The following is a 56,173-nucleotide window of genomic DNA, read 5'->3' as shown; positions in this document are numbered from 1 at the left end:
ACCAGGCGGCCGCTCTGGCTCCGGGGATAGGCCGCTCCATAGGCCACAAAGGGGATTTTGCCGTGTTCACGACAAAAGCAGACTGCGTATTTATCCGCAGTCTGCCAGTTTTTTACTCGGAGGATCACTGCTTCGTCTTGAAACACTTCACTGCTCATGGACAGCCGCTTCCTTCTTGTCTTTTTTCAAAGGGATCACCCGGACCCGGAGCACCCGGAACCCAGTGGAATCTAGCACTTCGAACTTGTAGCCGTTTTCCTCCACACTGTCGCCCACCACCGGCTGCCGGCCGATGAGGCCGAACACATAACCTCCGATGGTGTCCTCTTCCGGATCATCGAACTGGATCCCCATGATTTCCGATACTTCATCCAGGAGCACCAGTCCGTCGAACACATAAGACCCGTCGGGCATCTTGTTGATTTCCGGCATATCCGTATCATGCTCGTCCTGGATATCCCCTACGATTTCTTCCAGCAGGTCTTCCATGGTCACCAGCCCTGCGGTGCCCCCATATTCATCGGCTACCGCCGCCATCTGCACATGCTTGTGCTGCATCAGCTGGAGGATCTTGGCAATGGACATGCTTTCCGGCACCACATCGATTTCCCGCATAATGGACCGGAGGTCGAAGCCCGGCTGCCGGTAGTCCGCATTCATGAATTCCCGGATGTGGACCATCCCCAGGATATGGTCCCGGTCCTCTTCACAGAGAGGGTACCGGGTGTGGCCGGATTCCCGGATCACCTTCATGTTTTCCTCGATGGGGTCGTCCACGAACAGGCACACCATGTCCTGCCGGGGCACCATCACTTCCCGGGCCACCCGGTCTGCAAAATCGAATACATTGTCAATGAGCCGGCTTTCCACCGGGTCGATGCTGCCGCCTTTTTCACTGGCACTGACCATTTTCCGGATGTCATCCTCCGAATGGCTGGCCCCTTTCTGGGCCGGTTCCACCCCCATGAAATGGTACAGGGCAGCGCCCACATGCCAGAACAGATAAGCAAATGGATATAAGATTGGTTTCAGTATGCGCCCAAGCGCAGGTCCCGCGTCTATAGGACATCTCTCCTTTGATCATTTTGCCGGTTTTTCCGGCGGGGTATATCGCTCAAATTATACACTTTTTCCCGGCGTCCGGTCAATATTGGGGACGGTCTCCGGCCAGCCCCAGCCGTTTCAGGTCCCCTTCCTTTTCCCGCCATTTGGGACGGACCTTCACCCACAGTTCCAGGTACACCCGGTTCCCCAGGAAAGCTTCCATATCCTCCCGGGACCGCTGGCTGATTTCCTTCAGCATCTTCCCCTTGGCCCCGATCAGGATGGCCTTTTGGGAATCCCGTTCCACATAAATGTCTCCCCGAACATACACCATGCCGTTGGGCCGGGTCTTCATTTCCTGTACCTGGACCGCCACCGCATGGGGCACTTCGTCCCGGGTCAGCTGGAGGATCTTCTCCCGGATGATTTCCGCCGCCATCACCCGTTCCGGCTGGTCCGTATACATGTCTTCCGGATAGAAATCAGGCCCCACTGGCAGGCAGCTCTGGATTTCCTGGAGCAGAGGCGAAAAGTCCTCATCTTCCAGAGCGGACAGGGTCAATACGCTGCGGAAGGGATATTCCTTCCGGAATTTGTCGATCATGGGCAGGAGCACCGCTTTGTCCGCAAGCCGGTCGATTTTGTTCAGCACCAGGATCACCGGCGCTTTGCAGTCTTCCCGCAGCCGTTCCAGGATCACCTGTTCTCCCTTCCCCCGTTTTTCCGAGGCATCCACCACAAAAAGCACCACATCCACTTCTTTGATGGCATTGAGGGCCGCCTGGACCATGTGTTCTCCCAGTTTGTCCTGGGGTTTGTGGAGGCCGGGGGTATCCAGGAACACCATCTGGGCTTCCGCCGTGCTCAGGATGCTCAGGATCCGGTTCCGGGTGGTCTGGGGCCGGTCGGAGATAATGGCCACCTTTTCCCCCACCAGATGGTTCACCAGGGTGGATTTTCCTGCATTGGGGCGTCCCACCACGGCTACAAAACCGGAGCGATGCTGTTGGGTATTCTGTTCTTCCATATAAGTCCTTTCTGTATTACAAACTGAAATCATAGGGCAGCAGGTCCGCCACCGTGGCGGTCTTTACCTGTCCCTTCACATTGGTCAGATAGATCCGGGGGATGCGGAATTCCGCCATCACCTGCCGGCAGGCCCCGCAGGGGGACACCGGTTCCGGAGTATCGGCAGTGACGCACAGGGCGGCAAACTCCCTGACCCCTTCCTTCACGGCGGCAAAGATGGCACACCGTTCCGCGCAGAGGCTCAGGCCATAGGAAGCGTTTTCCACATTGCAGCCGGTGAAGATCCGGCCGTCCGCTGCCCGGACCGCTGCTCCCACCGCAAAATGGGAATAGGGGCTGTAGGAATTTTTCCGCACGGCACAGGCCGCTTCAAACAGCTCCCGGTCCAGTTCAGCCTCCATAGTTTTCCTCCGCCAGGTCCAGTTCCCGGAGGATTTCCTCCTCCCGGGCCCTCATCACCCGTTTGTCCGCCTCTTCCATATGGTCATAGCCCAAAAGGTGGAGCATGCCATGGACCGCCAGGTAGGTCATTTCCCGGGTGAGCCCATGGCCAAATTCCTCTCCCTGCTCCACGGCCCGGGGAGCGGAGATGATTACGTCCCCCAGCAGGTGTTCCGCTTCCCCGTCGTCCACTTCCGGTTCCTCGTCCCCTTCGTCCAGGGCAAAGCTCAGCACGTCCGTAGGACGGTCGATGCCCCGGTACTCCCGGTTCAGGGTATGGATCTCTTCATTGTCCACAATGGTAATGTCCACTTCCGTATTGTCCGTCAGTTCCTCTTTCCGGGCCACAATGTCCATGGCCTTTTTCAGGGTCTCTTCCAGTTCTTCCGGAATGGCAATCTCCGTCTGGTTGTTTTCCAGGGTAACGATCATTTTCCTTCTCCTTTATTCCTGTCAGCACCGGGCTGCCGGTGTTCCTTCCGGGCCCGGTCGTATTTTTCATAAGCCCGGATGATGGCCCCCACGATTTCGTGCCGGACCACATCCTGTTCAGAAAAATGGATGATGCCGATCCCCGGCACGTCCTGGAGCACCTGGGCCGCATTCACCAGTCCGGAAGGCCGTCCTCCCGGCAGGTCCACCTGGGTGGCATCCCCGGTGACCACCAGCTTGGAGCCGAAGCCGAACCGGGTAAGGGCCATCCGCATCTGTTCCTGGGTGGTGTTCTGGGCCTCGTCCAGGATGATGAAAGCATCATTTAGGGTACGGCCCCGCATGTAGGCCAGAGGGGCCACTTCGATGATCCCCCGCTGGAGGTTCTTCTGGAAGGCCTCCATCCCCAGCATTTCGTACAGAGCATCATACAGAGGCCGCAGATAGGGATCCACCTTTTCCTGGAGATCCCCGGGCAAAAAGCCCAGCTTTTCCCCGGCTTCCACCGCGGGACGGGTGAGGATGATCCGTTCCACTTCCTTGTTTTTCAGGGCCTTCACCGCCATGGCCACCGCCAGGTAGGTCTTCCCGGTACCGGCGGGCCCGATGGCAATGGTAATGTCGTTCTGGGCAATGGTCTTCAAATACCGCATCTGGCCCAGGGTCTTGGCCTTTACCTGCCGTCCCCGGACAGTGGTGAGCACCGTATCGGTGAACAGCTTGTGGAGCTGTTCCTCCTGGCCTTCCCGGACCAGTTTCAGGCTGTATTTCACATCATGCTGGGTAATGGGCAGCCCCTGGCGGTACAGGTACAGCAACTCCCGGATCAGCCGGTCCGCCAGCTCCACATCCTGTTCCGCTCCCTGGGCGATCAGTTCGTTTCCCCGGGGGATCAGCCGGCAGCCCAGGCTCTCCTGCATCTGCTTCAGGTATTCATCTGTTTCTCCCAGTACCGCCACCATTTCCCGGGCGTCCTGGAATTCAAACCGTTTTTCCGTCACTTCCGACAAACTCCATTCCTCCTGCTTGTTACGAGTTGATTGACTGTTCCTTTCATTATATCGTTTCCGGAAGAAAAAAGAAACAGGAAACCCACTTGACAAAGAACCCCATTATCGTTTAGAATAAGTTTGTTGCTTATGGAACTATAGCTCAGATGGTTAGAGTATCACGTTGACATCGTGGGGGTCACTGGTTCGAGTCCAGTTAGTTCCACCAGATAAAAAGCAGAGGCTGCCGGAAGGCAGCCTTTTTTGTTGTATGGGTTCAGCGTTGGTTGTTTTGGAAGAAACCCGCAGCCGGCGGGTTTCTTTGAGGAAAGACGCAGCCGTTGGCTGCTAACCCACCACCAGCCTTACGGCTGGTCCCCCGCCCTTGAAAAGGGACGGATATATGCTCGGGCTGGAGCCCATTGCTTTTTAGGGGTACCAGGGCGCAAGCCCCCGTACCCATTATCCGCCCTTTGCAAGGGCGGGGGACCGTTGCGCTTGCGCAATGGTGGTGGGTTAGCCGCGTCAGCGGCGTCTCCATTCCCAGCCAAACGCCGCCGCGTTTGGCGTCCTTTGGCATGAGACTCCCGGCTTGAGACAGAAAAAGGGGCTGCTGCGCATGCAACAGCCCCTTTTCTTATTTATTTCACCCTATTCCGCAGGGTCCCGATTCCTTCGATGGAACATTCCACCACGTCCCCGCTTTTCAGGAACCGGGGCGGGTTCATGCCGATGCCGGTGCCGGCGGGAGTACCGGTGGCAATGATGGTCCCGGCCCGGAGGGTCATCCCTTTGCTCAGTTCGCTGATGATGTAAGGGATCCCGTGAACCAGCAGTTTCGTGTTGCTGTCCTGGCGCAGTTCCCCGTTCACCTTGCAGGTGAGATGGAGCGCCGGCGGAAAATCAAATTCATCCGCCGTAACGATGCAGGGCCCCATGGGGGCAAAGGTGTCCAGGCTCTTCCCGAAATACCACTGTTTATGGGCCACCTGCACGTCCCGGGCGGTTACATCGTTAATGATGGTATAGCCGAACACATAGTCCCCGGCATCTTTTTCCGCCACATCCCGGGCTTCCTTCCCGATGATCACCGCCAATTCGCATTCATAGTCCAGTTCCTTCACCACATTGAAATGGCCGTCGATGGTCCCGTCCGGATCCACCGCCCGGTCCACCCGTTTGGAGAAGTACACAGGTACCTGCCGCTGGACGATTTTTTCCGGTACATATTCATCAGGCAGTTCGTCGTCGTGGGATTTGTAGTTGATGCCCAGACAGATAATGTCATTCCGGGGATGGGTAATGGGAGCCAGGAGCTTGACCTGGTCAATGGGAACCGCACCCATGTCCACCCGGGCAATAGCCAGCAGTTCTTCAAAATCCGCCTGCTGGATCAGTTCATACATATTGTTGTACTTGTTGGCCGGGATCACAAATTTTCCATCCTCGGAAATGATCCCCACCTGTACATCGCTGTCGTATTCGAAGGTAACGATTTTCATGACTCTCCACTCCCCTAACCGATTCCACGGTACAGTGTTTTCATTTCTCTGTATTCATTGTACAATGTTTGTGCTAAAATTACCAGTATATGATACAAAACTTCCTAACTGTAAACCTTAATGTTATAGAAGGATCTGTTTTTCCCAAAGGAGGATGCCATGTTTGCCGGATATCAGCTGGATGACGGCCACGGAGACTACAACCGCAGCTACGAACAGAACTGGGATATCGATTACGCCGACTATTCCACCGACCACAGAGAGAACAACTACAGGAACTATGAATGGAAAGTTCCCAAAAGCAAAAAGGAACGGATCAAAAGTATATTGAATCATTACGAATGACAAAGGGGGCGCTGCACACAACGTGCAGCGCCCCCCTTTGTCTTCCTTCCGCGCACAAGAAATTGTTTCTAAATGGCGAAAATTCTTCTGCAGTGGACAAATTCTCTGTTAATTCCCATAGTTGTTTTTATCTCGATAACACTTTGAAAAAATATTGTATGAGGTATACAAAAAACTGTTGACATTTGTATCCGGTAGTGATAAATTACGTACCATAAACAAGCATCCGATTTGATCACGGCACTTGCATTCCCGAGTGTCGGATTTTTTTCGAAGGAGTGATGATGATGAACGGATTAACGCTTGTGTGTCTTGCTATCGTAATCTTTATCTGCGCGTACATGTTTTATGGCCGCTGGCTGGTAAAGACCTGGGGAATCGAACCGGATGCGAAAACTCCTGCCTACCGTTTCCGGGATGACAAGGACTTTGCCCCTGCTTCCCGCTTCACGGTATTTGCCCATCAGTTTTCTTCCATTACCGGTGCCGGCCCTGTAACCGGTCCGATTATCGCCGCCATGTTTGGTTGGGTTCCTGCTTTCTTATGGATTTTGGTAGGCGGCGTATTCTTCGGTGCTGTACAGGATTTCACCGCCCTCTATGCTTCCGTGAAGAACGACGGCAAAGGCATGGGTGCCCTGATTGAAAAATACGTGGGCCATACCGGCTGCAAAATGTTCCTGATGTTCGGCTGGCTGTTCTCCCTCTTGGTAATCGCCGCCTTCTCCGACATTATGGCCAGCACCTTCAACGGCTTCTCCAAAACCGGCGAAATGATGGGGCCCAACGCCTCCGCCGCTTCCATTTCCATGATCTACATCGTGGTTGCCATGATCTTCGGTGTGGTGACCCGCCGGTTCAACATCCACGGTTCCAAAGAACTGATCCTGGGAATCCTGTGCATGGTGGCCATGGTGAGCCTTGGCATTGCCCATCCCATCTACGCTTCCCGTACCACCTGGCTGTATGTGACCTATGCGTACTGCTTCGCCGCTTCCATTATGCCCATGTGGCTGCTGATCCAGCCTCGTGACTATCTGTCCGTATTCCTGCTGCTGGGGATGATCCTGGCCGGTGTCCTGGGCATCATCGTGGGGAATCCTTCTATTAATATGCCTGCCTTCACTTCCTTTGATGTAGCCGGCAAGCCTTTGTTCCCCATCCTGTTTGTAACCATCGCCTGCGGGGCTGTATCCGGGTTCCATTCCCTGGTTTCTTCTGGTACTTCCTCCAAAACCATTTCCAATGAAAAAGATATGCTGCCCGTTGGGTATGGTTCCATGCTGATTGAATCCACCCTGGGTGTGGTTTCCCTGGTTATCGCCTGCTCCGTGGCTGTAAACGGCCAGCTGCCCAAAGCCACTCCGTTTGCTATCTTCGGTGGTGCCATCGGCAACTACTTCACCATGTTCGGTATTCCCAAATATTACAGCACCTGCATCGTGACCATGTGCGTGTCCGCTCTGGCCATGACCACCATCGATGCGGTAACCCGTATCGGCCGGATGATGCTCCAGGAAATCCTGGCTCCGGAAGAAGGCAAGGAACAGGGTTCCGTGGCCAAATTCCTGAGCAATACGTATGTGGCCACCATCGTGACCCTGATTCCCAGCTACCTGCTGTGCCTGGGCGGTTACATGAATATCTGGCCGCTGTTCGGTGCTGCCAACCAGCTGCTCAGTGCCCTGTGCCTGGTTGCCCTGGCCGTATTCCTGAAAGTGACCGGCCGTAAGAGCTGGATGCTCTACATCCCCATGACCTTCATGTTCCTGGTGACCATGAGCGCCCTGTGCCTGTCCATCTATGGCATCTACAAGAAAGCCATGGCAGGTGTGTTCTTCCCCATGGTGGAAGGTCTCCAGCTGGTAGTAGCTCTGTGCCTGATGTTCCTGGCCATCAACGTGGTCCGGAGCTGCACCAAGGAACTGTTCGCCGGCAAAGTAGAAGTTGCCAACAAATAAAAAAGACTGCCTTCGGGCAGTCTTTTTTTCATCACTCCAGCAAGAAGGGGGCTGTTGCATGAGCAACAGCCCCCTTCTTGGGTCGCGGATCGCGAGTCGTGACCCGTGGCCCGCGACCGGGGGTATGAATTTCTTCACGCCCCCTTATCTTCCCAACAACCGCAAAAATTCTGCCTCGTCCAGGATGGTCACTCCCAGATTCTGGGCCTTGGTGTACTTGCTGCCCGGGTCGGCTCCGGCCACCACGTAATCGGTCTTTCTGCTGACACTGCTGGTGACCTTGGCCCCCACTTCCTGGGCCATGGTCTGGGCGGTGGCTCTGTCCAGGGTGGGCAGGGTACCGGTGAACACCATGGTCTTCCCATAGAAGGGATGGTTCTCATCCTGAGCCGGTCCGGAGGTCATTTCCATATTGAGCCCCAGTTCCTTCAGCCGTTCCACAAAGGCCTGGTTCATGGGATCAGCAAACCAGGTGACCACGCTTTCCGCAATCACCGGACCGATGTCCGGTGTCTGGGCCAGGTCTTCCTGGGTGGCTGCCATGAGCTTGTCCATGGTGCCGTATTTCTGGGCCAGGGTCCGGGCCACCTTGGCCCCTACGTGACGGATCCCCAGGGCAAAGAGCAGCTTGTCCAGGCTCTGGCTCTTGCTCCCTTCGATGGCGCTGATCAGGTTGTCCGCGCTTTTAGGGCCCATCCGGTCCAGCTGCTGGACCTGTTCCCGGGTCAGGAGATACAGATCTCCCGGATCCTTCACCAGCCCGGCTGCCGTCAGCTGGGCCAGCACACTGGGGCCGCAGCCGTCGATGTTCATGGCGTCCCGGCTGGTAAAATGGATCAGCCCTTCCCGTCCCAGGGCCGGACAGTGGGGATTGGTGCAGCGCCAGGCCGCTTCTCCCGCCTTCCGTTCCACCTTCCAGCCGCATTCCGGGCAGGTTTCCGGCATGTGGAACTCTTTTTCCTCCCCGGTCCGTTTTTCCGGCACCACCCGGAGCACTTCCGGAATGATTTCCGCGGCTTTGTTGATGATAACATGGTCCCCGATCCGGATATCCCGTTCTTTGATGAAATCTTCATTGTGGAGGGTGGCCCGGCTGATGGTGCTGCCGGACAGCCGCACCGGCTGAAGTACGGCAGTGGGGGTCAGCACCCCGGTGCGGCCCACCTGGATCACAATATCTTCCAGCACCGTTTCCGCCTGTTCCGGAGGGAACTTGTAGGCCATGGCCCAGCGGGGATCCTTGCCGGTGGCTCCCAACAGGTTCTGCTGCCATACGTCGTTTACCTTCACCACCACTCCGTCGGTGTCGTAGCCCAGGGAGGCCCGGCGTTCTCCGTGCTTTTTGATCAGTTCATTGGCTTCCTGGATGGTGTCCACCAGGGTCCGGCCTTCGGTGGTGGTGAACCCGTACTGCTGGAGCATGTCCATGGAGGCGTTGTGGGTGGGCAGGTTCCCGGCTCCCACTCCGATGCCATAGGCAAAAAAGGCCAGGGACCGTTTGGCGGTGACCCGGGGATCCAGCTGGCGCAGGGATCCGGCCGCCGCATTCCGGCAGTTGGCGAATTCCTGTTCCCCGGCTTCCTGCCGCTCCTCGTTCAGCTTCACAAAGGCCTGCCGGGGCATGTACACTTCTCCCCGCACATCCAAAAGCTCCGGGATCTCCATGCCGGGAATGGGCTTCAGCACTTTGGGAATGTTGGCAATGGTCCGGACGTTTTCCGTAACGTTTTCCCCCACCACTCCGTCACCCCGGGTGGCCGCCCGGACGAACCGGCCATTTTCATAAATGATGCTGCAGGCCAGGCCGTCGATCTTGGGTTCCACCACATACTGGACTTTGGCATCCTTCGGCAGCCCTTCATGGACCCGCCGGTCGAACTCTTCCATCTCTTCCGGGGAAAAGGCATTGGCCAGACTCAAAAGCGGGGTCATGTGCCGGACTTCCGTAAATCCTGGCTTGGCATAGCCTCCCACATGCTGGCTGGGAGAATCCGGGGTCACAAGCTCCGGATACTCTGCTTCCAGGGCTTTCAGTTCCCGCATCATGGCATCGTATTCCGCATCGGTGATCAGGGGATTGTCCTGGACATAATACAGATAGGAATTCTTTTTCATCACGGCCCGCAGCTCGTTGATCCGGGCTGCCGCCGCCTCTTTGGTCATTTCACTCATGGCACTCTGCTCCTCAGATTTTCTGCAGGATCTTGTATTTGGTGGCCAGCTGTTTGATGCCGCTGCCCGGGAAGGCCACAGTCACCAGCTGACCCTCGCTGCCGTCAGGACGGGCTTCGATGATGGTCCCCACCCCGAACTTCTTGTGCCGGCATTTGTCCCCGGCCCGGAATTCCGGCACCGGACCCCCTTCCGGCACGAAATGGCTCCGGGGAGATGGGGTATCCAGGATGCTGCCTCCCCGGTTCCGGGCAATGTTCCGGAGGCTGGCATGGGTGCCGGCGCTGCCCTGATGGCCCCGCTGACCCCCGTAGCTTCCGTAGGTGCTCCGGCGCACCGCCACGTTTTCGATCAGGTTCCGGGGAATCTCCTGGAGGAACCGGGAAGGGGGATACATGACCACATGGCCGTACACCATCCGGCTCCGGCAGCTGGTGAGATACAGCCGCTTCTTGGCCCGGGTGATTCCCACATAGCACAGCCGCCGTTCTTCTTCCAGTTTGTCCTCGTCTTCCAGACTCCGCTGGCTGGGGAACAGGCCGTCTTCCATGCCTCCGATGAATACCACCGGGAACTCCAGCCCCTTGGCGGAATGGAGGGTCATGAGGGTGACGGAATCCTGGGTCAGCTTGGCGTCGTCGATGTCCGCCACCAGGGCCACATGGTTCAGGAAGTCTTCCAGGGTCTTGTTGTTCTCTTCCCCGGGATCCTTGGCAAATTCGTCGGCGATCCGGAGGAATTCGTTCAGATTGTCCAGCCGGCTCTTGGACTGGTCGGACCCTTCCAGCCGAAGAGCTTCCAGATACCCGGATTTTTCCAGCACCTGGGTCATCAGGTCCTTCACCGGCAGGGTATCCTTCACCCGGGCCAGTTCCTGGATCATGTCACTGAAGGCCTGGATTTTCCCAAAGGCCCGGCCCAGCACCTCTTTGGCCTGGACGGTCTGGAGCACTTCCGGCAGGGTCATGCCGCTTTCTTCCAACAAGCTCCGGACCTTGGCCACGGTAGCCGCCCCGATGCCCCGCTTGGGTTCGTTGATGATCCGCTCCAGCCCCTGGATGTCCCGTTCGTTGGCCAGGAACCGGAGATAGCTCAGGGTATCCTTCACTTCTTTCCGGTCGTAGAACTTCAGGCTCCCTACCATTACATAGGGGATCCCGTTGTTGATCAGGTTTTCTTCAAACATCCGGCTCTGGGCGTTGGTCCGGTACAGGATGGCCATATCCCCCAGTTTGGTGCCGTCATTCTGGAGCTTCCGGATCTGGCCCACCACGAATTCCGCCTCTTCCCGGTCGTCCCGGGCCTGGTAGTAGGCAATGGGCTGGCCGTTGCCATTTTCCGTCCACAGGTTCTTGGGCCGGCGGGCGGCGTTGTGCTTGATCACTTCATTGGCCGCATCCAGGATCACCTGGGTGGACCGGTAATTCTGTTCCAGCTTGAAGATCCGGGCCTGGGGGTAGTCCTTCTCGAAATCCAGGATGTTGCTGATGTCCGCACCCCGCCAGCCGTAGATGCTCTGGTCAATATCCCCCACCGCGCACAGGTTGTTTTCCGGAGCGCTGAGCAGTTTGGCCAGCAGGTACTGGACATGGTTGGTGTCCTGGTACTCGTCGATGAGCACGTAATGGAACTTGTTCTGGTATTTTTCCCGGACTTCCGGCACGGTCTGGAGCAGCTTCACCGTCAACAGCAGCAGATCGTCGAAATCCACCGCATTGCTCTGGACCAGATGCTTCTGGTATTCAGCGTAGATCTCCGCCACCTTCTTGGCATGGTAGTCCTCCGCCTGCCGGGCAAAAGCCGCCGCATCCACCTGGGCATTCTTGGCATTGGAAATGGTGGCCAGGAGCCCCGGAAGGGGATAGAACTTCTCGTCCAGGTTCAGCTTTTTCAGAGCTTCCTTCAGCACGTTTTTGCAGTCGGAAGGATCATAGATGGAAAAAGACGTGGTGTACCCGGGAAGAGCATTGATGTCCCGCCGGAGCAGCTGGTTGCAGAACCCGTGAAAGGTGTACAGCCACACGTCCTTGGCGGAAGGGCCCACCAGGGCATCCACCCGCTGGCGCATTTCCTTGGCCGCCTTGTTGGTGAAGGTGATGGCCAGGATGTTCCAGGGCTTCACCCCTTTTTCCAGGAGGTAGGCAATTTTGGTGGTCAGGGCTTTGGTCTTGCCGCTGCCGGCCCCGGCCAAAATTAAAATAGGCCCGGCAATCTGACGGACTGCCTCAGCCTGCTGTTCGTTCAAAGAAGCTAAAAGGTCTCTCATTTTTTCCTCGATTCTATGTTTTGTTCCCTAATATTCTAACAGATTCGGTCTTTTTTTGCTATAATAGAAGAATCCTTCAAATGAACCTGTTTTAGAAAGGAAGTCTACTATGGAACAATTCTGCGAAAAGGTTTTCCACCTGAAGGAAAACCACACCACCATGCGGACGGAGATCATTGCCGGGATCACCACCTTCATGACCATGGCCTACATCCTGATCGTGAATCCCTCCATCCTGAGCGCCACCGGCATGGACAAAGGGGCCCTGCTGACGGTCACCGCCATTGCCTCCGCCCTGGGCACCTTCTTTATGGCGGCCTTCGCCAACTATCCCTTCGCCCTGGGACCCGGCATGGGACTTAACGCCTACTTTGCCTACACCGTTTGCCTCCAGATGGGGAACACCTGGGAAATGGCCCTGTCCGCCGTACTGGTGGAAGGGATCATCTTTGTGATCCTGTCCCTTACCTCCATCCGGGAAGCCATCTTCAATGCCATCCCCATGACCCTGAAGCAGGCCATTTCCGTGGGGATCGGCCTGTTCATCGCCTTCATCGGTCTGCTGAATTCCCGGATCATCGTAGCCAACCCGGCCACCAAGGTGTCCCTGTATTCCTTTACCAAGGCCATGGCCGACGGCACCTTCCACAGTGTGGGGATCACCGTGCTGATCGCCATGGTGGGGATCCTGCTCACTTCTTTCCTGATCATCAAGAACGTCCGGGGGAACATCCTGTTCGGCATCCTGGGCACCTGGATTTTGGGGATGATCTGCGAAGCCACCGGGCTCTACGTGCCCAATCCGGAACTGGGGACCTTCAGCGTATTCCCTGATCTGTCCCGGGGCCTGGCGTCCTTTGCCCCCATCAGCCCCACGCCCCTGTTCCTGCAGCTGGACTTCTCCCATGTGCTGAGCCTGAACTTCTTCGCCGTCATCTTCGCCTTCCTGTTCGTGGATACTTTTGACACCCTGGGGACCCTGATCGGGGTGGCTGCCAAAAGCGACATGCTGGACGAAAAGGGTCAGCTGCCCCACATCAAAGGAGCCCTTATGGCTGACGCCTGCGCCACCTGCACCGGGGCGCTCCTGGGCACCAGCACTGTAACCACCTTCGTGGAAAGTGCCGCCGGGGTTTCTGAAGGAGGCCGCACCGGACTCACGTCCATTACTGTAGCCATCCTGTTCCTGTTGTCCCTGTTCTTCAGCCCCTTCTTCATGGCCATCCCCTCCTTCGCCACCGCTCCGGCTCTGGTGATTGTGGGGTTCCTGATGTTCTCTTCCGTGACCAAGATCAACATGACCGATCTGACGGAAGCCATCCCCGCCTACATTGCCATCATCGCCATGCCCTTCGCCTACAGCATTTCCGAAGGGATCTCCTTCGGGGTCATCACCTACGTGATCCTGAACCTGTTCGCAGGACACAAGGACAAGATCAGCGGCTTGATGTACGTGCTGGCAGTGCTGTTTGTCTTGAAGTATGTGTTGTTGTAAGGATTAAAAAAAGACCGCTTCGGCGGTCTTTTTTTGTCAGCGGTCAACGGCCGAAGGATGCCAGATGCCCACGCATCTGCCTTTGAACGTGAAACCCGGCGGGTTCCCTCCTGCCGCTAGAGACTAGTGACCAGTGACTGTCAGCTCATGACCATCTGCCCCCGGCAGATGGTCTCCTTTTGCGTGAGACAGAAAAGCGGCCCTGCCCCTTTTCACCCCCGCCCCCTTACACCCTGTGATGCAACTTTTACTCTTTCTCCTCCGGCTGGGGAGCCAGCATGATCTTGATGATCTCCTTATCGGTTTCCCGCATGCCTTCCCGGCCCAGCTGGCTTACGTTGCGGATGGTGGCTTCCACGCCGTTGTTCACGATGCCGTCCCCGCTCTTGAACTCGTTGCCGCTCTTGTACATGGAATAGCCCAGGAGCCCGGCTTCCACGCTGGACGCGATCTTGGCGGCGCAGGAAGCCTTGGCCCCGTCGCAGATGATCCCGGACACGATGGCCAGGGAGTTCACCAGGGTATGGGAAATGGCTTCGTACCCTTCTCCGTGGAGATAGGCGATGCCGCAGCCGGCGGCGCACCCGGCGCTGACAGCCCCGCAGTAGGCGGACAGCCGGCCGATGCCGGTCTTTTCATGGATGGCGATCAGGTTGGACAGTACCAGGGCCCGGTACAGTTTTTCCTTGGAAACATTCAGTTCCTTGGCATATTCGATTACGGGCACGGATACGGTGATTCCCTGGTTGCCGCTGCCGGAATTGATCACAACCGGCAGTTCACAGCCGTTCATCCGTGCATCGGACCCGGCAGCCGCCTTGGCCACTGCCCGGTTCTTGATGTCGCTGCCATAGGTCTTCAGCAGCACGGAACCGATGTTGGCCCCGTAGTTCCCCAGCAGTCCTTCTTCAGAAATGGCGGTGTTGCACTGGATCTGGGGATCCAGCATGGGCTTCACGTCTTCGAGGTCACAGGTATTGGCGAAATCCATGATGTCTTTGATGTTCAGCAGGTTCTTGTCCGCCAGGCCCACTTCCCTGGTTTCGTCCTGGCAGCCGGCGCCTCCGTCCTTTTTGGCTTCGTACAGGGTCTTTTCATCCTTCTGGATCAGGACGATGTTGGTGTGGTACTGGGCGATCCGCACCAGGGAAGAATGGTCTCCCTTATGGAGTTTGACAATGATGTCGAAGATCAGGCCATTGTCCACCGCATCCACTTGGATGGCCACGTTCTTCAGGAAGTCCTTCATTTCTTTCTTCTGTTCCGGAGTCACTTCCGCAATGACTTCCAGCTGCTTTTCAGCTTTGCCGCCCACGATCCCGGCGGCGGCTGCTGCCTGGATGCCTTTCAGTCCGTCAGTGTTGGGCACCACCACGCTCTTTACGTTCTTGATGATGTTGCCGCTGACGCCGATTTCCACCTTGTCCGGCATTTCACCCAGGATTTCCCGGGCTTTGGCCGCCGCATAGGCGATGGCGATGGGTTCAGTACAGCCCATGGCCGGCACCAGTTCTTCCTTCAAAATCTGTACATAGGTCTGATATCTGTTATCCATCTTTTCCATGTTAGTCTCCCCTTATTTCTTCCGATTGAAAGTCAGCCGCATCTGGTGCCACACCACATCTCCGTGGGTGGAATCAGAAATTCCTTCATCCACAAAACCGAATTTGGCATAATAGTGGACCAACCGTTCCTTGCAGGTGAGTACCACTCCCTGCCGGCCCTCCGCCTGGGCCGCATCGATGAATTTTTCCAGCACCTTTCCGGCCAGGCCCTGTTTCCAGCGGTGGGGATCCGTGTCTACTCCGAAAATCATCTGCCAGGCCCCGTCTTCCTGGTGCATATCCGCTTTTTCATACATTTCGTCGGTGAGATCCGGGTGATCCGTCACCAGTCCATTCACAAAGGAAACCAGCTGATCCCCGTCCCACAGAAGGAAAAAGTGATTGGGATAGGCCTTCACCCGGTCCGCGATGGATTTCCGGGTAGCCGCTTCTGCCTGAGGGAAGCAGGCAGCTTCCAGGCTGGCGATGGCGTCCACATCCTGGGGTTTTGCACAGCGAATTTCCATATCAGTCTTCCTCCTTTTTCCCGCTTTTGTTTTTGTCCTGAAGAATGTCCACAATGGTCTTTTCCGTTCCCGTCATGCCGGGGGAAGCGATCCGTCCCATGTTCTTCATGGTTTCTTCGGGAGTGGCCCCGTTGATTCCGTGAGCATCGAAGATATAGGCATCATCCATGGCCAGAGTTGCCGAAGCGAAGGCCATTTCCACTGCCGTCATGCCTTTCATGACGCAGCCCTGGTTGCCTCCGTCGCAGATCATGCCGGTAATGGAACTGGCCATGTTATTGAGGGCTCTTGTCATGGCCTCTGTATCCCCGCCCTTCAGGAACACCAGGGCGCAGGCGGCACCGGACATGGTGGCCACAATAAGAGCAATGGGGAAATCCATCCCCAGCTTCCCGGATAAAGACAATCTCTTCCAGAGGCACGGTCCGGGCGTAGTCCGCCAGCTGGGCCAGGGTGTACCGGTGGATTACCGGCACCTGTTCTTCTCCTTCAGCTTCCGTGATTCCGGCGGTTTTGTCCAGCACCGTCCGGCCGTCTTCCGTTACCTTCACTATGTTGGTGTGGGCGTCCCGGATCAGGCAGGAGGCACTGTGGCTCCCGGCAGCCACCCGGGCTTCGATGGAGATCCGGCTGGTGATTTCGCTCATATGGATGGCGATCTTCCCTGCCTTTACCATGGCTTCCGCTGCCTTCACATCTTCATCCGTGATCCCGTCCAGGCACAAAAGCCCTTTGTCCGGGTCTGCCGCCAGGGCTCCCAGGGCCGCCGCATAGGTGTTCCCCACATGGCTGGTGCCGGGGATGCCGCAGGTAAAGGCGTTTTTATAGATGCCGCTGTTCAGGAACAGCTCCACCTTCTCCGGTTTTTCCGGCAGATGGCGGCAGGCGGTGGAAACCGCCAGGGCAATGGCTCCAGGTTACGTCACCCCCAGGGCCGGTTTCATATCCTCACGGATCAGTTGGGTCAAAGCATGCATGGTTGTGATCTCCTTCGTTTTATTGGTAAGGAACCGCCCAAAAGGCGGGTCCTCTCCTTAGGCCGCTGTCAGTTGGCAGCTGACCGTTGACAGTCTTTATTTCAGTACTTCCTTCAGATCCAGGGTCTTGCTGCCGTCTGCTTTTACGAAGCAGGGGATCCCCAAACGTTCGGTGCTCCGGATTTCAGCGTACAGCGGATCGCTGTCCCGGAGGGCCAGGTACTGTTTCAGGTCAGCATGGCTGGCCAGGATATCCACAAAGTCGATTTCCGCGCCGGCAGCGGCCAGCTGGTTCAGGGCATAGAGGGTGTCGGGGCAGCAGTGGCTGCCGATTACTTTGATCTGCATAAGTCATCTCTCCTTATGTTGTACACTGTTTCACAGGTATTATACCAGATTTTATTTGTTCCCGCAGTCGCATCCACCGATCTGGGCGGCAATAGCTGCTTTTTCCGGATCGGTCTTCCGGTCGGTTTTTTTGTCCATCCATCCCTTGCCTTCCACCATCCGGCTGATCATCATGGAAGCCACGGTATCCCCGGAAGAGTTCAGGCAGGTGGCCATGGGGTCAACCAGGTAACCGATGGTCACGATGATGGGGAATGCTTCCTGGGGAAGCCAATTTCGACATCCGGATGTACATGGACATCCTGGACGAGGAGAACATCCAGATCTGCCAGCACACCTACACTGGCCGGATCACCCATTACGGAGCCCTGACCAATATGGTGTTCCAGAACTACAATGTGCGGCTGGAGCAGTACATGATCTCCGTCCCCTCCCCCTACATCGACGGGGAACAGAAATGGGCCCTGGCCTTCGGCATTTCCTCCCATCCCCTGATGCCCACCTCCGCCAAGCTGCTCCTGAGCAAAAAAAGGCTGGAAAAAACGAAGGAGCTGGCCCAGAAACTGACCATCTCCAAAGAGGATATCCGATTGTTGAAGCTGTATAATTTGTTTGTGGTGCTGTAATGAAAAAGGCCGCCGGATTTTCCGGCGGCCCTTTTGTCAGCTGACCGTTGACAGGGCTGTTGCGCAGGCAACAGCCCCGTTTCATCTCCTCCCCCTCTCGCTCCCCCATTCCACCGCCAGCACCAGGACAGCCAGGCCCCATAAAAAGGCTCCGGCTTCCTGCCATTTGTACTGCTGGAGGGCCAGGATGAGAGGAGTGCCTATGCCTCCGGCGCCTACCAGGCCCAGGATGGAAGCTTCCCGGAGATTCACATCCAGCCGGTAGAGCAGAGCCGTGGCTGTACTTTTTTTCAGCTGGGGCAGGATGGTCCACCGAAAGGCGGCGGCCCACCCGGTACCCATGGCCCGGCAGGCGTCAAAGGGCTGTCTGTCCCCGCTGTCCAGCCCGATCTGGAACCGTTTGGCCAGGAGACCGATGCTGCACACCCACAGGGTCAGGGTACCGGCAAAGGGGCCGGGCCCGGTAACCCGGAGCCACATGAGCCCATAGACGAAAACCGGTACCGTCCGGATGCCCAGGAGCACCAATCGGGGCAACAGAGCCCCTTGCACCGGCAGGAACCGGAAACTGGAGAAAAAGGCCAGGAAACCGGCGGCCATGCCTCCCCCCAGGGTTCCCAGGAAGGCCATGGCAAACGTCTCGCCCAACAACCAGGGGACCCCATCTTTTTCCAGGGAAAACAGTAGGGACGGGTCCGGTGCCAAAAGTCCCCGGATCATGGCCCGGGCTGCTCCCAGGCCTCCCCTGCCTGCCGGTTCCAGAGTTCCCAGGGATCCCAGGAAAAGCACTATTCCCAGTACCACCATCCCCTTTTTCATCCAGGATTGGAGCCGCCACTGGCCGTTCAGCACCTTCCCCAGGGCTTCGCTGAGACTTTCTGAAGCCAGCACAGCGCCGTAAAGCAGTACCAGGATGGACCCTACCCGGCTGTAGGCCCGCCAGGCCAGCTGCTGGTTCATCAGCAGCCCGATGCCCCCGGCTCCCACATATCCCAGGATGGCCGCCTGGCGCACATTGGCTTCCCACAGATACAGGGCATTGTTCAGATACCCGGGGAGCAGCCGGGGCAGAATGGCCCGGCAGAAGGCCTTTCCCCGGCCGCAGCCGGATGCTTCCAGGGCCCGGGCGGTTTTCCAGTCCAGATTCTCCATATCTTCATACCCCAGCCGGGTCATTACCCCGAAGGTACTGAAGGTGAGAGCCAAGGTACCGGCCAGAGTCCCCAGCCCCACCAAGAAGGTGCACAGAAGAGCCAGGATCAAGGCCGGCACCGTCCGCAGCAGCTGGATAAAGCAAAGGAAGGACACCCGGATCCAGGGATGGGGATCGGTCCGCCGGCTGCCCAGGACGGCTCCCAGAAGGCCCAGCAGACTGCCCAGGAAGGAGCCCGCCAGAGACATGCGCACGGTGCCAAGAAGAGGGCCTGCCTCTTCCTGGAAAAATCCCTTATCCGGGGGCACCATGGCCCGGGCGATGTCAAAGAACCGGCTGCCCCGCTCTTCCAGCAGTTCCAGGTCGAAACCTGTCTCGGCCAGGGAGACGGCCGTCATCCCCAGCACCAGGATCCAGACCGTTCTTTTTTTCATGACTCCCTCCTGTACAGCTGCCTGAGTCTGTCTTCCGTCCAGGCCTCCGGCGGCCCCTGGAACAAGATCCGTCCCTGACGGAGCCCCATCACCTGTTGGGAGAAAGCCATGGCCTGTTCCACATTGTGGCTGTTCATGACCACCGTAAGCCCCCGGATCTCCTGGAGCTTCCGGAGAAGTTCCAGAATGGCCTGGCCCGTTCCCGGGTCCAGGGACGCCACCGGTTCATCCGCCAGGATCACCGAGGCTTCCTGGACCAGAGTCCGGGCAATGGCCACCCGCTGTTTCTGACCCCCGCTGAGACTTCCGGCCAGGGTATCCTCCCTGTCTCCCAGTCCCACCATTTCCAAGGCTTGCCGGGCTTTGGACACTTCCTCTTCCGGGAACTTCCCCCACAGGGCACGCCACAGGCTGATCCGTCCCAGAGCCCCGCAGAGCACATTTTCCAGACAGGTGCTTTCTTCCACCAGACAGAAATCCTGGAAGATCATCCCCACCTGCTGCTGGACCTGCCGGCGGTGCTTCCCTTTCAGCGTATCGAACCGTCTGCCTTCTACCCACACTTCTCCGGACAGGGGCCGGACCATGCCGTTGAACAGTCGGAGCAGGGTGGTCTTCCCGGCGCCACTGGGGCCGATCAGAGATACAAAAGAACCCCGGGGCACGGAAAGGGACACCCCCTGAAGAATGGGATGCCCCTTTTCATAGGCCTGGATAATATTTTTCAGTTCCAGTGCGGTCGGGTTCATTGGAGTTCCTTCCGGATTTTCCGTTCCCCGTCATAGTCGGAAGCCTGGGCCCAGTCATACCCTTTGTGGCCGATGGTCTTCAGCACCTTCAGTCCTTCTTCCGTTTTCCCGATTTCGATCAGGGCTTCTCCCAGAGCCTTCCGGAAAGCCGGGTCCTGCATTACCTTGCTGGTTTTGCTTACGCTCACCGTGTCGTTGAAAATCTTCCCGGTGACCCCGATGATCCCTGTCTGGTCCCAGATGGATCCGGTGCCCCCCAGTTTGGCCTGCCAGTCTTTTTCCATCTTGGCCCGGATATGGGAATAAGCCACCATTACATCCACCTGGCCGGAAGCCAGACGGGCTGTGGAAGTAGTGTAGGAATCGGACTGGACCACATGGGACAGGTCCTTCAGGGTCTTCCCGTAATTTTCCTTCAGCCACAGGGAAGGATACAGGTAGCCTGAAGCAGATGCCGGACTCATCACCGCCCAGTTCAGGCTGTCCAGTTCCTCCCAGGTGGGCTTTTCTCCCTGCTTCACCCTGGCCAGCAGGGCCTGTCCCTTGGGGCTGGGGCCCACCACCACAGCAGACCGGTAGTACTTCACCAGATTTTTGGTGAATTTGTCCGGCTGGCCGTTGTTCCATACGGACAGATCCGTGGTATCCTTGTCGATGCCTTCCCGGAGGGCTGTCAGCAGCACATCCACATCCTGGTCACAGAGTACGTAGGTGGCCCCGGAAATGAAGCCCACATCGGCGCTGCCGGCACTAAGGGCTTCTCCCACTGCATTGTAGGAGGTTCCCACGTTCAGGGTGATTTTTTTCACGTCATAGCCCTTTTCCTTCAGTTTGGCCTGGAGCATCTTCCCCAAAGGCTCGGTTTTGGTCCGCAGGGTATCCGCATCCTGATAAGGTGAAATGGCGATTTTCAGTTCCGGAATGGTCTTGCTGCCGGCCTCCTGTTTCTTTTCCGTGCTGCCGCAGCCGCCCAGGACCATGGCCCCGGCCAGCAGCACCCCCAGCATCTTCATCCAGTTCTTCACAGTACTTCCTCCTTTTCTACACAAAAAAACCGGCTGCCGCTTTCTTGGCGACAGCCGGTTTTTTGTACGGTTCCCAGGATGCGGCAGAGAGACTCCTCCCTCCGGCGGTCGGTACTTGGGTACCCTCTCAGCCCGGTCCACGGGCTCCCTCGCATCCCGGTCCCTGTTGCGTCCTTCCGCAAGGCAGGATCAGGGCGCTCCCCCTCATCCCACATGCAGACCGGATTTATTTCTTTTCTTCTTTTTCCTTCTTCACAACCGTGCTCCGGATATGGAGTTCCCGCAGCTGCTTTTCGTCCACCACGTTGGGTGCCTGACACATCAGGTCGATGGCACTCTGGGATTTGGGGAAAGCAATTACGTCACGGATGGAAGGCCGTTTGGCCATGAGCATCACCAGACGGTCCAGGCCGAAGGCCAGACCCCCATGGGGAGGTGCTCCAAATTCAAAGGCTTTCAGCAGGAAGCCAAATTTTTCCTGAGCCTGTTCGTCGGTCAGGCCGATGGCTTCGAAGACCTTCTTCTGGATGTCTTCCCGATGGATACGTTCGGAACCACCGCCGATTTCCACCCCGTTCAGCACCATGTCATAGGCCTTGGCATACACATGGCCGGGATCGGTGAGCAGCTTGTCCACATCTTCATCGCAGGGAGCGGTGAAGGGATGGTGCATGGCCACATACCGGTGTTCTTCTTCGCTGTATTCGAACATGGGGAACTTCACCACCCAGGTGAAGCACAGTTTGTCCTTGTCGATGAGACCCAGACGCTTGCCCATTTCCAGACGCAGGGCGCCCAGAGCGGCAGCCACCACCTGGGGTTTCCGGTCGGCCACGAACAGCAGCACGTCGCCTTTTTCCGCCTTGCCGGCTTCCAGGATCCGCTTCATTTCTTCTTCAGAGAAGAATTTGGCAATAGGAGATTTGATGGAACCGTCATCGTTGACGATGATCCAGGCCAGCCCTTTGGCCCCGTAAATCCCTACGAATTCCACCAGACCGTCCAGTTCTCTCCGGGGGATCTTGTTGTAGCCCTTTACGTTGATGGCTTTCACCAGGCCGCCCTTTTCGATGATGTCCTTGAACACCTTGAACTGGGTCCCCTGGAGGGCTTCATTCATGTTCACCAGCTCCATGCCGAACCGCAGGTCCGGTTTGTCGCTGCCGTATTTGTCCATGGCTTCGTCCCAGGTCATCCGGGCCATGGGCACGGGAACGTCCACGCCCAGGGTTTCCTTGAACACATAGGCGATGAGTTTTTCCGTGAGGGCCATGATGTCATCCTGGTCCACAAAGGACATTTCCATATCCAGCTGGGTGAATTCCGGCTGACGGTCGGCCCGCAGGTCTTCATCCCGGAAGCACCGGGCAATCTGGAAGTACCGTTCCATCCCCGCAATCATCAGCAGCTGTTTGAACAGCTGGGGAGACTGAGGCAGCGCATAGAACTTGCCGGGGTTCACACGGCTGGGCACCAGGTAGTCCCGGGCCCCTTCCGGGGTGCTCCGGATCAGATCCGGGGTTTCGATTTCCAGGAAGTCCTGCTTGTCCAGGAAGTCCCGGACAGCCTTGGTCACCCGGTGACGGAGGATCAGGTTCTGCTGCATTTCCGGACGCCGCAGATCCAGATACCGGTAGCGGAGACGGACGTTTTCATCCACATCGATGCCATCCTGGATATAGAAGGGCGGAGTCTTGGAAGGATTCAGCACGTTCAGATCCTTCACCACCACTTCCACATCCCCGGTGGGCAGGTGGGGGTTCACGGTTTCAGCGCTCCGTTCCCGCACCAGGCCCCGGACCTGCAGCACATATTCGCTGCGGACCCCTTCCGCCTTGTGGAAATCCTTTTCGTCATGGGCCGGGTCGATGACCACCTGCACCAGACCGTGACGGTCACGGAGATCGATGAAGATGATGCCGCCGTGGTCACGCCGTTTGCTTACCCAGCCGCACAAGGTAACTGTCTTGCCGGCATCTGCTTTTCTCAAGTCACCGCAATGATGACTGCGTTCCATACTCATTTTTGTTAACACCTCTGGTTTTTATTTGTTGAAATAGGCTTCCAAAGCCCCGAAGCAGACTTCTTCCTGGCTGCTGTCCGCCATGTTCCGGACGGTGACAGCCCCTCTGGACCGTTCTTCTTCCCCGAAGATCAGGGCGAAACGGGCCTGTTCCCGGTTGGCCTGTTTCATCTGGGCCTTCATGCTCCGTTCCACCAGGTTCATGTCGCAGACAAGTCCCTTGTTCCGGAGATTGGTGACCACCCGGAAGGCATCGGCCACGCCCCCTTCGTCAGGAATGACGGCAAAGATGTCGATGGCTTCCTTGCCGGTGGGCAGCAGGTTCTGTTTTTCCATGGCCAGGAGGATCCGTTCCAGGCCGATGGCAAAGCCCATACCGGGAGTGCTGGGCCCGCCCAGTTCTTCCACCAGGCCGTCATACCGTCCTCCGCCGCCTACAGCGCTCTGGGCGCCCAGGGGGGAATACTGGATTTCGAAAGCGGTCTTGGTGTAGTAGTCCAGCCCCCGTACCAGGTTGCTGTCCACTTCATATTCCACGCCGGCTTCATCCAGCAGCTTCTTCACGGTTTCGAAGTGAGCCCGGCAGTCGTCGCACAGATGGTCGGTGATTTTGGGGGCACCGGCCATGAAGGGTTTGTCCGCATCCACCTTGCAGTCCAGGATCCGCAGCGGGCTCCGGTCGAACCGGCTCTGGCAGTCTTCGCACAGTTCACCCAGATGAGGACGGAAATAGTCCTGGAGCAGCTTCCGGTGCTGAGGACGGCAGTTGGGGCAGCCTACGGAGTTGATCTTCAGTTTCAGGTCCTTCAGGCCGAAACGCTTCAGCACCGTCAGGGCCAGGAGGATCACTTCTGCATCCACCACGGGAGATTCCGCCCCCAGGGCTTCCACCCCGAACTGGTGGAACTGTCTCATACGGCCGGCCTGAGGACGGTCATACCGGAACATGGGTCCGATATAGAACACCTTCAGCGGCATGGGTTCCGCATACAGTTTGTTTTCCACAAAGGACCGAACCACGGAAGCGGTGTTTTCCGGGCGCAGGGTCAGGCTGCGGCCGCTCCGGTCCGTAAAGGTGTACATTTCCTTGTCCACTACGTCCGTGCCGTCCCCGATTCCTCTCTGGAAGAGTTCGGTGTGTTCAAAAATCGGGGTTCTGATTTCCTGATAGTTGAATTCCCGGCATACTTCACGAATGATTTGTTCTGCATAGCGCCAGCCATTGATGGTGCCCGGCAGAATGTCTTTGGTACCACGCGGTGCCCCTGTTAACATAAAAATCCCCTCCGTCCTCACGACTTGTTTGAACTTATTAATTTTAACACAGTTTATTGGTTTTTATCAACCTGGCCTTTTTCTCCCGCATGCCAGAAATACCCGTACAGCACCTTGATGATGGCCAGCACCGGCACGGCAAAGATCAGACCGGCCACTCCGCCGATCTGGCCCCCCACCATCACCGCCAGGATGATCAGCACCGGGTGCAGGGTGATGCTGTGGCCCATAAGATTGGGCATGATCACCTGGGCATCCACCTGGTAGTACACCAGGTACAGGATCAGCACCTTAAGGGCCAGGGACGGCTTCTGGAGCAGGGCGATGAACACCGCTGACAGGGTCCCCACCACCGATCCCACCAGGGGGATCAGTTCGCTGATCATGGCCAGGAACCCCAGCACCAGGGTGTACTGGACGCCCAGGAGGGAAGTCCCTGCTGTCAGGCAGACGGCGGCAATGAAGCACAGCTTGAACATGTTGTCCACATAGGCACAGAGCATCCTTCCCATGTCCGTCAGCACCCGGTCCGCCAGGTCCTGCTTTTCGTAAGCGAACAGGCCCACCACCATCTTCTTCAGGGTCCGCCAGTCCTTCAGGAAATAGAAACTGAGGAAGGGGACCAGGGCCATGCTCACCAGGCTTTTGGCCGCCTGGACTGTGGAGGCCAGCATGTCCTTCAAAAGCCCCATAATGTAGCTGCTCAGGCTGCTGGCCGCCTGCTGGAGCATGTCCCGGGTATTGGGGGGCAGCTTCTGGGCTTCACTGCCCAGAAACAGGCTGATGCTTTCGTTGGCCCGGGCGGCCAGTCCCGGCATGGCTTTCAGCAGGGTGTTCACCTGGGTCACCAGGGGAACGATCAGCACATTGGCCGCTGCATACAGGAACAGCCCGAACAGCAGAAAGGCAATGAGCACTGCCAGGGTATTGGGAAAAGGATGGCCCTTCACCTGGATCCTTTCCAGCCGGTCCACAATGGGATACAGCAGGAAGCTCATGCCGATGGCCAGGAACACCGGCAGGAACCAGTGTCCCAGGAGATAGAAAGTCCCAAAGCCCAAAAGGCCGAAAACCAGCTTCACCACCAGGCCCCGGGGCCGCTGCTGATACTCCGTCATAGGCTCACGACCTTACTGGAGGAACGGGTTCCGGCGCTTTTCCCAGCCCACTGTGGTGGCAGGGCCGTGGCCCGGCAGCAGTTTATAGTCGTCGGGCAGCACCAGGAGCTTGGTCTTGATGGAATCCAGGATGGCGTCATAGGAGCCTCCGGGCAGATCCGTCCGGCCGATGCTTTCCAGGAATACCGTGTCCCCGCAGAATACCACCCCGTCCCCGATGATGCACACCCCGCCGGCGGTATGACCCGGGGTGGCGGCAATGGTGAAGTCCATGCCGGCTACCGTGAGTTTTTCCCCGTCGGTGAAGAATTCATCGGGGGGATCGAATTTTTTGTCCCGGTTGGTGGAATAGGACAGGCTGCTGCTCCACACCCGGAGCATGGGAGCGTCTTCCCGGCTCATGTATACTTTGGCGCCGGTGGCGTCCTTCACTTCGTCCAGGGCGGACACATGGTCCCCATGGCCGTGGGTGATGAAAATGGCCGGTACCTTTTCAATGCCGGCTTTCTGCACCGCATCCATGATCCGGTTGGCTTCGTCCCCGGGATCCACGATGATTCCCTGGTTGTTTTCCTCATTTTTGATGATGTAACAGTTTTCCTGGATCGGCCCTACGACCACCCGATAGATTTTCATGTTGCTCTGTTTCCTCCTAAAAAGTCTTTCCGCTGTCCAAAAGGATGGTTACCGGCCCGTCGTTTACCAGGGCCACTTCCATATGGGCCTGGAACTGCCCGGTGGCCACCGGGATCCCTTTGGCCCGGAGGCTGTCCGCCAGCTTCTCATACAGCCGGTTGGCTACATCCGGGACCGCCGCCTGGGTAAAGGACGGCCGCTTCCCGTGGCGCACATCCCCATACAGGGTGAACTGGGACACCAGCAGGATGCTGCCGCCCACCTGGGCCACGGACCGGTTCATCTTTTCCTCTTCATCCTCGAAGATCCGGAGCCCGGCCAGTTTTTCCGCCAGGTAGGCTCCATCCTTTTCCGTATCCTCCCGGGACACCCCCAGGAGCACCAGGAGACCAGGGCCGATGGCCCCTACGGTCTTTCCTTCCACGGTGACGGAGGCTTCCGTCACCCGCTGTACCACTGCCCGCATGGTTCCCTCACATTCCGGACACTTTCCGGTCCACTTTGTATACGCCCTTGATCCGCCGCAGCCGTCCGATGATGTAGTTCAGCTGTTCCACGCTGCTGATGTCCAGCCCCATGTCGATGTAGGCGGTTTTGTTGGGATTGGTATGGGCATTGATGGAATTGATGTTCACTTTGGTTTCGCTGGCCACGGTCATGATGTTGGCCATGACCCCAGGCTGATCCACCGCCGTAAGCCGGAGCACCACCTTGTAGGCCACGTCCGTATCCACATTCCAGGACACTTCGATCATCCGGTTGGGATCTTCCGTGTTGGCCAGCACGTTGGGGCAGTCCGCCCGGTGGACGGAAACCCCGTGGCCCCGGGTGATGTATCCCACGATCGGGTCCCCGGGAATGGGGTTGCAGCATTTGGCCAGCTTCACCATAATGTCGTCTTCCCCCTTCACCAGGATCCCGTGGCTGCCCTTGTGGGTCTTTACGGTCTTGGGTTTCAGCTCGCTGAGGAGCTGGGACAGGTTCTTGGTGGTGTTCTGGCGCTGGGTCTTCTTGTACAGATCCACCAGCTTCACCATGACTCCGTTGACCATCAGGCCCCCATAGCCCAGGGCTGCCAGCAGGTTCTCCACGCTGCCGTCCATATGGCACCGGGAGGCCACTTCCTTCAGGTTGTCGGAAGTGAGCATGGTATTCACATCATAGCCCAGCCGCCGGCATTCCCGTTCCAGCATTTCCCGGCCGTTGACGATGTTTTCTTCCCGCCGTTCCTTCTTGAAGAACTGTTTGATTTTGTTCTTGGTCTGGCTGGATCCCACAATGTTGATCCAGTCCCGGCTGGGTCCCGGAGACTGTTTGGATGTGATGATCTCCACAATGTCCCCGTTCTTCAGGTGGTAGTCCAACGGCACGATTTTCCCGTTGACCTTGGCTCCCACACAGCTGTTGCCCACCCCGGTATGGACCCGGTAGGCGAAGTCGATGGGCACGGAGCCCTCCGGCAGGTCCAGCACATCCCCCTGGGGGGTGAACACGAACACTTCGTCGGAGAACACGTCCATCTTCACGGTATTCACGAATTCATGGGGATCCCGCATGTCCTTGTGCCATTCCAGCAGCTGGCGCAGCCAGGCCATCTTGGCATCCACGCTTTTGTCCGAAGCGCTGGGCATTTTGGAGCCCCCGCTTTCTTTGTACCGCCAGTGAGCCGCCACCCCGTATTCGGATACCTTGTGCATTTCAAAGGTCCGGATCTGGATTTCCAGAGGCTGTCCGCTGGAAGCCACCACGGTAGTATGGAGGGACTGGTACCCGTTGGATTTGGGTACGGCGATGTAGTCCTTGAACCGGCCGGGAATGGGTTTCCACTTCCCGTGGACGATCCCCAGCACCCCGTAGCAGTCCTTCACCGTATCCACCAGCACCCGGACTGCCAGCAGGTCATAGATTTCATTAATGGTCTTGTGGTCCCGCTGCATCTTTTTGTAGATGCTGTAGAAGCTTTTGGGCCGGCCCTGGATCTGACAGTTGATGCCGGATTCCTCGCACAGCTTCCGGAGTTCGTCCATGGCCTCCTGGACCATGGCTTCCCGTTCGTGGCGCTTCACCTTCACCTGTTCCACCAGTTCATAGTAATGCTGGGGTTCCATGTACCGGAAGGCCAGATCCTCCAGTTCCCATTTGATGGCGTAGATCCCCAGCCGGTGAGCCAGAGGGGCGTAGATTTCCAGGGTTTCCGAAGAGATCCGTTTCTGCTTGTTCACGGGCATGTATTTCATGGTCCGCATGTTGTGCAGCCGGTCCGCCAGCTTGATCAGCACCACCCGGATATCCTTGGCCATGGCCAGGAACATTTTCCGGTAATTCTCCACCTGCTGTTCTTCCCGGGAGATGTATTCGATTTTCCCCAGTTTGGTGACCCCGTCCACCAGCATGGCCACTTCCCGGCCGAAAATGTCTTCCAGCTGGTCCAGTGTCACTTCCGTATCTTCCACCACATCATGGAGGAAGGCCGCCGCCAGGGTCACATCGTCCATCTGGAGCTGGGCCAGGATGGAGGCCACTCCCAGAGGATGGATGATATAGGGTTCCCCGGAAGCCCGTTTCTGCTTGGCATGGGCTTCCGCCGCAAAATTGTAGGCTTCCCGGACAAATTCCACCTGCCGGGGGGTCAGATATTTGCTGATCCGGGCGTAGAACTCCTCCGCACTGATCGGCTTGTCATCGAGCTGTTCCATGGTTTCACCTTCCTGCTGCCCAAAGAGCGGCGATTTCCGCCGGCTGCAGCCTCCAGCTGCGGTTCAGGGCCTGGAAACGGGCGTCATATTCCGCCTGCAGGGCCTGGAACCCTTTGGATTCCTGCATATTCTTGTGTCCCGTATCTCCCAGGGAAACCAGTCCCGCTTCCCGGGTGAACAGGTGCAATTCGTAAAAAATGTCCAGTACAGCCTGGCTGATCCGGCAGCCGTTGGGTGCCGTCAATTGGAGCAGCTGGGCTTCCTGGCAGGCGCCCTGCTCCCGCAGCCGGTTCCGTATGGTTCCGTAGCACACCCGCAGACCGGCCACATCGGGATACTGCCGGCGCAGGGTGTCCCGCCGGGCCAGGAGATCTTCCCGGCCGTACAGAAGATAGAGCCGCCCGGGCTGGTCCCCTTTCAGAGGGAATTTTCCCGGCTGGAGGACTTTTTCCGCGCCCCCGTCCCAGAACACCACCGTGGCAGTTCCCTCCGGCAATGGTGCCCCGTAGGACAGGATACAGGCTTCCGGATATTTTTCCTTTAGGGCTACACTATCCTCTACATATACTACCGTCTTTTTATCTTTTTGTAAAATACTATTTACCTCTGTCTCCTTGTTCCGGTTCTCATGGCGCCAGTCGATGATGGTATAGGGAGCTTCCACCGCCGCCACTTCCAGATCCACCGCCGTCACCCCCCGGAAGGTATTCAGCCGGGGAGAAAAGGCCAGTGCCGCCGTTTCTCCGGGATAGAAGGAATGGAACCGGGGCCCTTCCTGCCACAGGAGGCCCTTGTACCGGAATCCCCCCTGGGCAATCTGGAACTTCAGATGGTTCTGGTCCCGGCCCAGGAGAGAGACCTCTTCGATTTTCGCTTTGGCAAAACCCAGTACAGGAGCCGGGTTCCCCACCCCGAAGGGTTCCAGTTTTCCCAGCTGTTCCACCGCTTCCGGGGTGATTTCCCGGCCTTCCGGCACGAACCAGTCCGGTTCCGCTGCCGGTTCATAGGGTTTGTGGTCCAGCATCTCCGCCACCACCTGGGAAAAAGCGTCCCGGAAGGCAGGGATCTCCGCCGTCTTTATGGTGAGCCCGGCCGCCTGGGCATGGCCTCCGAACTGAACCAGATGGTCCCGGCACCGGTCCAGGGCCTGGTACAGGTCCAGGGGCGGGATGCTCCGGCAGGATCCTTTGGCCGTATCCCCGTCAATGGACAGGAGCACCGAAGGCAGATGGTATTTTTCCGTCATCCGGGAGGCCACAATGCCGATGACCCCGGGATGCCAGCCTTCTTCTCCCAGCACCAGGCTCCATTCCGGACTGCCTTGGGCTGCCAGCTGGTGTTCCGCTTCCTCAAAGATCTTCTGGCTGAGAGCCTGGCGTTCCTGGTTGGCGGAATTCAGTTCCTCCGCCAGCTCCCGGGCGGTTTCCGGCTCCTGGGCCGTAAGCAGCTTCACCGCGGTCATGGCGTCATCCAGCCGGCCGGCAGCGTTGATCCGGGGCCCCAGGCCGAAACCGATGGTGCCACTGTTGATGGCAGCCCCGGGGGCCACGGTCACATGGATCAGGGCCTGAAGTCCCAGGAGCGGACTGTGGGGCATTTTAGCCAGTCCTTTCCGGACGATTTCCCGGTTCTCATCCCGAAGGGGCACCATGTCCGCCACAGTGCCCAGGGCCACCAGTTCGATCAGATCATCCCAGAACAGCTCCGGATTTCCCGTCAGCTTCTGTTCCAGGGCCTGGCACAGTTTGAAGGCCACCCCCACCCCGGCAATGCCTTTGAAGGGATACCCATCCCCGGGCTGGTTGGGATTCACCACCGCCAGGGCCCGGGGCAGTTCCCGGGGAGCCAGATGGTGGTCAGTGATGATGATGTCCAGGTCTTTGGGAGCCTGGGCCACCACCTGGGCACCGCTGATCCCCGTATCCACCGTGATCAGCAGTTTCGTCCCCCGGCCGGCGATCTTTTCCAGGGCCGGAACATTGAGGCCATATCCTTCCCGGTCCCGCCGGGGCACGTACACATCCACCTGGGCTCCGTGGCGGCGGAGAAACAAATACAGCAGGGAACTGGCCGATGTACCATCCACGTCGTAATCCCCGTAGATAGTCATGGGTTCGCCCTGCTGCAGTGCCCCGAGGATCCGTTCCACAGCCCGGTCCATATTCTTCAGCCGGAAGGGATCGTAATAGGGCTGTTCTTTCCCTTCCAGGAATTCCTTCACCTGGGCCGGATCCGTCAGGTTCCGGCGGACCAGGATTCCGGCCAGAAGGGGCGAAAGGCCCAGTTCCCGGCACAGGGCCTGGACCTGGGGCTCCCGGTCTTCCGTATGCTTTCTGATTTTCGTATAGATCATATTCCTTCTTACTCCTTGGGCCGGAAGGGTTTGATGATGGGGTCTTTATCCTTTTTCACATCAAAAGGTTTGCTTTTTCCTTCTCCCCGCCGGGGCAGATCCATCCGGGGGATCCGGAAGCTGTCCATCCGTTCCCGCTGCTGGGCCTCCCAGGCTTCCTTCTTTTCTTCCAGCTGCCGGAGCTGTTCCTTCAGCTTCCGGTCTTTCATATAATGTCCCGCTTTCACCTTCAGGGTCCACAGACTGGCCAGGAGGAATCCCAGCAGCAGGCAGCCCATGATGATCAGGGCCAGGGACAGGGAAAAATGCCAGATGAGGAAGCTCACTTCCACAGCCGCCGCATTCTGGAGTGCAAAAATGGCAATGAACAGGGCAATGATGCCCATCAGGATCACATAAAGCATGACGCACGTCCTTTCCATCAAAATTCCAAGGATAATACACCTGCGTGATGTTCTATTATACCGTATTTTGGGGAGAAAAAGAAGGGGCTGTTGCTTGTGCAACAGCCCCTTCTTTATACGCTCTTCTTGTATCCCGTTTTCCGGTCCACCAGATTTTCCAGCGGCTCACCGGCCAAATAGTGTTTCAGGTTCCGGGCGGCAATGGCCACGGCTTTGTCCCAGGTCTGGGGCAGGTGATGGTCCCCGCTGATGTGGGGAGTGATCAGGAGATTGGGCACATCCCACAGGGGACTGTCTGCCGGCAAAGGTTCCGGATCCGTCACATCCAGAGCCGCCCCGGCCAGATGCTCTTCCGAAAGGGCCCGGGCCAGGTCCTCCTGGACCACCGCATTTCCCCGGCCACAGTTGATAAAGAAGGCTCCGGGCTTCATGGCCTGGAACATCCCGGCATCATACAGATGGGTGGTTTCCGGCGTCCCCGGCAGCACGCTGGCCACTACATCCGCCTGTCCCAGGAACCCTGGCAGATCTTCCAGGGTCCCCATTTGGTCCGCTTCGGTCGGGATTTCCCCCCGGTGCCGGCGGATGCCGATCACGTGGGCCCCCAGCAGCCGGCACAGCCGTCCGTAAGACCGGCCGATGTCCCCAAAGCCCACCACCACCACGGTGGCCCCTTCCAGGCTGGTCACTTCCCCTTCATCCTTCCACTGATGCTGCAGCTGGTTCCGGTGGTACAGGTACAGCTTCTTCTGGAGGGACAGGGTCAGGGCCAGCATATGTTCCGAAAGAGCCTGGCCATAGGCTCCGGTGCAGTTGGTCAGTTGGACGGAAGGATCCAGGATCCCTGGTTTGCAGTAGGCGTCGGCCCCGGCGGAATTCAGCTGGACCCATTTCAGACCGGCAAGGCCTGCCAGCTTTTTAGGGGCCACATTGCCGATGATCACTTCCGCCCCCTGGAGGGTGTCCAGGTCCTTTCCGTAGCAGAATTCCGCTCCGGGAGCCGCCTTCTCCAGCACTTTTCTGTCCTTTTCCCGCATAAACATGGGTACCGCGATTTTCATGGTATCAGTCCTTTCCTTGTGGGCTGTCGGAAGGAACCCGTCCAGCAGGTTCCTTGAAAAAAACGCAGCCTGCGGCTGCTAACCCACCACCATTGCGGAGACGCAACGGTCCCCCGCCCTTGTAAAGGGCGGATAAATTGCACGTCGGGCTTACGCCTTGGTATCAATAAGCAAGGGCCGAAGGCTCAATCGTATATCCGTCCCTTTTCAAGGGCGGGGGACCAGCCACAAGGCTGGTGGTGGGTTAGCAGCCCTGAGGCTGCGTTTTTGTTGGCAAAAATTTGCCAGCAAATTTTAACCCTTGGCCGCTGGCCGGAAATAAGGCGCCTTGCCGCCTTATCTCCCCAGTTTCTTCCGGAAAAACAGCCACATGCTCCCGGCCAGGAAGGTGGAGGTGTAGAACCCGCTGCCAAAGCCCACCAGCATGGCGAAGGAGAAGTTGTGGATGGTTTCTCCCCCGAACAGGAAAATGGCCACCACCGCAAACAGGGTGGTCAGGGTGGTGTAAACACTCCGGGTCATGGTCTGCCAGATGCTGGCATCCACCAGATCCCCCATGCTTTCGTTCCGCCGGTGGATGTGGAGATTTTCCCGGATCCGGTCGAACACCACAATGGTTCCGTTTACGGAATACCCTACAACGGTCAGCAGAGCCGCCACAAAGGAGGAGTCGATTTCCAGGTGGAGCACCGAGAACCAGGTCAGGGTCACCAGCACGTCAATGATCAGGGCTACAATGGCCGCCAGGGCGAACCGGAGCTCAAACCGGATGGTGATGTAGATGATCATCAGCACCCAGCTGAGGACTACAGCCCCCACGGCGCTTTTCACCAGGTCGCTGCCTACGGTGGCTCCCACGTTTTCCACCCGGAGCACTTCATTTTTCCCCAGGCGGCTGGTAAGATCATTCATCACTTCCACCCGCTGGCTGTCGCTCACAAGGCCTGTACGGATCAGCACCGACTGGCTGCTTTCCACCTGCTGGTCACTGCTGCCCAGCTGGATCACACTGCTGCCCAGCTGATGGTCGCTCAGTACGCTCCGGACCTGGGCCACAGTCACCGGCTGTTCGAACTTGATATCCAGGATGCTGCCCCCGGTGAAATCGATTCCCAGGTTGAAGCCCCGGGTGAACATGGAAACAATCCCTACAATCAGTACCACAGCCGTAATGGAAAAGAAGATCCTGGCATGCTTGACTATGGAAAACTTTTTCATCGTGCCGCCTCCCCTTTTCCGTCTTTTGTTTTCGGCTGAGGGGCCTTAGCCCCGAACCAGGCCGGATTCTTGGTGAAATTGCTGCCAATGAAAGCGCTGAGGATGAACTTGGTCACCGTCACGGCCGTGAACATACTGATCAGCACCCCCAGAGCCAGGGTCACCGCAAAGCCCTTGATGGGGCCGGTGCCCAGATAGAACAGCACCGCAGCCGCCATGAGGGTGGTCACGTTGGAGTCCAGGATGGTGGTGAAGGCCCGGGAGAACCCGGCGCTTACCGCCGCCCGGAGGGTCTTGCCCCCCAGGATCTCTTCCTTGAACCGTTCAAAGATCAGCACGTTGGCATCCACAGCCATACCGATGGACAGGATGATCCCGGCGATTCCCGGCAGGGTCAGGGTAGCGTTGAGCCCCTTCATCACGGCCAAAAGAAGCAGGGTATACAGCAGCAGCACAATATCAGCCACCAGACCGGACAGCCGGTAATACAGCAGCATGAACAGGAACACCCCGGCCAGACCGATGGCAAAAGCCTTCATGCTGGCGTCCTTGGCGTCCTGGCCCAGGGTGGGGCCTACGGTGCGGTTTTCCACCACTTCCAGTTTCACCGGCAGAGAGCCGCTGCGCAGGAGGATGGCCAGATGTTCCGCTTCCTTGGCGTCCTTGGACCCGGTGATCTGGGCATTGCCCCCGGTAATGGGTTCGCTGACCCGGGGAGCGGTGAGCACGTTGCCGTCCAGCAGGATGGCAATCTGCCGGCCCACGTTCCGGGCGGTCAGGTCGGCGAATTTCTTGGCTCCTTCTTCATTGAACTGAAGGGTGACCACCGGCTGGCCGCTCTGGTCCGCGCTGGCCTTGGAATCCTTCAGATCCTTCCCGGTAAGGACGGTGTTCCCGTCCATGTCCTTGAATTCCAGCATGGCCGTCTTGCCCAGCATGGCAATGGCCTGTTCCGGATCCTTCACCCCGGGCAGTTCCACAATGATTTTGTCCTTGCCCTGGCGCTGGATCACCGGTTCCGTCAGGCCCAGCTCGTTGACCCGGCGTTCGATGATCTGGATGGACCGGTTGATGGCATCATCGTCCACCTTGCTCTCCGGGGTTTCCTGGGCCTGGAGCACTACATGGGTGCCGCCCTGGAGGTCCAGCCCCTGCTTTACCGTACTGGCCAGAGGTTTGATGAATACGGCAAAAGCAATCACAATGGCCAGCACTGAAACCAGCAGCTTGACCCGATTTTTACTTTCCAAAACGATTCCCCCTCATTTTCCGTTATTCTTGCATACCCGCAGTCCTTTTTCCGTACACAGATAACGGACCTTTGCGTCATGGGCACTGGTGGGCAGCTCTTTTTGCACCTGCACTTCGTACCCGATTGCCATGGGAACCCCTTTGGTGCACCGTGGCAGGAACCGGTCATAATACCCGGCCCCCCGGCCCAGCCGTTCTCCCTGGGAGGTGAAGCCCAGTCCCGGAGTCAGCACCAGGTCGATGTCTTCCGGCGCCACTGTTTCCACCGGTTCCTGGGGAGTACGGATCCCGTACCGGTCCCGGGCCAGCTTCTTCAGTGTCACCAGCCGTGCGGCGGCCATTTGGCCAGGTCCTTCCAGGATCTGGGGCACGCACACGGTCTTGCCCATATTGAGGGCGGTCTGGAGAGCCTGATCGATGTTCACTTCTCCCGGTTCCCCCAGATACCCCATGATCACTTTCCCTTCCAGGAACAGCCGGCTGTTTACGATGTGGCTGTTGATTTCCCGGTTGAACCGGTGGATTTCCCGCTGGTTCAGCCGCTGGATCTTTTCCCGGATCTCCTGGCGGACAGCTTTCTTATCCATTATTTTTCTTCTCCGTTCCCTTCTGCCTGGGCAGCTCCTTCAGCAGGGGTTTCCGCCGGTTTGGCTTCCGGCTGGGCAGGCGTTTCCTTCTTGCTTTCCTTCTTGGTGAAGGCAGAAGTGATTACGCCGCCTACGGCAGATTTCCGGATGTGGAATTCCACCCCTTCGGCCACCTTGATCCGGACCTTGTCTTCCTGGACCTTGGTGATGGTGCCCAGGATGCCGCCGATGGTCACAATGTTGGTGCCCACCTTCAGAGAATCCAGCATCTCACTGCGTTTCTTCTGGTCCCGTTTCTGGGGACGGTAGATCATTACATAGAAGATCACACCCATGAGAATGAAAGGCCAAGCCATTTGAAGCAGATTGTCCATCGAAAATTACCTCCTTGTGGTTTCATAGTTCTCTAAGAACGCTGCCCGGAATTCGGGGAACGTATCGTTAGCGATGGCTTTTCTCATATCCTCTGCAAATTTTAGCAGAAAATGGAGATTATGTATAGACAAGAGCCGCAGGGCCAGGATTTCTTCCGCCTTGAACAGATGGCGGATGTAGGCCCGGCTGAAGTTCCGGCAGGTATAGCAGTCACAGTGCTCGTCAATGGGCCGCCAGTCTTCCGCATACTGGGCGTTCCGCACCACCAGCCGGCCGGTGGGGAGCATGGCGGTGCCGTTCCGGGCCACCCGGGTGGGATACACGCAGTCGAACATGTCCACCCCCAGGTTCACCCCTTCCACCAAACAGTCCGGGGTGCCCACTCCCATAAGATACCGGGCCTTGTCCTTGGGCATGTGCCGGGTGGTCTTGTCCAGGATGTCATACATCAGGGGATGAGGTTCCCCTACGGACAGGCCCCCGATGGCGAACCCGGCGAAATCCATGTCCGTAATGGCCTTGGCGCTGTATTCCCGCAAATCCGGATACATGCCTCCCTGGATGATACCGAAGAGGCCCTGGTCTTCCCGGGTCTTGGCTTCCAGGCACCGCCGGGCCCAGCGGGTGGTCCGTTCCGTGGACTGTTTGGCATAGCCGTGGTCCGCCGGATAGGGGATGCATTCATCGAAAGCCATGATAATGTCCGCCCCCAGGTCCTCCTGGGCTTTGGTGGCCACTTCCGGGTTCAGGAACTGCCGGGAGCCGTCCAGATGGGACCGGAACATGACCCCTTCTTCGGTGATCTTCCGCATCTCTCCCAGGCTGAACACCTGGAAGCCGCCGCTGTCGGTGAGCATCCCCCGTTTGTAGTTCATGAATTTGTGGAGGCCGCCGGCTTTCCGGACCAGCTCCGTCCCCGGCCGGAGGAACAGGTGGTAGGTGTTGGACAGGATCACCTGGGAGTGCATGGCGTACAGCTCTTCCGGGGTCAGGGTCTTTACCGTGGCCTGGGTCCCCACCGGCATGAACATGGGGGTGTCGAAGGTCCCGTGGGGGGTGTGGAGTTTCCCCAGCCGGGCCCCGCTCCGGGGATCTTCCTTGATGAGTTCGAAATAGACGGAATGCATATTTTCTCCTTTAATGAATGAACATGGCGTCGCCGAAGCTGAAGAACCGGTACTTCTCCTGAACCGCCACCTTATAGGCGTGGAGGATGTTTTCCCGGGTGCTGAGAGCGGACACCAGCATGATCAGTGTACTCTGGGGCAGATGGAAATTGGTCACCAGGGCATCCACGAATTTGAACTGGTACCCGGGGTAAATGAAGATGCTGGTCCAGTTGCCCCCGGCCTTCATCTCTCCGCTGGCCCCGGCACTTTCCAGAGTCCGGACGGAGGTGGTGCCCACGGCAATGATCCGGCGGCCTTCCCGTTTGGCTTTGTTAATGGCGTCCGCCGCCTCCTGGGACACGGTGTAGAATTCCCGGTGCATCTTGTGGTCCTCGATCCGGCTTTCATTCACCGGACGGAAGGTGCCCAGCCCCACATGGAGGGTGACGAACACTTCTTCCACTCCCATGTCCCGGATCTTCTGGAGCAGTTCCTTGGTGAAATGGAGCCCGGCGGTAGGAGCCGCCGCGCTGCCCCGTTCCCGGTTGTACACGGTCTGATACCGTTCCTTGTCCTGGAGCTTTTCGTGGATATAAGGCGGCAGAGGTGTTTCTCCCAGCCGGTCCAGGATTTCCTCAAAGATCCCGTCATAGTGGAACCGGGCGATCCGGCCCCCGAAATCCGTGGTTTCCAGGATCTCACAGCTCAGTTCATCGCTGAACTTGATCTGAGCGCCTTTCTGGAGCTTCTTCCCGGGCTTCACCAGGACTTCCCAGTCCGTGGCGTTCTTCCGGGTCAGCAGGAATACTTCCACATGGGCTCCGGTGGTCTTGAACCCGTGGAGCCGGGCCGGGATGACCCGGGTGTCGTTGAACACCAGCACATCTCCGGGCTTCAGATATTCCGGCAGATTGAAGAAATGCCGGTGTTCCAGTTCTCCGGTCTTTTTGTCCATCACCAGCAGCCGGGAAGAATCCCGGGGTTCCACCGGTGTCTGGGCAATCAGTTCCTGTGGCAGATCATAGTCAAAATCAGTAACTTCCATTTGTTTTCTCTCCTAATAAACCTGTTTTATCGTTATACCCCGATAATAATGGGACAGGATAGTCTTGTAATTGTTCTTTTTTCCCTTCTGGAGGGCCATGCCCCGGGCGCCCCACTGGCTCAGGCCGACCCCGTGGCCGAACCCGTTGCCGATGAAGCTCACCTTTTCTCCCTCCACATTGGAAAACAGCCGCATGTCTCCCACACTGGCTCCGTCCGGCACATCCTTTTTTCCGTCCCCGATGGGGATGGTCTTTTTTCCGATGGGATATCCGTAGCCGTTGGTGATGGTCACGTCCAGTTCTTTGGGCCGTTCCAGGCCGATCTGCACATCAAACAGCGTGCTGTTCAGATCCAGCAGGGACCGGACCTGGGTGCCGGTAAGGGTAACGTTTTTTTTCGACCCCACAAAGGTCAGCCGCTTCACCCGTCCGGAAACACCCCGGTCCGGGGTCCAGCGCATGGGAGCTGGCGTCCGGGCAGACAGCCGGATTCCCTGAAGGTCCCCCAGTTCGTAGCCTCCCTGGCTCAGGAGCCGGGTCAGCTGGGCCTTGGTAAAGGTCCTGGTCCAGGCATATTTGGGGGAATCCTGGTCGTAATCCGTCACCGCCTGGAGATAGGGGATGTCCTTCCCCCACACGGCACTGGCCGCTTCCGTATAACCGCCTCCGCTGCTGTGGAACACCGCCTGGATGGGAGCCCCGTCATAAAGGGCCGCCATGCCGCTGGTGGCATCCACCAGTTTGGAGGTGTTGGCGTGTTCCGCGGAAAGGCCTCCATACACCTGGCCCAGTTCGTTGGCCCGGATGTCGAAATTGGGATACTTCCCGTTGTCCATACTGTACAGGGCAAAGCTCCGGGCCGCCACTGCCTGGGCCTTGATGGCTTCGTCCGGCCACAGGGGCAGCACTTCCTTGGCCACCACCCCATAGAGATACTGCTCCAGGGGCAGGGTATTCACCACATTCAGGTTCTTTTTCCCGCTGTTCAGGAGCACTGTCAGGGCGCCCCGGTACTTTTTCCGGTTCACCAGCAGGGGATTTTTGGCATCCGCCGCCACAAGGGACACCTGACTGCCGGACAACTTTTTCTGGTCCGCATACAGGGAGCCGTTCTTTACGCTGATGAAGTGGCTCCCCGGATTCAGCACCGTAGTCCGGCCGCTGCTGTCCACCACTTTGATTTTCCCGGCAGAACTCACCTGGGCGGAAAACTGGTTCACCGCCAGTCCCACCCGGAGCCGGGGTCCTCCCCCTGCCGCCAGGACCACAGCGTGGATCAGCAGCAGGAAGAAGGCCGTCAGGAAAAGGGTCCGTTTCCCTTTCATTTGCTTCCGTCCTCCCTGGGATAGGGCACTCCCAGATACTGGTAGGCGGCCAGGGTGGCCTGCCGTCCCTTGGGTGTCCTCTGGAGCATCCCCAGCTGCATCAGATAGGGTTCATACACATCTTCCAGGGTCTCGGTCTCCTCGTTGAGGGAAGCGGCCAGGGTATCCACCCCCACCGGCCGTCCGCCGAAATCCTTTACCAGCTTCTTCAGCAGCCGCCGGTCGTTCTGGTCCAGGCCCAAATCGTCGATTTCCAGCCGCTTCATGGCATCCCGGCACACGTCCCGGGTAATGGTGTCGTGGCCCCCCACTTCCGCAAAGTCCCGGACCCGTTTCAGCAGCCGGTTGGACACCCGGGGAGTGCCCCGGCTCCGGCGTCCGATTTCATAGGCCCCTTCCGGATCGATGGTCACTTTCAAAATTTCCGCCGCCCGTTCCACAATGATCTGGAGTTCTTCCGGAGTGTAGAATTCCAGGTGGCAGATCACCCCGAACCGGTCCCGCAGCGGAGCCGCAATGGATCCCATCCGGGTGGTGGCCCCGATCAGGGTGAACCGGGGCAGATCCAGCCGGACGCTCCGGGCTGCCGGCCCCTTGCCGATGATAATGTCCAGGGCATAGTCTTCCATGGCGGAATAGAGGATTTCCTCCACGGTTTTGGGCAGCCGGTGGATTTCATCGATGAACAGTACATCGCTGTCGCTGAGATTGGTGAGGATGGCCGCCAGGTCCCCCTGGCGCTCCAGGGCCGGACCGCTGGTGATCCGGATGTTCACGTTCAGCTCATTGGCGATGATGTTGGCCAGGGTGGTCTTCCCCAGGCCCGGAGGCCCATAGAGCAGCACATGGTCCAGGGCTTCCTTCCGTTTCAGGGCCGCCTGGATGAAAATCTCCATATTCTTTTTCACTTTGGACTGGCCGATGTATTCCGCCAGCCGCCGGGGACGCAGGCTGTACTGCCAGCCGTCCTGTTCCTGCTCGTGCCCGGCAATCACGCGATTGGTATCTTCCATTTAACTCCTCCTGGCCAAAAGGCGCAGAGCCTCCTTCAGAAGGTCCTCCGCCCTGCTGTCAGCAGTGATTTTCAGTTTCTTCAGCACCTGGGCAATCTCTCCCTGGGTATACCCCAGATAGCTGAGCCCTTCGGCCACAGCCCCCAGGGTGGTGGTGTCGTCTTCCGGGAATTCCCCGTCAAAGCCTTCCCCCGTTCCCTCTTCTTCCAGCCCTTCCGGTCCGGTCATGTCCTTTAATTCCAGCAGCAGCCGTTCTGCGGTTTTCTTTCCGATTCCCGGCAGCTTGGTCAAAAACTTCAGGTCCCGGTTCTTCACCGCCAGATAGAAGGCATCCACCTTGGCCGCTGACAGGATCCCCTGGGCCACCTTGGGGCCGATGCCGCTGACGGTGATCAGCTGGGTGAACAGGGAATAGGCGTCGTAGGACAGGAAGCCGAACAGCTGGAGGGCATCCTCCCGTACGGACAGATAGGTGTAGATCTTCACCTTCTGGTCCACCTGGATCCGGGACAGATCCCCGGTATTCAGGAAGATCCGGTAGCCCACCCCCTGGGTGTCCACCAGACAGAAATTCGTTCCAATATGGTCCACCCGTCCGGTAATGAATCCAATCATCGCATTCTCTCCCGCAGTTCCTGTTCCCGGATGAAGTTCAGCCCTGTGATTCCGATGGCCAGAGCATCGGCCACATCATCCGGTTTGGGTTTTTCCTCGATATGGAGCAGTTTCTGCACCATATAGGTCACCTGTTCCTTGTTGGCCCGTCCGGTCCCGGTGATGGCCTGCTTCACCTGGATGGGGGTATAGCCATATACCGGGATGCCCGCCCGGGCCGCTGTGAGCAGGATAACCCCCCGGGCCTCTCCCACTGCAATGGCCGTGGTCACATTCCGGTTGAAAAACAGTTTTTCCACGGACATGAAATCCGGATGGAACCGGTCGATCAGATCCGTCAGTTCTTCATAGATCTTGTTCAGCCGCCGCTCCGGCAGCATGTCCTTGTCGGTAAAAACGGCCCCATAGTGGACCGGGATCAGCCGGCTCCGTTCCAGCCGCACCAGCCCGTAGCCGCAGATTGCCGTTCCCGGGTCGATACCCAATGCCAGCATATCCTGTTTCCCTCCTTAGGGTCAAAAAGCCGGCCTCCGGGGAAGCCCTTCCCCAGCTGGCCGGCCGTATTCATTCCTGGGATGGCTGTGAGACAGCTTCCCCCTTATTCTTCCTCAGGCAGGTCAGCGTTCGTATAAACGTCCTGCACGTCGTCCAGATCGTTGAAGGCATCAATCATGTTCTGGACTTTTTCTGCATCTTCCCCGGTGACAGCCACAGTGTTGTCCGGAATCAGGGACAGTTCGCTCATGGCCACTTCGATGTTGTGGTCGGCCAGAGCCTTTTCCACGGCATCATAATCTTCCGGAGCGGTGGTGATCACATAGGCGTCATCGGTGGTTTCCATGTCTTCCGCACCGGCATCCAGTGCCACTTCCATCACTTCGTCTTCAGAAGGAGCCCCTTCCTTTTCCACAGTGAACACGCCTTTGTTCTTGAACATCCAGCCCACGCAGCCGGATTCCCCCATGTTCCCGCCTTTGGAGAACACGTGCCGCACATCGGCAGCCGTCCGGTTCCGGTTGTCCGTCAGAGCGCTGACCATAATGGCCACCCCGGCCGGGCCGTAGCCTTCGTAAGTGATCTGTTCGTAGTTGGAGCCTTCGGTGGCACCCTGGCCTTTGGCGATGGCCCGTTTGATATTGTCCTTGGGGATGTTGTTGGCTTTGGCCTTGGACAAAGCCAGTTTCAGTCTCATATTACCAGTAGGATCAGGACCGCCCATGCGTACTGCAATGGTGATTTCCCGGCCGATCTTCGTGGTGATCTTCCCACGGAGGGCATCAGCCTTTCCCTTTTTGAATTTGATATTTGCCCACTTGGAATGTCCTGACATGTTAACTTCCTCCTACCTAAATTCGAAAACGCCGGGTATGGAGCCCTGTTTTCAACGTACTCATACCCGGCTATTTTATCACACTCTGTTTATTTGCGCAAATATACCCGTTCCATGTCCACGTTCTTCACGCCGTCCATGGCTTTATCGATTTTCCCGGCACTGTCCGCCTGGGTGGTGCCTGCAAACCGTTTCAGCAGCACCCGGGTGAGGCCCGGTTCCGTCAGAGCCCCCGGTCCGTTGAGGCAGCCTTTCTGGCAGGCCATCCCTTCCAGATACTGGAGATCCAGTTTCCCGGCTTCCACATCCTTCAGGGCCCCCAGACATTCATCCAGCCCGTTGCAGTACAGGGTCTTCAGAGATTCCACATCCACTTCCGGATGGTTGTCCCGGATATAGTCCTTCACAGCGTTGCTTACCCCTGCCGCCTGAGGGAAGCTGCACCCGTCAGCGGAAGAAGCAGGATGGAACGGAGCCACTTCGCAGGCTGCCGGGTCGATGCCCTGGCTGTCCATCATGCACTTCAGTTCTTCGAAGGTCAGCACAAAGTCGATTTCGTCCGGATGTTCCCGGGCTTCCACCTTTTTGGCGATGCAGGGACCGATGAAGCAGGTGAGGGCACCAGGATGGGCGTACTTTTCCAGCTTGCTCCGGGCCACCATGGGAGACACCGCATCGGAAATGCAGTCCGCCAAACCCGGGGCATGGCGCTTTACTGTAGCCACAAAGGCCGGGCAACAGGAACTGGTCATGATTTTCTGTTTGCCGGTGGGCACCTTTTCCAGGAATTCTTCCGCTTCGGAAATGGTGGTCATGTCCGCACCCAGGGCCACTTCCTTCACAGAAGCAAAGCCCAGTTCCTGACAGGCCTTCACAATCTGCCCCGGCTGTACCTTCAAACCAAACTGGCCCACAAAGGAAGGAGCCAGGAGAGCCACCACTTCCTTGCCGCTCTTGATGGCCTGAATCAATTGGACGATATGGCTCCGTTCCTCGATGGCGCCGAAGGGGCAGGCACCCCGGCAGGCACCGCATTCCACGCAGATGTTCTTGTCGATTTCCGCTTTTTTGTTCTTGCCGGTATGGAGGGCATGGACCTTGCAGGCATTTTCACAGGGACGGGCGATTTCCACTACAGCGCCGTAGGGGCAGGCCCGTTTGCAGTTGCCGCATTCGATGCACATGTCATAGTCGATATGGGCACGGCCCTGGTATACGGAAATAGCCTTCTTGGGGCAACCGTTCATGCACCGGTGGGTCAGACAGCGGCGGCACACGTCGGTGATCATGTACTTGTTCACCGGGCAGGCAGAGCAGGCTTCCGGCAGCACGGCAATTACATGCTGGGTCCGGTCCACCGGTTCCGTGGTGGCCTTGTTGGCGGCGTCGATGATGTTCATGTCCTCGTACACACCCAGGGCCACACAGATCCGTTCCTTCAGCACCGCCCGTTCCTTGTGGACACAGCACCGGGTCCGGGGGGTGTTTTCGTTGACGATCTGCAGCACATCATACACATGGTCCGGCAGATTCCCGTCATAGGCCATTTTCGACAGCATGGTCAGCACTTTCCGTCTGATATTCGTAATAACAGTGACTTCCATTTCTTGCTCCCCTTTGAATCAATGAAATTCGATCATTCTACATGCCCTCTATCATATCATATTTTACAAGAAAAAATAAGCCGGGAACTGTACTTTTTTAAGTCAAACTGACACAAAAGTTACACTTATCCATAGATTTTTCCTTATAAAAGGTATAATAAAAAGGACCCTGACGGGTCCCTTTTATGTCATTCTTTATTCCAGCCCCAACAGCTTCTTCACTTCCCCTTCCATCTGGGTCTTGTCCACCACGTCGCTCTGGCGTTTCTGGAGATGGGGCAGTTCCTGCATGCTGGCAGGGATGGGCAGCTTGGCCGCCTTGCTCAGGTCTTCCATGGCCACAAAGGGATCCAGCTTTTTCCCTTCGTAGGTATCCGGATCGATGGAAGCCAGGACCACATCATTGAACTTGAAGGGGCTGGCGGTGCTCAGGACGATGCTGTAGGTTTCGTCCCCGGTCATCAGCCGGTATTTTTCCATGGCCTTGTAGGCCACTGCCGTATGAGGATCCATTACATAGCCGTAGTTGTTGTACACATCCCCAATGGTTTCCCGGGTTTCCACTTCGTCCACCCAGGTGCCGAAGAAGTCCTTCAGGATCTGGTTCTGGAGTTCAGTACTGATCTTGTATTCGCCTTTTTCGTTCAGTTCCTTCATCCATTCCGCCACCTGGGCCGCATCATGGCCGGTTTCTTCAAACAGCAGCCGTTCCAGGTTGCTGGAAACCAGGATATCCATGGAAGGAGAAATGGTCTTGTGGAAGGGGCGCTTCCGGTTGTATACCCCGGTGTTGATAAAGTCTGTCAGCACATTGTTGCTGTTGGAGGCGCAGATGAACTTGTTCACCGGCAGCCCCATCAGTTTGGCATAGAACCCGGCCAGGATGTCCCCAAAATTCCCGGTGGGCACGGCGAAGTTCACCGGTGCGCCGTTTTCGATCCGGCCGCTGTTCACCGCATCCGCATAGGCGCTGAAATAGTACACGATCTGGGGCACCAGCCGTCCCCAGTTGATGGAGTTGGCCGAAGAGAAGGCACAGCCGTGGGCCTGGAGTTCTTCTGCCAGAGGCCGGCTGCCGAACAGGATCTTTACCCCGGTCTGGGCGTCATCGAAGTTCCCTTCCACCGCCACCGCATGGACATTGGCCCCTTTCTGGGTCACCATCTGGAGCTTCTGGATGTCGCTGACCCCTTCCTGGGGATAGAATACGATGACTTCCGTTTCCGGCACATCGGCAAACCCGGCCATGGCCGCTTTCCCCGTATCCCCGGAAGTAGCCACCAGGATCACCAGTTTCTTCTGTTCCCCGGTCTTCTGGACCGCCTTGGTCAGGAACAGGGGCAGGATCTGCAGGGCCATGTCTTTAAACGCACAAGTAGGGCCATGCCACAGTTCCAGTACGTCCAGGTTGTCTTTCAGCAGGTGCAGCGGAGCCGGGAAATCCCCGAACCGTTCCTTGCTGTAGGCCGTTTCCACACAGTGTCTCAGTTCCTCTTCACTGTAGTCTGTCAGGAACCGGGCCAGCACCGTCAGTGCCCGGGCACTGTAGGGTGCTTCGCGCATGGCATCGATTTCCGCCATGCTGATGGGCGGAAATTCCTTGGGCACGAACAGTCCCCCGTCAGCAGCCAGGCCATTGGAAATGGCGTGAGCGGAGCTCACCATATCAGTTTTCCCTCTTGTACTAATGTATAACATAGTCCCCCCTACTTTCTGCATATCGCACCTCGTATCATAGCATAAGAGCTGTATATACGCAACATTTACCAGTCAAATATTTTCTTTGTTCGCATTTCAGCCTTCCCCCAGGGTCCGCCTTTCCTATCCGGTCCCCTTTTGCTATAATGGAAGCAGTTTAGTTCTGTTCATTATATCAATTTATGGAGCGAGAGACAAATGGACGTAAAAATTGCTTGTGCACAAATCCAAATCGAACCGGGCAATCCGGAAGCCAACACCCGGAAAGCCCTCCAGGCCATAGCCAGCGCCCGGGAAAATCAGGTGGACATCCTGCTCCTGCCGGAGCTGATGGTTCCAGGCTATCTGCTGGGAGATCTGTGGGAACAGAGCGCCTTTATCCGGGACTGTGAAGCCTGGGGCAAAGAGATCATCGCCGCCAGCCAGGGCCTGTGCGTGATTTTCGGGAACATCGCTGCCGATCCGGCCAAGGTCAACGAAGACGGCCGGGTGCGGAAATACAACGCCGCCTTTGTGGCCCAGGACGGAAAGCTGCTCCAGGGGGGACTGCCTTATCCTTTCATCAGCAAAACCTCCCTTCCTGACTACCGGGAATTCGACGACAGCCGGTACTTCCACAGCACCGCCAAACTGCTGCCGGAACTGGGTGGCCAGGTCACCATGGAAGACCTGGTAAAGCCGGTGGCCGTCACCATCCGGGGCCGGGAACTGAAGCTGGGAGTGCTCCTGTGCGAAGACGGTTGGACGGAAAACTACCATTATAATGTGCCGGAACTGCTGGAAAAGAACGGAGCCCAGATCCTCTGCAACCTGTCCTGTTCCCCCTATACCTTCCACAAGAACCGGAAGCGCCACGATCTGTTCGTCCGCCAGTCCCGGCAGGGAGGCATTCCCCTGGTTTACTGCAACAATGTGGGGATCCAGAACAACGGGAAAGACGTGTTCACCTACGACGGCTGCAGCTGCATGTACGATGCCAGGGGCCGGATGATCACCGATTCGCCTGCCTTCCAGGAAGACCTGCTGATAAGCCGGTGGAACCCGGACACCGGGGAGCTCCAGGGGGAACGGGGACTCCAGCCCTCCCTTTCCGACGCCCAGGAAATCTATCAGTCCCTCCGGTACGGGGCTTCCCGGTTCCTAGACCAGCTGGGGATCCGGAAAATGACCATCGGGGTGTCCGGGGGCATCGATTCTGCCGTTACCGCCGCTTTCTACGTGGACATTTTGGGACCGGAAAACGTGCTGCTGGTGAACATGCCCAGCCAGTTCAACTCGGAACTGACCAAGAGCCTGGCCCAGAAAATGGCGGAAGCCCTGGGGGCCAATTACGCCATCCTCCCCATCCAGGAAGTGGTGGAAAAGACCATCCTCCAGTTCAACAGTACGCCCATCCACGATTACACCTCCGGGGAGGACTTCCATCTGAAAGTCACCCCCTTTGCAGCGGAAAACATCCAGGCCCGGGACCGGGGCGCCCGGGTACTGGCCGGTCTGGCTTCCCTGTTCGGCGGCGGTTTCTCCTGCAACTCCAACAAGGCGGAAATGACCGTGGGCTATGCCACTTTCTACGGGGACATTGCCGGGGTACTGGCACTCATCGGGGACCTGTGGAAACACCAGGTCTATGCCCTGGGCCGGTACCTCAATGAGGAAGTGTTCCGGCGGGAAGTGATCCCGGAAGAAATCTTCCGGATCAAACCCAGTGCGGAACTGTCCGCTGCCCAGACCGTAGGCAACGGCGGGGACCCTCTGGTGTATCCCTACCACGATTACCTGCTCCAGGCCTTTGTGGAAAGCTGGACCAAGACCTCTCCGGAAGAACTGCTGACCTGGTACCTGGAAGGCACCCTGGAAGAACACCTGGGCTGTGAAAAGGGACTGGTGGCGGAGCTGTTCCCGGATGCCCGGTCCTTTATTGCCGACCTGGAACGGTGGTGGAAACTGTTCTGCGGTCTGGCTGTGGCCAAGCGGATCCAGGCTCCCCCCATCCTGGCCATTTCCAAACGGGCCTATGGCTATGACCACCGGGAGTCCCAGCTGAAGCCCTTCAGTTCCCGGAAATACCGGGAACTGAAGGCCCGTGCCCTGGGAGAAGACCAGTGAACCCTCCGGTCTGGCTCCTGCGGAATGCCCTCCTGGCCGCCATCTATGCAGCCCTGACCCTGGGCCTGGCCCCTTTCAGCTATGGGCCTGTCCAGGTGCGGGTATCCGAATGTCTCACCCTGCTGGCCTTCTGCAGTAGGAAATGGATCCCCGGGCTCACCGCCGGCTGCTTCCTGGCCAACCTGGGGAGTCCCTTCGGCCTGCCGGACATGGTCCTGGGAACCCTGGCCACCTTCCTGGGGATCTGGCCCATGCACAGGCTGAAAAGTCCCCTGCTGGCTTCCCTGTGCCCGGTGATCAGCAACGGAGTGGTAATCGGGGCAGAGCTGGACGTGCTGGCCGCCCTGCCCCCGGATCTGTCCCTGGGGGCCGCCATGATCTACATCGGTGCAGGAGAATTCCTCAGCGTCACCGTCCTGGGAACTCTGCTGCTGAAAATGATCCTGAAAAATGAAACATGCAGGAAAATATTGATGGAATGAAAATGAGGTGCTGCCTGGGCAGCACCTCATTTTCATCAATCGACAGCCTTTTTGAAAAAATCTCCCAAAATCTTTTCCATCTTTTCCCGGCCATCTCCCGGCTGGGCCTCGTAGATTTTTTCTTCTCCATAGAAGAAAGTGGGCACGTAGTAGTACTTCCGGCCCTTCAGTTTTTCCGGTTCCCGGTTTTCGTTCACCTTCACCAGGGGGATCTTTTTGTATTCCGGATGGCTGGCATACAGACCTTCCAGTACCTCCCCGGCCAGTTTGCAGTAAGGGCACCCGTCCATATAGATAAACAGCAGTTCCATGATTCTTCCTCCTTTGTTTTTATTTTGCGTTAACCTCTTATTTAAAAAAGTTGACCGCAAAATTCTCATTCTTTATAATGATAAGCATATTATACCAGAAGGGATGAGATCATTGAAGATAGAAGCACTGCGCGAACTGACCGACCGGATCATGGACGGGTACCGGCTGAAACCGGAAGACCCGGAAGTCCAGGACCTTCTGACCCAGGACCTGGCCGAACTCCAGCAGGAAGCCGGACGGCTCCAGAAGCACTTCTGCGGCAACCATGTGGATTTCTGCACCATCATCAACGCCCGGAGCGGCCGCTGCGGGGAAAACTGCAAATACTGTGCCCAGGCCGCCTGCCACCATACAGGCTGTGAAGAATACGGGTTCCTGTCCAAAGAAGAAGTGATGAAAACCGCCAAAGCCGACCAGGATGCCGGTGCCAACCGGTTCGCCATGGTCACTTCCGGACGGGCTCTTACCGGGAAGGATTTTGAAAAGGCCCTGGATATCTACAAAGCCATGAAAAAAGACCTAACCATCGACCTGTGTGCCTCCCACGGCATCATCAGCCGGGAACAGTTCCGCCGTCTCCGGGAAGCCGGGGTCACCAGTTACCACCACAACATCGAAACCTCCCGGCGGTACTTCCCCCAGATCTGCACCAGCCACACCTTTGACGACCGGATCCGCACCATCAAAGCTGCCCAGGCGGAAGGCATGTGCGTATGCTCCGGCGGCATCATCGGCATGGGCGAAACCTGGCAGGACCGGCTGGACATGGCCTTTACCCTCCAGAGCCTGGGGATCGAATCCATTCCCATCAACGCCCTGATGGCCATTCCCGGCACCGGTATGGAAGGCCGGAAGCCCCTGCCTGCAGAAGACATCCTCCGGACCATTGCCATCTTCCGGTTCATCAACCCCACCGCCAATATCCGTCTGGCTGCCGGCCGGAAGCTGCTGCCCAAAAACGGAGCCACTGCCCTCCTGGCCGGAGCCTCCGCTTCCATTACCGGCAACATGCTCACCACCAGCGGCACCACCATCAAAGACGATATGGAAATGCTGAAAGAGCTTGGCCTGACCAATCACTGAGCATAAAAAAAAAGCCCCCTTCGCGGGGGCTTTTTTCAGGCTCAGAAGCATTCACAGTTAACCATGAAATAGGATTTGGGATGAGCGCAGACCGGGCATACTTCCGGTGCTTTTTCCGCTTCCACGATATGGCCGCAGTTGGAGCAGATCCACACGGTCTTTTCGCTGCGCTGGAACATGGTGCCATCTTCCACTTTCTTCAGCAGAGCTCTGTACCGTTCTTCATGGTGCTTTTCAATGGCGCCCACGGCTTTGAACTTGTAAGCCAGATCCTTGAAGCCTTCTTTTTCAGCGGTTTCTGCGAATTCCTTGTACATTTCAGTCCATTCGTAGTTTTCGCCGGCTGCTGCATCCTTCAGGTTTTCCACCGTATCAGGGATGGAGCCACCATGGAGAGCCTTGAACCAGATCTTGGCATGTTCCTTTTCGTTGCCGGAAGTTTCCAGGAAGTTCTTGGCTACCCGTTCGTACCCTTCCTTCTTTGCTACACTGGCATAATACCCGTATTTATTGTAAGCCTGGGATTCACCTGCAAACGCAGTCCATAAGTTTTTTTCAGTCTGAGAACCTTTCAATTCAGCCATTGTCAAATCCTCCTTTTTTTCTGTTGTTCCCCCTTCCGGGGAACTGTCTTGTACCCTTTTTTTCATTGTCATTTCCTGACACCCATATAGTACAACAAACCTAGAAAATAGTCAAGGGTTTTTAATAATTATTTTCTTTTAGTCTGTGTTTTGTTCTGTTCCTTCCGGGCCAACCGTTCTGCCAGGATCTGTTCTGCCGTCCGCACCCGTCCGGATTTCTTCTGTACCTGAGAATCATGCTTCCCTTCCCAGAAAATCCTCACCGGAAGATTGGAAGAACCGGGGGGAGAGAAGTAGAAGGAAGCGCTTTTCCCTGCCGGTACCGTCCCCAGTTTCATGGTTTCCCCGTCATGGTCCCAGCCAAAGGACAGCCGGTTATCCGGGATCCGGATGTACCGGGCAGTTTCCCCCTGAGCGGTAAGTACTCCAAACCCAGCATAGGCGCCCCCATAGGGATTGAACCGGAGCTGAGCATCATTCTTGCCCCGGGTCCGGAAATTCACGTCGTACATGACCCCGTAGTTCCCATAGTTGACCACCGGTTCATTCCGGGTCACATCGATGCCCCGTACATAGGGATCCTTGTTGTCGTCTGCCAGTTCCAGGCCCCAGATGGTTCCCTTTTCCGTATCAAAAGCATCCTGCAGGGTCACATGGACATTGGCCCCTTCAAAAGTACCCCGGAGCACATGGCCTCCTTCATCAGGGGGCAGGATGGAATAGACTTCCGCAGATACCCTTGGATCCGCATCCACCGGCATCATGATAAAGGAAACTTCCACCGGTCTTTCAAAATTCAGATCCACAATCCCGGTGACCAGTTCCTGAGGATGGAGAATGTACCCCTTCCCGTTGTTCAGGATATCCCGGGGCCCGCTGAGGAAGAATTTCCGGCCGTTGGGGGTGGAACTGTAATACCGTTCCTGGGCTTCCTTCCCGGCTTCCAGCCAGTCCTCATTGGGACGGGAGATTCCGTTCTTCCCCAAGTTAACCAGGCTGGGCCGCAAGGTAGTCCGCCGGAGCAGCACCGCCAGCCGTTTGTCCGTACGGGTGTCGTTTACATGATGAAAGAAAAGCCGCACCGGCCCCTCCACCGTATCCCGGTACATGATCCCGATTTTTCCCACCATTTCCGGGCTGTCGGAAAAAATCAGTTTGGGACCGTCATGGGTAATGGTCCCTTTTACTTCCTCATAGGCCGGCACCCCATCCTGCCAGGCCAGATCCTGGACCGAAGCCTGGGCTCCCAGGGGAAGCAGCAGGGACAGTCCGGCACAGAGCCAACTCCATAAAGATTTACGGTAATGCAACAATGAAACCTCCTGTATCATTAAAGTAGATTGGCAAAAAACACATTCCTTATTCTAACACAAAAACCTCCCGCCTTGTTGTTTTCAGAAATTACTCAAAAGTCCGCTTTTTCCCTTGTATAATACAGGGCAAATCGCTATAATATAAAATATAGGATTTAATTATGAGAGTATTTTAAGAATTCGTTGTATAAATGGTTCTTTTCCAAGAAAGGAAGTTGCTATGAAAGTCCGTACCATTCAGGCCGATCCCAGCGGCAACATAACCTTGTATGTGCTGGATCCGGTCCCTCAGGAAAACCGTAAAGAACTGAACCGGCAGCTGCTGGCCCTTGACCCTTCTGTGGAGCAGGTAGGGTGTCTTTCCTTTAAGGAAGACCAGCCCCAGGTGGAGATGATGGGTGGGGAATTCTGCGGAAATGCCACCCGTTCTGCCGGTGCCTGTGCCCTCTTCTACCAGGGGAAGAAAGAAGGAGAATATCAGGTCACCTGCAGCGGCTGTCCCACTTCCCTCCCGGTTTCTGCCAAAAAGATCCGGGAAAATCTCTACGATGCCACAGTTCAGCTGCCGCCCCCTTTGTCCATTGGGAAGATTCGTCTTTCTTATGAACGGGAAAGTGTGGAATGCCAGGAAGTGGTCCTGCCCGGGATCACCCATTATGTGTATTTTACCCTGAATGTGGACGAAGTGGACCAGGACCAGCTGTTCTATTCTCTCCAGCGGGAAATTTCCCGGGGAACGGAACCGGAAGCCTATGGGCTGATGCTGGTGGAAATCAGCACCTTGAAAGTGATCCCCATTGTCTATGTATCCGCTACCGGTACCTTGTACCACGAAAAAAGCTGCGGCAGCGGATCTGCTGCTGTGGCTGCCGCCCTGGCCCATCGTCAGAAACGGTCCCTGGCCGCCACCCTCCAGGAACCAGGAGGCCGGATCGATATTGAGGCCGACTGGAAAGACGGAGAAATCATTTCTCTCACCATCGGTGGCCCCGTCCGTCTGGGAGCTGAAACCCTGGTGGACACGGACCAGGGAAAGTAAAGTCCTTTTTTCTCTTGACAATGGTTCCAACCCCATGCTAAAATAATTTTATTGTGATACCCATCACGCTTGCCGAAGTGGCGGAATTGGCAGACGCACTTGACTCAAAATCAAGCGCCCTAAAAGCGTGCCGGTTCGAGTCCGGCCTTCGGCACCATTATTGAAATGATAAAGAGGCTGTTGCAAATGCAACAGCCTCTTTTTGGGTCGCGAACAGGGGGTGCTGCATTTGCAGCACCCCCTGTTTTCATTTCGCTGGTACAATCGTCCCTTTGAATTTTTCTTCGATGAACTTCTTCACCGCTTCGGAATGGAAGATTTCGGCGATTTTTTTGTATTCCGCCTTGTCCTTGTCCTTTTCCCGGGCTGCCAGTACCATCACGGCCAGAGGTTCATCATCCTTTTCCCAGAACAGCCCCTGTTTCTTCACGTCCATACCGGAGCTCATCACATAGTTCATGGTGATTACTGCCAGGTCCACATCTGCCAGGCTCCGGGGCAGCTGGGCCGCTTCCAGTTCCTTGAACTTCAGGTTCTTGGGGTTGTCCACCACATCGTTTACGGTAGCCTTGAAACCGACCCCTTCCTTCAGTTTGATCAGGCCGGCTTTTTCCAGGAGTGCCAGGCCCCGTCCTCCGTTGGTGGGATCGTTGGGGATAGCCACCGTGGCGCCGTCCGGCACATCTTTCAGATCATGGATCTTGTCACTGTAGATGCCCATCCGCATCAGGATGGTGTTCCCGATGGGCACCAGCTTGGTACCGTTCTGCTTGTTGAAGTTGGCCAGGAAGGGCGCATGCTGATAGCTGTTCAGATCCAGGTCCCCTTCTGCCAGGGCTTTGTCCGGAGTGATGTAATCGGAGAATTCCACCACTTCCACGTTCAGCCCCTGCTTCTTGGCTTCTTCCGCCACCGCATGGACCACATCCGCATGAGGCCCGGCCGTAGCCCCGATCTTGATGGGCTTGCCGCTGTCGGCGCTTTTCTTGTCGGCACCGCTGCCTCCGCATCCGGCCGCCAAAAGGGCTGCCGCAACCAATCCCGTCAAAAACAAACGGATCTTACCTTTTCCCAACATCTCATCGCTCCCTTTTAATTCATATTGTTTTACTAGTAATTAATGTGTATATCATAGTCGGAAAAGGGAGAGATGTCAAGGGGCTGTTGCCTATGCAACAGCCCCCTCTCACCGATTGATCCATTCGTTCACTTTCCGGTTGTAATACTCATTCTTTTTCTTCTGGACCCATTTATCCCGTTCCTCACAGATGGCCAGCATTTCGTCCACCATTTCTTCTGCCGTAGGGGGCTGGACGTGGATCAGGTACTGGGTCATCCGTTCCACGGTGCTCTCCGTCCCCAGGTTCTGGGCCATCAGTTCTCCCAGTTCCGCCGGATACCCCAGGTTCACCACCACATCCACCAGTTCCCGGCTCAGCTGTTCCAGTCTTGTCATATCATTCTCCTTCGGTTTCCTTATTATTTCTCTTCCCACAGCCGGCACAGCAGCTGTACTGCCAGGATACCCACAAACACTCCCAGGGTATCCAGCAGCACATCCGACACCTGGGCACTGCGGCCCGGGCTGAACAGCTGGAGGCATTCGTCCACGGCCCCTGCCGCAGCTCCCAGAAGCAGCGCCGGAAGGCTCCGTCCTGTAAGGCCGGTCAGCACCATGCCCAGGGCAGTGAATTCCGTCAGATGGGCCAGTTTCCGGATGGTGTAGAAATTCAGATACCCCATCCCCGGCAGACTGCCCCACCGGGCCAGGGCCAGATGGAGCATCGACTGGCTCTCGGCCTGGGAAGCTGTCCCATTCTGGAGAGAGTGCCCCCAGATGAACCCCAGCAGCACCACCAGCAAAACCCAAAGCACCCGACGGCCCATATCTTCACCTCCTGTATGAGGGATTATTATAACATAAAAGGAGCCGTCCCATAGGCAACGGCTCCTCTTCTTTTTCTTTTATACCGACCAGGCACTGGATTCAAAATCCACAGGCCCACGCCCTTGTCTGGCTGCCTTTACCTTGGGGCAGGACTGCTTCGGACTGTTCTTCCGGATTACGGCTCCCCATACGCTCTGGAAATCCTTGGGACGGAAGCCCAGATTCATTTCCCACATCGTAAAAACTTTCTTTTCCATACGGATCTCTCCCTTCCCTTGTTTTCCTGCAGATTGATTTGTTTTCTCTTTGTAACTACAGTATACGACGAAACTTATACAAAGAAAAACAAATAGATTTCAGTGTTATTACAAGCTGGCGATTGTAGTATAATACAGGAAAAGGAGGCGGTCCCATGGAACTGGCGCAAAAAATGTTTCTGCTGGCGGCAGAAGAGATGAATTTTACCAAGGCAGCCAAACGGGCCTTTGTAACCCAGCAGTGTCTCAGCGAGCATATCAGCAAACTGGAAAAACAGCTCCATACGAAACTGTTCCTCCGGGGCAGGCATCTCCAGCTGACGGAATCAGGAAAAGCCATGGTCAGCACCCTCCGGCAGATCCAGCACCTGGAAGAAAGCCTGGGCCATCGGATCCAGGAAATCGAGGCGGGAGAAATCGGGGAGATCCGCCTGGGGATCAGTACCTCCCGGGCCCGTCTCCTGCTGCCCCGTTTTCTGGAAACATTCCACGGAACTTATCCACAAGTCCACATTTCCATCACCCTGGGGGATACAGTCCAACATATCCAACTGATGAAAAGCCATCAGCTGGATCTGGTGTTGGGGCTGGATGCACCTTCTGATCCCTTCCTGGAAGAGAAGCTGATCGGCAAAGAGAAACTGATGGTAGTGGGCACCCGTTCCTTTTTCCGCCAGTATTATCTGGGTACCTTCTCCCCGGAAAACTGGGAAACAGGAAATACCATCTCCCTTCAGGAATTCAAGCCTTTTCCCCTGATCGGCAATCGGGAACACAGCACCCTGCTGGAACTGGTCCAGAGCTGCCTTCGGGAAAATCATCTGGACTGCCCCCAGCCCATCTCCATCAGCGACATCAGTACCCAGATCCAGCTGTGCCGGCTGGGCCATACATCCACCTTCTGCAATGATGTGCTGGCTTATCCTCTGATCCGGGAAATCCAGAAGGATCAGGAAGACCCCCTGCTGGCCTTCTACATAGCCGGTGAGACCCACACCATGCGCTCCAGCATCCTCCGGCTGAAAGCCCAGGTAAGGCCCAGATACCTGGAAGATTTCACCAACAAACTGCTGGAATATATGAAAAAAATCCAGAATGGATAAGGGGTTGTGAAATATTCACAACCCCAGTCGTGGGCCGTGGGTCACGGGTCGCGACCCGCGACAAAAAGGCCTGCATCTTTCGATGCAGGCCTTTTTTCTTAACCGGCAGCTCCCTATCCTCCCGGACCGTTTCCAGTCGAGTACTTTCGGCGTATAAGGGCTTAACTGCTGTGTTCGGCATGGGAACAGGTGGATCCCCTTAGCTATCGC

55 protein-coding genes, 2 tRNA genes, 1 rRNA gene and 1 pseudogene (1 of these 59 cut by a window edge) are annotated in these 56,173 nt (G+C 57.1%); 11 read left to right on the top strand and 48 right to left on the bottom strand.

Annotation, left to right across the window (positions count from 1 at the left end; all coding sequences use genetic code 11):
* The 6 genes from recO to ACTQY1_RS06970 all read right to left on the bottom strand — a co-directional run.
* Window positions 1–158, bottom strand: partial view of a DNA repair protein RecO gene (gene recO, locus ACTQY1_RS06995; protein ID WP_022487755.1) — the beginning only. It extends 589 nt beyond the left edge of the window; only the first 158 of its 747 coding nucleotides appear in the window; it begins with the start codon at window positions 156–158; the stop codon falls past the left edge of the window.
* Window positions 148–990, bottom strand: a complete 843-nt coding sequence (locus tag ACTQY1_RS06990) for a hemolysin family protein (RefSeq protein ID WP_022487754.1) — start codon at window positions 988–990, stop codon at window positions 148–150. Before ACTQY1_RS06990 ends, recO begins: the two co-directional genes overlap by 11 nt.
* Before the next feature lie 154 nt (window positions 991–1,144).
* On the bottom strand, window positions 1,145–2,071 hold the full coding sequence (gene era, locus ACTQY1_RS06985; protein ID WP_022487753.1) for a GTPase Era: 927 nt from the start codon (window positions 2,069–2,071) through the stop codon (window positions 1,145–1,147).
* 16 nt (window positions 2,072–2,087) lie between these two features.
* Window positions 2,088–2,474, bottom strand: a complete 387-nt coding sequence (locus ACTQY1_RS06980; RefSeq protein ID WP_022487752.1) for a cytidine deaminase — start codon at window positions 2,472–2,474, stop codon at window positions 2,088–2,090.
* Window positions 2,464–2,946 carry an rRNA maturation RNase YbeY gene (gene ybeY, locus ACTQY1_RS06975; protein WP_022487751.1) on the bottom strand — a complete coding sequence of 161 codons (483 nt, stop codon included), beginning with the start codon at window positions 2,944–2,946 and terminating at the stop codon, window positions 2,464–2,466. The genes ACTQY1_RS06980 and ybeY overlap by 11 nt, the downstream gene beginning before the upstream one ends.
* Entirely contained in the window at window positions 2,943–3,956 is a 1,014-nt protein-coding gene (locus tag ACTQY1_RS06970; RefSeq protein WP_022487750.1) for a PhoH family protein, read from the bottom strand. The genes ybeY and ACTQY1_RS06970 overlap by 4 nt, the downstream gene beginning before the upstream one ends.
* 131 nt (window positions 3,957–4,087) lie before the next feature.
* Here ACTQY1_RS06970 and ACTQY1_RS06965 point away from each other — a divergent pair.
* Window positions 4,088–4,164, top strand: a tRNA-Val gene (locus ACTQY1_RS06965).
* Window positions 4,165–4,576: 412 nt separating this feature from the next.
* Here ACTQY1_RS06965 and ACTQY1_RS06960 read toward each other — a convergent pair.
* On the bottom strand, window positions 4,577–5,437 hold the full coding sequence (locus ACTQY1_RS06960) for a fumarylacetoacetate hydrolase family protein (RefSeq protein ID WP_288310564.1): 861 nt from the start codon (window positions 5,435–5,437) through the stop codon (window positions 4,577–4,579).
* A 159-nt stretch (window positions 5,438–5,596) separates the two neighbouring features.
* On the opposite strand from ACTQY1_RS06960, the gene ACTQY1_RS06955 reads away from it, so the two are divergent.
* Together ACTQY1_RS06955 and ACTQY1_RS06950 are read left to right on the top strand one after the other, a co-directional pair.
* A complete protein-coding gene (locus tag ACTQY1_RS06955; RefSeq protein ID WP_022487748.1) occupies window positions 5,597–5,782 on the top strand; it encodes a hypothetical protein in 186 nt (61 codons plus the stop codon).
* A gap of 287 nt (window positions 5,783–6,069) precedes the next feature.
* Window positions 6,070–7,743: a carbon starvation CstA family protein gene (locus tag ACTQY1_RS06950; RefSeq protein WP_288174657.1), complete on the top strand. Its 1,674-nt coding sequence runs from the start codon at window positions 6,070–6,072 to the stop codon at window positions 7,741–7,743.
* Between the two features lie 144 nt (window positions 7,744–7,887).
* On the opposite strand, the gene ligA is transcribed toward ACTQY1_RS06950, so the two are convergent.
* Together ligA and pcrA are read right to left on the bottom strand one after the other, a co-directional pair.
* Window positions 7,888–9,915: an NAD-dependent DNA ligase LigA gene (ligA, locus tag ACTQY1_RS06945; RefSeq protein ID WP_154488403.1), complete on the bottom strand. Its 2,028-nt coding sequence runs from the start codon at window positions 9,913–9,915 to the stop codon at window positions 7,888–7,890.
* A gap of 13 nt (window positions 9,916–9,928) precedes the next feature.
* On the bottom strand, window positions 9,929–12,181 hold the full coding sequence (pcrA, locus tag ACTQY1_RS06940) for a DNA helicase PcrA (RefSeq protein WP_441373937.1): 2,253 nt from the start codon (window positions 12,179–12,181) through the stop codon (window positions 9,929–9,931).
* Window positions 12,182–12,290: 109 nt separating this feature from the next.
* On the opposite strand from pcrA, the gene ACTQY1_RS06935 reads away from it, so the two are divergent.
* The gene (locus ACTQY1_RS06935) at window positions 12,291–13,676 is read left to right on the top strand and encodes an NCS2 family permease (protein WP_022486671.1); all 1,386 of its coding nucleotides are present in this window, start codon (window positions 12,291–12,293) and stop codon (window positions 13,674–13,676) included.
* Between the two features lie 247 nt (window positions 13,677–13,923).
* On the opposite strand, the gene ACTQY1_RS06930 is transcribed toward ACTQY1_RS06935, so the two are convergent.
* The 6 genes and pseudogenes from ACTQY1_RS06930 to ACTQY1_RS06905 all read right to left on the bottom strand — a co-directional run.
* Entirely contained in the window at window positions 13,924–15,240 is a 1,317-nt protein-coding gene (locus tag ACTQY1_RS06930; protein WP_154488405.1) for an L-cysteine desulfidase family protein, read from the bottom strand.
* A gap of 12 nt (window positions 15,241–15,252) precedes the next feature.
* Window positions 15,253–15,747 (bottom strand): GNAT family N-acetyltransferase, encoded by a 495-nt coding sequence (locus ACTQY1_RS06925; protein ID WP_441373936.1) that lies wholly within the window; start codon window positions 15,745–15,747, stop codon window positions 15,253–15,255.
* 1 nt (window position 15,748) lies between these two features.
* Complete coding sequence (locus ACTQY1_RS06920) at window positions 15,749–16,042, bottom strand: L-serine ammonia-lyase, iron-sulfur-dependent, subunit alpha (protein ID WP_308664585.1); 294 nt, start codon at window positions 16,040–16,042, stop codon at window positions 15,749–15,751.
* Window positions 16,023–16,601 (bottom strand): hypothetical protein, encoded by a 579-nt coding sequence (locus ACTQY1_RS06915; RefSeq protein ID WP_229778498.1) that lies wholly within the window; start codon window positions 16,599–16,601, stop codon window positions 16,023–16,025. Before ACTQY1_RS06915 ends, ACTQY1_RS06920 begins: the two co-directional genes overlap by 20 nt.
* Window positions 16,602–16,820: 219 nt before the next feature.
* Window positions 16,821–17,072 (bottom strand): glutaredoxin, encoded by a 252-nt coding sequence (locus ACTQY1_RS06910; protein ID WP_154488407.1) that lies wholly within the window; start codon window positions 17,070–17,072, stop codon window positions 16,821–16,823.
* 51 nt (window positions 17,073–17,123) lie between these two features.
* Window positions 17,124–17,339, bottom strand: a pseudogene (locus tag ACTQY1_RS06905) (hypothetical protein); the annotation flags it as partial.
* On the opposite strand from ACTQY1_RS06905, the gene ACTQY1_RS06900 reads away from it, so the two are divergent.
* Window positions 17,327–17,698 (top strand): hypothetical protein, encoded by a 372-nt coding sequence (locus ACTQY1_RS06900; protein WP_154488408.1) that lies wholly within the window; start codon window positions 17,327–17,329, stop codon window positions 17,696–17,698. The pseudogene ACTQY1_RS06905 and the gene ACTQY1_RS06900 sit on opposite strands and share 13 nt — an antisense overlap.
* A gap of 81 nt (window positions 17,699–17,779) precedes the next feature.
* On the opposite strand, the gene ACTQY1_RS06895 is transcribed toward ACTQY1_RS06900, so the two are convergent.
* From ACTQY1_RS06895 to thrC, 25 genes are all read right to left on the bottom strand, one after another.
* The gene (locus tag ACTQY1_RS06895) at window positions 17,780–19,285 is read right to left on the bottom strand and encodes a PhnE/PtxC family ABC transporter permease (protein WP_441373935.1); all 1,506 of its coding nucleotides are present in this window, start codon (window positions 19,283–19,285) and stop codon (window positions 17,780–17,782) included.
* Window positions 19,282–20,034 carry a phosphonate ABC transporter ATP-binding protein gene (gene phnC / locus ACTQY1_RS06890; RefSeq protein WP_154488410.1) on the bottom strand — a complete coding sequence of 251 codons (753 nt, stop codon included), beginning with the start codon at window positions 20,032–20,034 and terminating at the stop codon, window positions 19,282–19,284. The genes ACTQY1_RS06895 and phnC overlap by 4 nt, the downstream gene beginning before the upstream one ends.
* Window positions 20,031–21,059, bottom strand: coding sequence for a phosphate/phosphite/phosphonate ABC transporter substrate-binding protein (locus ACTQY1_RS06885; protein ID WP_326831130.1), 1,029 nt, complete (start codon window positions 21,057–21,059; stop codon window positions 20,031–20,033). The genes phnC and ACTQY1_RS06885 overlap by 4 nt, the downstream gene beginning before the upstream one ends.
* Window positions 21,060–21,285: 226 nt before the next feature.
* Window positions 21,286–23,082: an aspartate--tRNA ligase gene (gene aspS, locus ACTQY1_RS06880; protein ID WP_154488411.1), complete on the bottom strand. Its 1,797-nt coding sequence runs from the start codon at window positions 23,080–23,082 to the stop codon at window positions 21,286–21,288.
* Between the two features lie 21 nt (window positions 23,083–23,103).
* The gene (hisS, locus tag ACTQY1_RS06875; RefSeq protein ID WP_441373934.1) at window positions 23,104–24,357 is read right to left on the bottom strand and encodes a histidine--tRNA ligase; all 1,254 of its coding nucleotides are present in this window, start codon (window positions 24,355–24,357) and stop codon (window positions 23,104–23,106) included.
* Between the two features lie 53 nt (window positions 24,358–24,410).
* Complete coding sequence (locus ACTQY1_RS06870) at window positions 24,411–25,475, bottom strand: AI-2E family transporter (protein ID WP_441373933.1); 1,065 nt, start codon at window positions 25,473–25,475, stop codon at window positions 24,411–24,413.
* Between the two features lie 12 nt (window positions 25,476–25,487).
* Complete coding sequence (locus ACTQY1_RS06865; protein ID WP_441373932.1) at window positions 25,488–26,111, bottom strand: MBL fold metallo-hydrolase; 624 nt, start codon at window positions 26,109–26,111, stop codon at window positions 25,488–25,490.
* A gap of 16 nt (window positions 26,112–26,127) precedes the next feature.
* Window positions 26,128–26,577 (bottom strand): D-aminoacyl-tRNA deacylase, encoded by a 450-nt coding sequence (gene dtd, locus ACTQY1_RS06860; protein ID WP_154488412.1) that lies wholly within the window; start codon window positions 26,575–26,577, stop codon window positions 26,128–26,130.
* A 7-nt stretch (window positions 26,578–26,584) separates the two neighbouring features.
* Window positions 26,585–28,807, bottom strand: coding sequence for a RelA/SpoT family protein (locus ACTQY1_RS06855; RefSeq protein WP_022486657.1), 2,223 nt, complete (start codon window positions 28,805–28,807; stop codon window positions 26,585–26,587).
* Between the two features lie 4 nt (window positions 28,808–28,811).
* Window positions 28,812–31,160 (bottom strand): single-stranded-DNA-specific exonuclease RecJ, encoded by a 2,349-nt coding sequence (gene recJ, locus ACTQY1_RS06850; RefSeq protein ID WP_154488413.1) that lies wholly within the window; start codon window positions 31,158–31,160, stop codon window positions 28,812–28,814.
* A gap of 8 nt (window positions 31,161–31,168) precedes the next feature.
* Window positions 31,169–31,564, bottom strand: a complete 396-nt coding sequence (locus ACTQY1_RS06845) for a LapA family protein (RefSeq protein WP_022487551.1) — start codon at window positions 31,562–31,564, stop codon at window positions 31,169–31,171.
* 113 nt (window positions 31,565–31,677) lie between these two features.
* Complete coding sequence (locus ACTQY1_RS06840; protein WP_154488414.1) at window positions 31,678–32,625, bottom strand: D-2-hydroxyacid dehydrogenase; 948 nt, start codon at window positions 32,623–32,625, stop codon at window positions 31,678–31,680.
* 336 nt (window positions 32,626–32,961) lie between these two features.
* Window positions 32,962–33,843 (bottom strand): protein translocase subunit SecF, encoded by an 882-nt coding sequence (gene secF, locus ACTQY1_RS06835; protein ID WP_022487411.1) that lies wholly within the window; start codon window positions 33,841–33,843, stop codon window positions 32,962–32,964.
* Window positions 33,840–35,093, bottom strand: a complete 1,254-nt coding sequence (secD, locus tag ACTQY1_RS06830) for a protein translocase subunit SecD (protein ID WP_022487412.1) — start codon at window positions 35,091–35,093, stop codon at window positions 33,840–33,842. Before secD ends, secF begins: the two co-directional genes overlap by 4 nt.
* Window positions 35,094–35,105: 12 nt before the next feature.
* The gene (locus tag ACTQY1_RS06825; protein ID WP_022487413.1) at window positions 35,106–35,681 is read right to left on the bottom strand and encodes a 5-formyltetrahydrofolate cyclo-ligase; all 576 of its coding nucleotides are present in this window, start codon (window positions 35,679–35,681) and stop codon (window positions 35,106–35,108) included.
* On the bottom strand, window positions 35,681–36,055 hold the full coding sequence (gene yajC / locus ACTQY1_RS06820) for a preprotein translocase subunit YajC (protein ID WP_022487414.1): 375 nt from the start codon (window positions 36,053–36,055) through the stop codon (window positions 35,681–35,683). Before yajC ends, ACTQY1_RS06825 begins: the two co-directional genes overlap by 1 nt.
* Window positions 36,056–36,061: 6 nt before the next feature.
* A complete protein-coding gene (gene tgt / locus ACTQY1_RS06815; RefSeq protein WP_022487415.1) occupies window positions 36,062–37,183 on the bottom strand; it encodes a tRNA guanosine(34) transglycosylase Tgt in 1,122 nt (373 codons plus the stop codon).
* A 10-nt stretch (window positions 37,184–37,193) separates the two neighbouring features.
* A complete protein-coding gene (gene queA, locus ACTQY1_RS06810; RefSeq protein WP_022487416.1) occupies window positions 37,194–38,210 on the bottom strand; it encodes a tRNA preQ1(34) S-adenosylmethionine ribosyltransferase-isomerase QueA in 1,017 nt (338 codons plus the stop codon).
* Window positions 38,211–38,222: 12 nt separating this feature from the next.
* Entirely contained in the window at window positions 38,223–39,536 is a 1,314-nt protein-coding gene (locus ACTQY1_RS06805) for a SpoIID/LytB domain-containing protein (RefSeq protein WP_022487417.1), read from the bottom strand.
* Entirely contained in the window at window positions 39,533–40,549 is a 1,017-nt protein-coding gene (gene ruvB / locus ACTQY1_RS06800) for a Holliday junction branch migration DNA helicase RuvB (RefSeq protein WP_022487418.1), read from the bottom strand. Before ruvB ends, ACTQY1_RS06805 begins: the two co-directional genes overlap by 4 nt.
* Window positions 40,550–41,164 carry a Holliday junction branch migration protein RuvA gene (gene ruvA, locus ACTQY1_RS06795; protein WP_022487419.1) on the bottom strand — a complete coding sequence of 205 codons (615 nt, stop codon included), beginning with the start codon at window positions 41,162–41,164 and terminating at the stop codon, window positions 40,550–40,552.
* Window positions 41,161–41,658, bottom strand: a complete 498-nt coding sequence (gene ruvC, locus ACTQY1_RS06790; RefSeq protein WP_022487420.1) for a crossover junction endodeoxyribonuclease RuvC — start codon at window positions 41,656–41,658, stop codon at window positions 41,161–41,163. Before ruvC ends, ruvA begins: the two co-directional genes overlap by 4 nt.
* 104 nt (window positions 41,659–41,762) lie before the next feature.
* Window positions 41,763–42,494, bottom strand: coding sequence for a YebC/PmpR family DNA-binding transcriptional regulator (locus ACTQY1_RS06785; protein WP_022487421.1), 732 nt, complete (start codon window positions 42,492–42,494; stop codon window positions 41,763–41,765).
* Window positions 42,495–42,583: 89 nt separating this feature from the next.
* The gene (locus tag ACTQY1_RS06780; RefSeq protein WP_022487422.1) at window positions 42,584–44,098 is read right to left on the bottom strand and encodes a 4Fe-4S dicluster domain-containing protein; all 1,515 of its coding nucleotides are present in this window, start codon (window positions 44,096–44,098) and stop codon (window positions 42,584–42,586) included.
* 195 nt (window positions 44,099–44,293) lie between these two features.
* A complete protein-coding gene (gene thrC / locus ACTQY1_RS06775) occupies window positions 44,294–45,796 on the bottom strand; it encodes a threonine synthase (protein WP_441369054.1) in 1,503 nt (500 codons plus the stop codon).
* Between the two features lie 198 nt (window positions 45,797–45,994).
* On the opposite strand from thrC, the gene nadE reads away from it, so the two are divergent.
* Complete coding sequence (gene nadE, locus ACTQY1_RS06770) at window positions 45,995–47,902, top strand: NAD(+) synthase (protein ID WP_022487425.1); 1,908 nt, start codon at window positions 45,995–45,997, stop codon at window positions 47,900–47,902.
* Complete coding sequence (locus ACTQY1_RS06765) at window positions 47,899–48,384, top strand: QueT transporter family protein (protein WP_022487426.1); 486 nt, start codon at window positions 47,899–47,901, stop codon at window positions 48,382–48,384. The genes nadE and ACTQY1_RS06765 overlap by 4 nt, the downstream gene beginning before the upstream one ends.
* Window positions 48,385–48,419: 35 nt before the next feature.
* Here ACTQY1_RS06765 and ACTQY1_RS06760 read toward each other — a convergent pair whose 3' ends face one another.
* Entirely contained in the window at window positions 48,420–48,695 is a 276-nt protein-coding gene (locus ACTQY1_RS06760) for a hypothetical protein (protein WP_022487427.1), read from the bottom strand.
* A gap of 103 nt (window positions 48,696–48,798) precedes the next feature.
* Between ACTQY1_RS06760 and bioB the strand changes: the two genes are divergently transcribed.
* The gene (gene bioB / locus ACTQY1_RS06755; protein ID WP_229778500.1) at window positions 48,799–49,779 is read left to right on the top strand and encodes a biotin synthase BioB; all 981 of its coding nucleotides are present in this window, start codon (window positions 48,799–48,801) and stop codon (window positions 49,777–49,779) included.
* A gap of 41 nt (window positions 49,780–49,820) precedes the next feature.
* Here the strand turns inward: bioB and rbr are convergent, their stop codons facing one another.
* Both rbr and ACTQY1_RS06745 read right to left on the bottom strand, forming a co-directional pair.
* Window positions 49,821–50,363, bottom strand: a complete 543-nt coding sequence (rbr, locus tag ACTQY1_RS06750) for a rubrerythrin (RefSeq protein ID WP_022487429.1) — start codon at window positions 50,361–50,363, stop codon at window positions 49,821–49,823.
* 128 nt (window positions 50,364–50,491) lie between these two features.
* Entirely contained in the window at window positions 50,492–51,673 is a 1,182-nt protein-coding gene (locus ACTQY1_RS06745; RefSeq protein ID WP_441373931.1) for a copper amine oxidase, read from the bottom strand.
* Window positions 51,674–51,896: 223 nt separating this feature from the next.
* Here ACTQY1_RS06745 and ACTQY1_RS06740 point away from each other — a divergent pair, with 223 nt between their 5' ends.
* Window positions 51,897–52,715: a hypothetical protein gene (locus tag ACTQY1_RS06740; RefSeq protein WP_441373930.1), complete on the top strand. Its 819-nt coding sequence runs from the start codon at window positions 51,897–51,899 to the stop codon at window positions 52,713–52,715.
* 71 nt (window positions 52,716–52,786) lie between these two features.
* A tRNA-Leu gene (locus ACTQY1_RS06735) sits at window positions 52,787–52,872 on the top strand.
* A gap of 90 nt (window positions 52,873–52,962) precedes the next feature.
* Here the strand turns inward: ACTQY1_RS06735 and ACTQY1_RS06730 are convergent.
* The 4 genes from ACTQY1_RS06730 to ACTQY1_RS06715 form a co-directional block, all read right to left on the bottom strand.
* Window positions 52,963–53,793, bottom strand: a complete 831-nt coding sequence (locus ACTQY1_RS06730; RefSeq protein WP_279127354.1) for a MetQ/NlpA family ABC transporter substrate-binding protein — start codon at window positions 53,791–53,793, stop codon at window positions 52,963–52,965.
* Window positions 53,794–53,901: 108 nt separating this feature from the next.
* Window positions 53,902–54,171: a hypothetical protein gene (locus ACTQY1_RS06725; RefSeq protein ID WP_022487435.1), complete on the bottom strand. Its 270-nt coding sequence runs from the start codon at window positions 54,169–54,171 to the stop codon at window positions 53,902–53,904.
* A 23-nt stretch (window positions 54,172–54,194) separates the two neighbouring features.
* Window positions 54,195–54,602 (bottom strand): VanZ family protein, encoded by a 408-nt coding sequence (locus ACTQY1_RS06720; protein WP_441373929.1) that lies wholly within the window; start codon window positions 54,600–54,602, stop codon window positions 54,195–54,197.
* A gap of 78 nt (window positions 54,603–54,680) precedes the next feature.
* Window positions 54,681–54,860 (bottom strand): hypothetical protein, encoded by a 180-nt coding sequence (locus tag ACTQY1_RS06715; protein ID WP_317424995.1) that lies wholly within the window; start codon window positions 54,858–54,860, stop codon window positions 54,681–54,683.
* A gap of 155 nt (window positions 54,861–55,015) precedes the next feature.
* Between ACTQY1_RS06715 and ACTQY1_RS06710 the strand changes: the two genes are divergently transcribed.
* Window positions 55,016–55,963: a LysR substrate-binding domain-containing protein gene (locus ACTQY1_RS06710; protein WP_441373928.1), complete on the top strand. Its 948-nt coding sequence runs from the start codon at window positions 55,016–55,018 to the stop codon at window positions 55,961–55,963.
* A 100-nt stretch (window positions 55,964–56,063) separates the two neighbouring features.
* Here the strand turns inward: ACTQY1_RS06710 and rrf are convergent.
* Window positions 56,064–56,173 (bottom strand): 5S ribosomal RNA (gene rrf, locus ACTQY1_RS06705); the annotation flags it as partial.

Origin of the sequence: Acidaminococcus sp. HCP3S3_G9_1 (assembly GCF_052122455.1) — a bacterium.
Taxonomy (GTDB): Bacteria; Bacillota; Negativicutes; order Acidaminococcales; family Acidaminococcaceae; genus Acidaminococcus.
This window is presented reverse-complemented; position numbering and strand designations above follow the sequence as displayed.

Excerpts from the sequence above, each read along its gene's own strand:
- era (WP_022487753.1), bottom strand. The coding sequence starts at position 2,071 with ATGGAAGAACAGAATACCCAACAGCATCGCTCCGGTTTTGTAGCCGTG.
- ACTQY1_RS06980 (WP_022487752.1), bottom strand. The coding sequence starts at position 2,474 with ATGGAGGCTGAACTGGACCGGGAGCTGTTTGAAGCGGCCTGTGCCGTG.
- ybeY (WP_022487751.1), bottom strand. The coding sequence starts at position 2,946 with ATGATCGTTACCCTGGAAAACAACCAGACGGAGATTGCCATTCCGGAA.
- ACTQY1_RS06960 (WP_288310564.1), bottom strand. The coding sequence starts at position 5,437 with ATGAAAATCGTTACCTTCGAATACGACAGCGATGTACAGGTGGGGATC.
- ACTQY1_RS06955 (WP_022487748.1), top strand. The coding sequence starts at position 5,597 with ATGTTTGCCGGATATCAGCTGGATGACGGCCACGGAGACTACAACCGC.
- ACTQY1_RS06950 (WP_288174657.1), top strand. The coding sequence starts at position 6,070 with ATGAACGGATTAACGCTTGTGTGTCTTGCTATCGTAATCTTTATCTGC.
- ligA (WP_154488403.1), bottom strand. The coding sequence starts at position 9,915 with ATGAGTGAAATGACCAAAGAGGCGGCGGCAGCCCGGATCAACGAGCTG.
- pcrA (WP_441373937.1), bottom strand. The coding sequence starts at position 12,181 with ATGAGAGACCTTTTAGCTTCTTTGAACGAACAGCAGGCTGAGGCAGTC.
- ACTQY1_RS06935 (WP_022486671.1), top strand. The coding sequence starts at position 12,291 with ATGGAACAATTCTGCGAAAAGGTTTTCCACCTGAAGGAAAACCACACC.
- ACTQY1_RS06930 (WP_154488405.1), bottom strand. The coding sequence starts at position 15,240 with ATGGAAAAGATGGATAACAGATATCAGACCTATGTACAGATTTTGAAG.
- ACTQY1_RS06925 (WP_441373936.1), bottom strand. The coding sequence starts at position 15,747 with ATGGAAATTCGCTGTGCAAAACCCCAGGATGTGGACGCCATCGCCAGC.
- ACTQY1_RS06920 (WP_308664585.1), bottom strand. The coding sequence starts at position 16,042 with ATGACAAGAGCCCTCAATAACATGGCCAGTTCCATTACCGGCATGATC.
- ACTQY1_RS06910 (WP_154488407.1), bottom strand. The coding sequence starts at position 17,072 with ATGCAGATCAAAGTAATCGGCAGCCACTGCTGCCCCGACACCCTCTAT.
- ACTQY1_RS06900 (WP_154488408.1), top strand. The coding sequence starts at position 17,327 with ATGCTTCCTGGGGAAGCCAATTTCGACATCCGGATGTACATGGACATC.
- ACTQY1_RS06895 (WP_441373935.1), bottom strand. The coding sequence starts at position 19,285 with ATGAAAAAAAGAACGGTCTGGATCCTGGTGCTGGGGATGACGGCCGTC.
- phnC (WP_154488410.1), bottom strand. The coding sequence starts at position 20,034 with ATGAACCCGACCGCACTGGAACTGAAAAATATTATCCAGGCCTATGAA.
- aspS (WP_154488411.1), bottom strand. The coding sequence starts at position 23,082 with ATGAGTATGGAACGCAGTCATCATTGCGGTGACTTGAGAAAAGCAGAT.
- hisS (WP_441373934.1), bottom strand. The coding sequence starts at position 24,357 with ATGTTAACAGGGGCACCGCGTGGTACCAAAGACATTCTGCCGGGCACC.
- ACTQY1_RS06870 (WP_441373933.1), bottom strand. The coding sequence starts at position 25,475 with ATGACGGAGTATCAGCAGCGGCCCCGGGGCCTGGTGGTGAAGCTGGTT.
- ACTQY1_RS06865 (WP_441373932.1), bottom strand. The coding sequence starts at position 26,111 with ATGAAAATCTATCGGGTGGTCGTAGGGCCGATCCAGGAAAACTGTTAC.
- dtd (WP_154488412.1), bottom strand. The coding sequence starts at position 26,577 with ATGCGGGCAGTGGTACAGCGGGTGACGGAAGCCTCCGTCACCGTGGAA.
- ACTQY1_RS06855 (WP_022486657.1), bottom strand. The coding sequence starts at position 28,807 with ATGGAACAGCTCGATGACAAGCCGATCAGTGCGGAGGAGTTCTACGCC.
- recJ (WP_154488413.1), bottom strand. The coding sequence starts at position 31,160 with ATGATCTATACGAAAATCAGAAAGCATACGGAAGACCGGGAGCCCCAG.
- ACTQY1_RS06845 (WP_022487551.1), bottom strand. The coding sequence starts at position 31,564 with ATGCTTTATGTGATCCTGATGGGCATCATTGCCCTGTTCATTGCCATT.
- ACTQY1_RS06840 (WP_154488414.1), bottom strand. The coding sequence starts at position 32,625 with ATGAAAATCGCGGTACCCATGTTTATGCGGGAAAAGGACAGAAAAGTG.
- secF (WP_022487411.1), bottom strand. The coding sequence starts at position 33,843 with ATGAAAAAGTTTTCCATAGTCAAGCATGCCAGGATCTTCTTTTCCATT.
- ACTQY1_RS06825 (WP_022487413.1), bottom strand. The coding sequence starts at position 35,681 with ATGGATAAGAAAGCTGTCCGCCAGGAGATCCGGGAAAAGATCCAGCGG.
- yajC (WP_022487414.1), bottom strand. The coding sequence starts at position 36,055 with ATGGACAATCTGCTTCAAATGGCTTGGCCTTTCATTCTCATGGGTGTG.
- tgt (WP_022487415.1), bottom strand. The coding sequence starts at position 37,183 with ATGCATTCCGTCTATTTCGAACTCATCAAGGAAGATCCCCGGAGCGGG.
- queA (WP_022487416.1), bottom strand. The coding sequence starts at position 38,210 with ATGGAAGTTACTGATTTTGACTATGATCTGCCACAGGAACTGATTGCC.
- ACTQY1_RS06805 (WP_022487417.1), bottom strand. The coding sequence starts at position 39,536 with ATGAAAGGGAAACGGACCCTTTTCCTGACGGCCTTCTTCCTGCTGCTG.
- ruvB (WP_022487418.1), bottom strand. The coding sequence starts at position 40,549 with ATGGAAGATACCAATCGCGTGATTGCCGGGCACGAGCAGGAACAGGAC.
- ruvA (WP_022487419.1), bottom strand. The coding sequence starts at position 41,164 with ATGATTGGATTCATTACCGGACGGGTGGACCATATTGGAACGAATTTC.
- ruvC (WP_022487420.1), bottom strand. The coding sequence starts at position 41,658 with ATGCTGGCATTGGGTATCGACCCGGGAACGGCAATCTGCGGCTACGGG.
- ACTQY1_RS06785 (WP_022487421.1), bottom strand. The coding sequence starts at position 42,494 with ATGTCAGGACATTCCAAGTGGGCAAATATCAAATTCAAAAAGGGAAAG.
- ACTQY1_RS06780 (WP_022487422.1), bottom strand. The coding sequence starts at position 44,098 with ATGGAAGTCACTGTTATTACGAATATCAGACGGAAAGTGCTGACCATG.
- thrC (WP_441369054.1), bottom strand. The coding sequence starts at position 45,796 with ATGTTATACATTAGTACAAGAGGGAAAACTGATATGGTGAGCTCCGCT.
- nadE (WP_022487425.1), top strand. The coding sequence starts at position 45,995 with ATGGACGTAAAAATTGCTTGTGCACAAATCCAAATCGAACCGGGCAAT.
- ACTQY1_RS06760 (WP_022487427.1), bottom strand. The coding sequence starts at position 48,695 with ATGGAACTGCTGTTTATCTATATGGACGGGTGCCCTTACTGCAAACTG.
- bioB (WP_229778500.1), top strand. The coding sequence starts at position 48,799 with ATGAGATCATTGAAGATAGAAGCACTGCGCGAACTGACCGACCGGATC.
- rbr (WP_022487429.1), bottom strand. The coding sequence starts at position 50,363 with ATGGCTGAATTGAAAGGTTCTCAGACTGAAAAAAACTTATGGACTGCG.
- ACTQY1_RS06740 (WP_441373930.1), top strand. The coding sequence starts at position 51,897 with ATGAAAGTCCGTACCATTCAGGCCGATCCCAGCGGCAACATAACCTTG.
- ACTQY1_RS06730 (WP_279127354.1), bottom strand. The coding sequence starts at position 53,793 with ATGTTGGGAAAAGGTAAGATCCGTTTGTTTTTGACGGGATTGGTTGCG.
- ACTQY1_RS06725 (WP_022487435.1), bottom strand. The coding sequence starts at position 54,171 with ATGACAAGACTGGAACAGCTGAGCCGGGAACTGGTGGATGTGGTGGTG.
- ACTQY1_RS06720 (WP_441373929.1), bottom strand. The coding sequence starts at position 54,602 with ATGGGCCGTCGGGTGCTTTGGGTTTTGCTGGTGGTGCTGCTGGGGTTC.
- ACTQY1_RS06715 (WP_317424995.1), bottom strand. The coding sequence starts at position 54,860 with ATGGAAAAGAAAGTTTTTACGATGTGGGAAATGAATCTGGGCTTCCGT.
- ACTQY1_RS06710 (WP_441373928.1), top strand. The coding sequence starts at position 55,016 with ATGGAACTGGCGCAAAAAATGTTTCTGCTGGCGGCAGAAGAGATGAAT.